Source organism: Terrabacter sp. GCM10028922 (assembly GCF_042666095.1).
Lineage (GTDB): Bacteria > Actinomycetota > Actinomycetes > Actinomycetales > Dermatophilaceae > Terrabacter.
This window is the reverse complement of sequence record NZ_JBHTFG010000016.1, coordinates 179075-234845: the sequence shown is the minus strand read 5'-3', so window position 1 is coordinate 234845 and position 55771 is coordinate 179075. Positions and strand designations below refer to the sequence as shown.

Here is a 55771-nt window from a genome sequence, read left to right as displayed (position 1 = left end):
CCAGGCGGCTGCCTGCCCCTCAGAGCAGGACCGTCGTGAAGGCACCGACCTCATGGAAACCGCAGCGCGCGTAGGTTGCCCGCGCCGCCACGTTGAAGTCGTTGACGTAGAGCGACACCTCGTCGGCGAGCCCGTCGAGCACCTGATCGACCACGCTCGCCATGGCCGGCACCGACAGCCCGCGCCCCCGCAGACGCGGGTGGAGCCACACCCCCTGCACCTGGGCGCACCCGAGGGCGAGCGAGCCGACATCGGCCTTGAAGACGACCTCGCCGTCCTCGACCTTGACGAACGTGTGACCGGCGCGGACGAGCGCGGCGACGCTCGCGCGGTAGCCGCGGTCGGAGCCGAAGTACGGCGGGTAGCCGATCTCCTCGGTGAACATGTGGGCGGCCGCGGGCAGCACGAGGTCGACCTCGTCGAACCTCGCCGGCCGCACGTCCGGGTCGACCTCGACGCCGAGGTCCGACGGTCGCCGCCGCGTCGTCAGAAGGGGCTGGTGGGTCCGAACCGCCCTCACCGGACCCCACGCCGGGCCGAGGCGGTCCCACAGCCCCACGACCTGCGACGAGGGCCCGAAGATCGACGCGCACTGCCGGCGCATCCTGGTGATCCGCGCCGCAACCGCCGTGAGGCCGTCGTCGTCGAGCTCGACCGGCACGACGTTGGCGCTGACCCACGCCAGGCCGCGCAGCTTGCCGTCGTCCCAGTGGCCGAGCAGCGACCCGGGCGACGAGCGCAGGGAGCCCTCGGCGATGCGCGCCGCGACGAACACGTTGGCCACCCGGTCGCGCGAGCAGACGTCGAGCGCGACGTCGTGGTCGGCAGCCGACAGCGGCCGCACGGGGAGGCGTTGGCGGAGCACCTCCCAAGAGTGCCTGCCAGCGGGCCGGGTGTCACCCCGGCGCGCCTCACGATGCCGTCACGGCCGTCGTCGGCGTGCGGCGTGGAGCACCGGCGAGTCGAGGTCGGTGTTGTCGACCACCCAGGTGGCGTGTCCACGCGGGTCGGCCTCGGCGAGGTAGAGCCGCTGGCCGCCCACGTAGCGGTGGTTCGACTCGCCGTCCGGGTCAGGGTCGTGCTCGCCGATGAACCGGGCGTTGCCACGTGGCACCGACACAGCGAAGGGCACCTCGACCCAGATGGTCGCGTCCCACACGTCGCGCAGCTCCGGCCGCTGGAGGAAGATGCCGTCGACGAGGAGCACTGTCTCGAGGCCGACCGCCACGGGCTCGGGGTGGACGGGCCGGTCGGCGACGACGTCGTTCACAGCCGGCCTCAGCGGCTCACCGCGCCGGAACGGCTCCACGACCGCGCCCCGGAACGCGTCGTAGTCAAAGGAGTCCGCGTAGAAGGTCTCCGGGCCGCGGCCACGCGCCACGCGCTCCGCCCGCGGCCGGTGGAACCCGTCGATCGAGACCCGCAGCACGTCGCGTTCGCCGGCCAGCACCTCGGCGAGCTGGTCCGCGAGCACCGTCTTGCCGGCGCCGTCGACGCCGTCGACGGCCACGGCGACCCGCTCACCCGGCCGCAACGCGACGACGCGGTCCGCGAGATCGCGCACGACGGCATGGCGGGCCGTGGACGGAGCCGGCGGTCGCACTCAGCCGACGGTGACGCTGGGGGCCCCTGCCGACTCCTCGTCGATCGGCTCGCCCATCTCCTCGGCGAGCCGCATCGCCTCCTCGATGAGGGTCTCGACGATCTGCGACTCGGGCACGGTCTTGATGACCTCACCCTTGACGAAGATCTGGCCCTTGCCATTGCCCGACGCCACACCGAGGTCGGCCTCACGGGCCTCCCCCGGGCCGTTCACGACGCAGCCCATGACAGCCACGCGCAGCGGCACGGTCATGCCCTCGAGGCCGGCGGTCACCTGGTCGGCGAGCGTGTAGACGTCGACCTGCGCGCGCCCGCACGAGGGGCACGAGACGATCTCGAGCCGGCGGGGGCGCAGGTTCAGGCTCTGGAGGATCTGGATCCCGACCTTGACCTCCTCGACCGGCGGGGCCGAGAGCGAGACGCGGATCGTGTCGCCGATGCCGCGCGACAGCAGCGCGCCGAAGGCGGTGGCGGACTTGATCGTGCCCTGGAAGGCCGGCCCTGCCTCCGTGACCCCCAGGTGGAGCGGCCAGTCGCCGCGCTCGGCGAGCAGCTCGTAGGCCCGCACCATGACGACGGGGTCGTTGTGCTTGACCGAGATCTTGAAGTCGTGGAAGTCGTGCTCCTCGAAGAGGCTCGCCTCCCAGACAGCCGACTCGACGAGCGCCTCGGGCGTCGCCTTGCCGTACTTGGCCATGATCCGGCGGTCGAGCGAGCCGGCGTTGACACCGATGCGGATCGAGACGCCCGCGTCCTTGGCGGCCCGGGCGATCTCCTTGACCTGGTCGTCGAACTGGCGGATGTTGCCCGGGTTGACGCGCACCGCGGCACACCCGGCGTCGATCGCGGCGTAGACGTACTTCGGCTGGAAGTGGATGTCGGCGATGACCGGGATCTGGCTCTTCCGCGCGATCGCGGGCAGCGCGTCCGCGTCGTCCTGGCTGGGGCAGGCCACGCGCACGATGTCGCACCCCGAGGCCGTGAGCTCGGCGATCTGCTGGAGCGTCGCGTTGATGTCGGTCGTCGGCGTCGTCGTCATCGACTGGACCGAGACCGGGAAGTCGCTTCCGACGCCCACCTTGCCGACCTGGATCTGGCGGGTCCGGCGCCTGGGCGCGAGGACCGGCGGGGGCGCGGACGGCATACCGAGGGAGACGCTCATGGTCGCCATTATGTCGCGCCACGCTCAGGGCTTGTGCCGTCGGGCGGGCTCACCGGCCCGAGGTGACGCTGCGTGACGCGGCGTTCAGCCGAAGAGGCGGATCGGCTTGACGATGTCGGCGTAGATGAGCAGCACCGACATCGTGATGAGCACGAGCGACATGCCGTAGGCGATGGGCAGCCCCTTGGCGACATCCACGAAGCCCGGGTCGGGCCGGTTGCGCAAGCGCGCCCAGCCCTTCTTGACCGCCTCCCAGAGCGCCCCGGCCACGTGACCGCCGTCGAGGGGCAGGAGCGGCACGAGGTTGAAGACGAAGAGCGCGAGGTTGAGCGAGGCGATGAGCAGGATCAGCTGCGCGATCTTGACCCAGTTGCCGCCCTCGTCGGCCGGGATGTCGAGGGCCGCCACCTCGCCACCGATGCGGCCGACACCGACGACGGAGATGGGGCCGTTGGGGTCGCGCTCCCCGGAGCCGAACGCCGCCTGGACGACGCCCGCCATCTTCTCGGGGATCTTGACGATGATCGCGGCGGTGTCGACGAGACGGTCCCACACGAAGCGCGGCGCCTGCGCGACTGGGGTCTTGACGAGCTCCTGCCCGGGTGTGATGCCGGCGAAGCCCATCTCCGCCAGGACCGGCTTGCCGTCCCGCGCGATCGGCTCGCCCTCCTCGTCGAAGGTGGCACGCTCGAGGACGGCGGGCTTGATGTCGATGGACACGCGCTGGTCGCCGCGCTGGACGACCCACGTCATCTGCCGGCCCTTGCTGTCGCGGATCGCCGCGGCGACCTGGTCCCACTTCGTCACGGGGTTGCCGTCGACCGAGATGATGCGGTCGCGTTCCTGGAGGCCGGCCGCGGTGGCCGGGGCGACCGGGTCACCCGGCCGGCACTTCGGCTGGGGCACCTGGAGCGTCGGGGCGGCGGTCGGCACGCACTGGGAGAGCAGGCCGACCTTCGGGGCCACCTGGGGCAGGCCGTACAGCGTGATGACACCGGTGATGAGAGCGGCGGCGATGATGAGGTTCATGATCGGTCCCCCGAGCATGATGATGATCTTCTTGCCGGGGCTCAGCCTGTAGAACACGCGGTCCTCGTCGCCGGGCTTGACCTCCTCCATCGAGTCCGCGCGCGCCTGGTCGACCATCTGGCTGAAGCGGCCGGTCGAGAGGGTGCGCAGCTCGCCGGGCTTGTCGCCGGGGCGCGGCGGGAGCATGCCGATCATGCGGACGTAGCCACCGAGCGGGATCGCCTTGATGCCGTACTCCGTCTCACCGCGGCGTCGCGACCAGACGGTCGGGCCGAAGCCGACCATGTACTGGGTCACCTTGACCCCGAACCTCTTGGCCGGCACGAGGTGGCCGATCTCGTGCAGCGCGATGCTCAGCGCCACGCCGACGACGACGACCAGAACCCCTAGGAAGAACAGCACGGTCTCATTGTCACACCCACCCCGCCCATTCCCGATTCGATGTATTGCTGCGGGCTCTGGCCCGCAGCAATACATCGACCCACAGGTTCTGGTGGTCCACAGCCATCTGGCGCGAGGCATGCTTGTCCACAGCTCGTCGGAGCAGCCACCACGGACGGCCCAACCGCCATGACTCTGTCGCGCATGGATCGCACTCGACGACGACGGTTGGCGAATCACCTGGCCGAGGGCCAAGGCGGCGTTGCCTCCCGGTCCCAGCTGGCGTCTCTCGGCATCTCGCGTCACGACATCGGCTACGAGATCGACGGCGGTCGCTGGCGTAGGTACGGACATCAGACCGTCGCCGTGCACACCGGCCCTCTCGCCATAGTGGCCCGGTGCTGGGCGGCGGTCTTCGAGACGGGAGCCGGAATCGCCGCCATCGACGGGGCGACGGCCCTGCAGCATGCCGGCCTCAAGGGTTACATCGACCACGACGTCCACGTCTCAGCCGTGCACAACCACAACACCCCACGGCTCGCGGGAGTCAAGATCCACAAGGTGATTCGGCGGGTAGCGGGCCAGCTGGTGGAGGCCGGACTGCCTCGCACGCGCCCCGAGGTGGCGGCGATCCGCGCGGCACACTGGGCGGCCTCCGATCGACAGGCCGCCCTCGTCCTGCTCATGACGGTCCAGCAACGCCTGACGACTCCCGCACGACTGGCGGCCGCCCAGCGGCTCGTGCGCGGACGCACTCGTCGGGCGTTCATCCGAGCAGTGGTTCGTGACATCGCGTTCGGCGTGCAGAGCCTCGGGGAACTCGACTTCGGCCGCCTGTGCCGGGCTCGAGGACTGCCGGAGCCGTCGCGGCAGGTTGTACGTCAGACGCCAGCCGGGCGCAACTACCTCGACGTCGCCTGGGACGAGTTCGACCTGGCGGTCGAGATCGATGGGGCGCAGCACCGGTGGGGCCTCGCGGTCATGAACGACAACCTCCGACAGAACGACGTCACCCTCTCTGGCGACCGGGTGCTCAGAATCGACGTCATCGGGCTCCGCCTCGAGACCGATCGGTTCTTCGAGCAGGTCGAGCGCGGCCTCTCACAGCGTCGCGCCGCGTGAGCCTGCCCTGCGCTCCGCCACCTCCCGGTTCGATGTATCTCCGCGGTCTCTGGGCTGCGCAGATACATCGACCCGAGGTCAGGGTGCGGGCGGGACGAGGTCGCCCGCGGCGCTGCGGGCCCAGGCGTCGGCGGCGAGGACGTCGTCGAGCGTGAGGTCACGCACGCGCGAGGCCGGCTCGGCGGCATACGCGTCGATGACCCGCGCGACGGTGTCGACGATGTCGACGAATCCGAGGCGACCGTCGTGGAAGGCGTCGACGCACACCTCGTTCGCGGCGTTGTAGACGGCCGGCCACGTGCCGCCCGCCTTCCCCACGCGACGGGCGAGAGCAACGGACGGGAACGCGTCATCGTCGAGCGGTTCGAAGTCCCACGACTGCGCCTTCGTCCAGTCGACGGGCACGTCCGCGTCGGCGATCCGCTCGGGCCAGCTCATGCCCAGAGCGATGGGCACGAGCATCCGCGGAGGCCCGGCCTGCGCGATCGTCGAGCCGTCGACGAACTCGACCATGGAGTGGATGAGCTGCTGCGGGTGGACGACGACGAGGATGTCGTCGAAGGGGATGTCGAAGAGCAGATGTGCCTCGATGACCTCCAGACCCTTGTTGACGAGGGTGGCCGAGTTCGTCGTGATGACCCGGCCCATCGCGAAGTTCGGGTGCGCGAGCGCCTGGTCCGGCGTGACATCGGCCAGCTCGGCGCGTGAGCGCCCACGGAAGGGTCCGCCGCTCGCGGTGACGACCAGCCGTCGCACCTCGTCGGCCCGCCCACCGCGCAGGCACTGGGCGATCGCCGAGTGCTCGGAGTCGACGGGCACGATCTGTCCGGGTGCCGCGAGCGTCTTGACGAGAGGGCCACCGATGATGAGCGACTCCTTGTTGGCGAGGGCGAGCGTCGTGCCGGCACGCAGGGCCGCGAGCGTCGGCTCGAGACCGATGGCACCGGTGATGCCGTTGACGACGACGTCGGCCTCGCGTCCGGCGAGCAGAGCGCTCGCGTCGGCTCCGACGAGCAGCTCCGGGTCGTATGCCGTCACGCCGGCCTCGTCGGCCGCCTTCGCGATCGCTCGGGTGAGGTCGGTCTCGGACCCGCTCGCCACCGCCACCACCGGGACACCAAGGGCGACCGCCTGCTCGGCGACGAGGTCGAGGTTGCCTCCGGCAGACAGCCCGGTCACCTCGAAGCGGTCGGGGTTGCGTCGTACCAGGTCGATGGCCTGGGTGCCGATCGAACCGGTCGAGCCCAGCAGGACGATGCGGCGGCGCAGCGGCGCCGGGGTGTCAGTCACCCCGGCATTGTTCCGCAGCCGACGCTCAGGCGGTCACTCCCCTCGCCCGCAGCAGCTCGTCGCGCTTGAACGCGTAGGCGACCGCCCACGTCATGCGCAGGCGGTACATGCGGATGTCGTCGCCCCAGCTCCAGGGGCTGCTGCCGTAGTAGGCCGTCCAGTGGGACTCGACCTCGTCGCGCTCCGCCCCGGGCGGCATGAGGTCGGCGTAGCCGTGGCTGAAGAGTGCGAGGTCCTCTGCGTCGATGTGCGCGACGCTGACGGCCGGTCGCTTCTCGAGGTGACGCGCCTTGGCCGACGACCCGTCGGTGCTGAACGTCCACGTGCCGTGCAGGAAGTGGCCGTCCAGCGCGCTGATGCGGGGCTCACCAGCGGCGGTGACGGTGGCGACGGACAGCACCTTCATGCCGGTGAGCAGGGCCGTGAGCTGGTCGGCCGACAGGGTGCGTTCATCGTTGATGATGCCGCGGAGGTGCCCGGTGGACCTCGCGTGCGACTCGTCGAGCAGCGTCTGCAGCGCTGCGACCTCGTCCGGTGTCTCGAGCATCCTTCGACGTTAGCGCCAGGCACTGACGATCGACCTGATCACCAGCAAGCGACGTCACTCGCCACAAAGAAGGCGTGCCCGCCCCAGACGAACCACGGACCGACCTCGTAGCCGGCGGCCGGCGCGGCGACGTGCGGCGGCGGAAGCAGGACGCTCGACGGCACCGAGGGTCGTGCCTGCAGGACGCCCGGATCGGTCTGGGCCGCCGGCTCGCTCATCGGCACGCCCGAGGGCGGCGGCAGCCCGGGACCCTCCCCCGGGGGCAGGAAGCCGGTGCGTGGGTCGCGCTGCGGAGCGACGCCGGCCTCGGCGAGGTTCTTGACGACGGCGAGCCTGGTCCGCATCAGGGCAGCGACCCCGGACCCGTCGACGACGCGCCCTGGACCCGAGGGCAGCCAGCCGGTGAACGTCTCGGCGAGCCGGGCGCCTCCCTCACACGGCTCGATCGTCGTGACGACGTCGGCCTCGTGCGACGACGTCAGGTCCCGCTCCACGATCCGCGACGGGGGCCGCGCCTCGACCACGAGGGACACCGAGCCGGCCCGTCGTCCGTCATCGCGACGGTGGACCGCGAGCACGTGCTCGCGTCCCGGCTCGTCGGCGAGCTCGAGGCGGACGAGCCGCTCGACGCTGGGCTTGAGCAGCTGCTCCGAGCTCGGGGTCGCGAGCACCTCCCACAACCGTTCGGGCGACACCGCGACGTCGATGCTGGCCGTCTCGTGCACCGGTGTCACGCCGGGGGCACCCACCACGGCGGCACCGTGACCGACGAAGCCGTTCGCGGTCACGAGGTCGACCGAGTCGTCGGCGACGGCGTCACGGGTGCCGTCCCGTGGCATGCCCTCGACGTCGGCCTTGAGCCCGAGCAGCGCCCGCGCCACCCAGGCCCGGGCGAACTCCGCCACGGCGTCACCGGGTGCGATGCCGTCGAGCCTCTGTGCGACGACGCAGCCACCGTCGAGGGACTCGAGCGTCGTCGTCAGGGTCAGGTCGTCGGAGCCGTCCGACGAGCGGGACACGACCCGGACGCCGGGCTCCACGTCGACGACCGTGCTGACGCCGACCCACAGCCGACCGTTGGACCGCCGCCACACCCCGGCGAACTCGGGCAGCAGACCCGGGCTCGCACTCGGCAGGGCGAGCACCCGGACGCAGTCGACGCCGAGCTCGGCGCCCGGCCGGGGCGAGACGAGATGGGGCCACACATCGCCCGGCGCGCGCTCGATGAAGACACGGTGGCCGACATCGCGCGGCACGACGACGGGCGCCGGCTCGTCACGACGGCCGGCGCGTTCCGGGAAGAGTCCGCGCAGGATGCCCACGCCCGGCAGTCTCCCCCACCGCATCGGCCACGTCAGACGATTCGCCGCATTGCCCGTGCTGGCTGACCACCACCCGAGGGATGCCGTCGACGGCCGAACGTCACCACCCGGCATACGCCCGGGAAGCCGTCAGGTGACGAAGACGCGGTCGTCGATGAGGCGCTCGGTGACCTCCTGGCCCTCGGTGTGGAAGCGGCCGTGCTCGAAGTCCTTCGCGAACTCGAGCTCGACATGGGCCTTGCCGTGCCGGTTCTTCTCGAGGCTGACGACCGACCAGCCGCGGAACCGCTGGATGTTGCCGAGGTTGTAGACGAGGTGTTCTCGCGAGACGACGTCGACCTTGTCGTTGACGATCATGACGACGTCGGCCTCGAAGGCGAGAGCCGACGTGCCGCGCAGGTCGTGGGTGCGCATGCGGTGGCCTGATGCGAGCGCCTCCTTGTCGGCGGCCGAGATGGCCACGACAGGCACCCGCGCCGACAGGGCGAGGTCCTTGAGCCCCTCGGCCACCGCCGTGATCCGCTCGTCCTCCCCGCCGCGCTCGTCGGGGACCTTCTGGATGTAGTCGAGGAGCACGAAGGGGGCCTCACCGGTGTCGTCGGTGACGCGCTGGACCGCCTCGCGCACGTGGTCGAGGGTCGTCGTGGCGCCGGACGACTCGTGCAGCTGGAGGCGGTCGCCGTAGCCGACGAGCGCGGCGTGGGCGCGGGCCCCGCCGGTGAGCCCCGACAGCACGGTCTCCAGGGAGTTGCCCTGGTCGGCCGTCTCGAGGGCGTGGCGCACGTCGAGGACGCCGGCCACCTCGCCCGGGTCGCCCTCTGCGGCCTCCATCGAGATGAGGCGCTCGAGGAGGGTGTGGCTCTCGTGCTCGTAGGAGAAGACGAGCGCGCTGGCGCCGGCGGCGACGACGTTGCGCGCGAACTGGAGCCCGATCGTCGTCTTGCCGTGCCCGGCGGGTCCCCCGAGGAGGACGAGCTCGCCCGAGCGGAAGCCACCGGTCAGCGCCGTGTCGAGCGCCGCGAAGCCGGTCGACCACACCTTCGCCCCCGCGGGCGCGCCCCGACGCAGGACCTCGTCGGTCTCGCTCAGCAGGACGTCGAGCGGGCGCAGGGGTCGCGAGTCGCGATGGCCGGCGGGTGTCACCATGCGCAGATTGCACCACAGCGCCCCGCCGCGCGGGCAGGAACGGCCGATGTCAGAGGGCGATCCCGACGTACTTCGTCTCGAGGTACTCGTCGATGCCCTCGAAGCCGCCCTCACGGCCGACCCCGGAGGCCTTGACGCCACCGAACGGCGCCGCAGGGTTGGACACGATCCCCTGGTTGACGCCGACCATGCCGTACTCGAGCGCCTCGCTCATCGCGATCGCGCGCGAGAGGTCACGGGTGAACAGGTACGCGACGAGGCCGTACTCGGTGTCGTTGGCGAGGCGGATCGCCTCGGCGTCCGTGCGGAACGTCGTCACTGGTGCCACCGGGCCGAAGATCTCCTCGCGGGCCATGTCGGCGTCGGTCGGCACGTCGGCGAGGACGGTCGGCTCGTAGAACCAGCCGTCGCCGTCCGGGGCGGCGCCGCCGACGAGGACCTTGGCCCCCTTGGAGACGGCGTCCTCGACGAGTGCCGACACCTTGTCGCGGGCCTTCTCGTCGACGAGGGGGCCGACGTCGACGCCCTCCTTCGTGCCCTTGCCGAGCGTGAGTGCGCCCATGCGTCGGGCGAGCTCGGCGCTGAACTCGTCGGCGAGCGACTCGTGGACGTAGAAACGGTTGGCCGCGGTGCACGCCTCGCCCATGTTGCGCATCTTCGCGAGCATCGCCCCGTCGACGGCCCGGTCGACGTCGGCGTCCTCGAAGACGAGGAAGGGCGCGTTGCCCCCGAGCTCCATGGAGACGCGCAGGACCCCCTGCGACGCCTGCTCCATGAGGGCGCGCCCGACCGCGGTCGAGCCGGTGAAGGTGAGCTTGCGCAGCCGGGGGTCGCGGATGAGCGGCTCCATCACGGCGCCGGTGTTCGCGTGGCTCGTCATGACGACGTTGAGGACGCCGTCGGGCAGCCCGCACTCGCGCAGCAGCTCGGCGAGCGCGAGCATCGTCAGCGGCGTCTGGCTCGCGGGCTTGACGACCATGGTGCAGCCGGCCGCGATGGCCGGGCCGATCTTGCGGGTCCCCATCGCCAGCGGGAAGTTCCACGGCGTGATCATGAGCGTCGGCCCGACCGGCTGCTTCATCGTCATGAGCCGGGTCGCGCCGTTCGGCGCCGTCGACCAGCGCCCCGAGATGCGGACGGCCTCCTCCGAGAACCACCGGAAGAACTCGGCGCCGTAGGCGACCTCGCCGCGGCTCTCGGCGAGCGTCTTGCCCATCTCGAGGGTCATGAGCATCGCGAACTCGTCGGCTCGGGCGGTGATCTTCTCGTATGCCGCCCGGAGGAGCTCGCCCCGGTCGCGCGGTGGCGTTCTGGCCCAGTCGGCCTGCGCCGCCACCGCGGCATCGAGCGCCGCTCGCCCGTCGGCGACGGTGGCCGCCGCGACATGGGTCAGGACCCGTCCGGTCGCCGGGTCGTCGACCGCGATGGTCTGGCCCTCGCCGCCGTCGCGCCACTCCCCGCCGATGAGCAGGCCCTTGGGCACCGAGTCGATCACTGACGTCTGCGTCACAGCTGTCATGCCTGAAACCCTAGTCCTCGTTGTCGATTCGGGATCGTGTGCTCGGTCGGGGCCGACGTGCTCAGCGCTCCTCCATTCCCCAGGGCGAGCCGTAGCCCTCGGGCTTGGGTGCAGCCAGCAGCTCGAGGAAGGGGACGGCGTCGAAGGCCTCCGGGCCCAGCACCCCGGCCCCCTGCCACGTGCCGCGCGCGAGCAGCTCGAGCGCCACGACGGGGTTGACGGCGGTCTGCCAGACGACGCACTGCGCGCCGTAGCTCTCCATCGCCCAGGCGTTGTCGACGACGTGGTAGAGGTACGTGCGGCGCGGCCGGCCGTCCGTGCCGGTGCCGGTCACGAAGAGGCCGGCGCACGTCTTGCCGGTCATCCGTGGGCCGATGGTCGCGGGGTCGGGCAGGGCGGCAGCCACGACGTCGCGTGGCGAGACCTGCACACCCTTGACGCTGATCGGCTCGGTGCGGTCGAGGCCCAGCGTGTGCAGCACCTTGAGGATCGTGATGAACTCGTCGCCGAGGCCGTACTTGAAGGTGACCCGCCTGGCGTCGACCCATCGAGGCATGAGGAGCACCTCCTCGTGCTCGACGTTGACGCACTCGACCGGCCCGATGCCCTCCGGGAAGTCGAAGACCTCCGGCTCGCTGAACGGCTCCGTGGTGAACCACCCGCGGTCCTTCTCCCAGATGACCGGTGGGTTGAGGCACTCCTCGATCGTCGTCCACATCGAGAAGCTCGGCGCGAACATCTCGTTGCCGTCGTCGTCGTGGACGACGAGGTTGGCCCCGTCGCGCGTGGCCAGCTCGTCGATCTGCTCGAACAGGTGGTCGGCGGCAAACCTGGCGAAGACGTCGGAGAGCCCTGGCTCGACACCCATGCCGACGAGCGCGAGGCGGCCCGCCGCCTCCCACTCCCCGGCCGCGGCGAACTGTTCGTCGCCGAGCTTGACGCCCGTCTCCTCGTGCGGTCGCTCCGGGTGGCGCTGCGACAGGCTCATCGCCATGTCGAGGTAGTCGGCCCCGGCGGCCTTGGCCCCGTGGAAGATCGGCATGTTGAACTTCGGGTCGACGGCGTTGAACACGTGCGTGGCGCCGTGCTCGCGCGCCAGCGCGGCGACGGCGTCCGCCGATGACGCGTCGACCTGCGCGGTGACGAAACGGCCCTCGCCCGGATGCCGCTCGCAGACGGCAGCGACCGTGCGCTGGGCCCGCGTGAGGTCGTAGTCGGAGACGACCCACCGCTCGAAGAAGTCTCGCTGGGCCGCGATGCGCGCGGCTGCGTCACCGACTCCGCCGGAGCCGATCATGAGGACGCGCATGGGAAGTCAGGCCACCTGTCTGTTGCGCCGGCTCGAAAACACCTGGCCGATGATCACGACGACGAGGGCCACGAGGAACATCACCGTGCCGATGGCGTAGACCTGCACGGGCACGCCACGCGCGGAGGCGCCCCAGACGTACATCGGGAAGGTGATCGAGCTGGGGCTCGCATTGAAGTTCGTGATGATGTAGTCGTCGAAGCTGAGCGAGAAGGCGAGCAGCGCGCCGGCGGCGATACCGGGCGCCGCGAGCGGCAGGGTGACCCGCAGGAACGTCTGGAACGGGTTCGCGCCGAGGTCCGCCGCCGCCTCCTCGAGCCGAGGGTCGAGCGTCGCGACGCGCGCCTTGACGGCGACCACGACGAACGAGACGCAGAACATGATGTGGGCGATGAGGATGGCCCCGCTGCCCGACGGCACCCCGAGCATGAGGAACAGCGTCAGCAGGCTCGAGCCCATGACCACCTCCGGCGTGGCCATCGGCATGAAGATGAGCAGGTTCGTCGCCGACCGGCCCCGGAAGCGGTAACGGCCGAGGGCGAAGGCGATCATCGTCCCGAGAACTGTGGCGACGAGCGATGCCGTGACGCCGATACGCAGGCTGAGCCCGAGGGACTCGCAGATGCCTTGCGCCCCACATGGACTGGTCCACGCCTCCGTGGAGAACTCGTTGAAGGTGTAGTTGTACTTTCCCTTGGGATTGTTGAACGAGAAGGCTGCGACGATGACGTTCGGCACGAGCATGTAGAGCAGGACCGCCAAGGCCGCGAAGGACACGAGGTGACGTCGGATCCAGGTCATGTCAGAGCAGCTCCTCGGTACCGGCCCTGCGCACATACATGGCCACCATCGTGACGATGACGATGAGCAGGATGAAGGACAGCGCGGCGGCCAGCGGATAGTCCAGCACCCGGAGGAACTGGCTGTCGATGACCGAGCCGATCATCGTGGTCTGGGTGTTGCCGAGCAGGCGTGCGTTGATGAAGTCGCCGGCGGCGGGGATGAACGTCAGCAGCGTGCCGGCCACCACCCCGGGCAGCGAGAGCGGCCAGGTGACGCGCCGGAACGTCTCGCGCGGCGAGGCGTAGAGGTCACCAGCCGCCTCGAGCAGGCGTGGGTCCAGCCGCTCGAGCGACGCGTAGAGCGGCAGGATCATGAACGGCAGGAAGTTGTACGTCAGGCCCATGATGACGGCGAACTTCGACGACAACAGCGAGTCGTTGGCCGTCAGTCCGACCCACTGGAGCAGGTCGGTGACGCCGAGCTTGCGCGCCCACTGCGTCACGAACCAGTCGTCCGAAAGGATGGTGCGCCACGCGAGCGTGCGGATGAGGAAGCTCGTGAAGAACGGGGCGATGACGAGGACGAGCACGATGTTCTTCCACCGGCCCGCCTTCTGCGCGATGAAGTAGGCGAGCGGGTACCCGAGCAGCAGCGTGAGGAGGGTTGCCACCCCGGCGTAGAGCAGCGAGCGCAGCATCTGCGGCCAGTACCGGCCCAGCGCCTCGGCGTAGATCGCGACGTTCCCGGTGAAGGCGTAGCCGTCGTCGACGTTGCCCTCCTGCAGCGACTGCGAGCCCAGCGTGAGCATCGGCAGCACGAAGAAGACGACGAGCCACAGCAGTCCCGGCAGCAGCAGCGCGTAGGGAACCCAGGTGCGCCGGCGGTGGCTGGGCGCGACGGCCGACCCGGTGGACAGGACGGCGGTCTCAGCCATGGTCCACCAGCTCGGCCCCCGCGTCGGCGGCCTGGGACGCGTCGAGAGCGAAGCCGTGCTCGGCCGCCCACGACACCGTGACGTTCTCGCCGAGCCCTGCCCGCGCTGAGCCGTCGTTCTGCTGCACGACGGTTAGCTCCTGGCCCCACGGCATCTCGACGATGTACTGCGTCGCCACGCCCGTGAACGACACGTCTCGAACCACGCCGCGCAGGTGGTTCGGGCCGCCCGACTCACCGAGCCGCAGCTTCTCCGGGCGGACGCCGAGCCAGACCTCGGAGGCGCCCCGGGGCAGGTGCTCGCGCACCACCTCGAGGTCGGTGTCGTGCGACCGGACCGTCACGACCCCGTCGGCGCTGCCGGGGCCGACCGTGGCCTTCAGCAGGTTCGACTGCCCGAGGAAGTTGGCCACGAACGTCGACCGCGGCTGCTCGTAGAGCGTGGCGGGGTCGCCCAGCTGCTCGATGGAGCCAGCGTTCATGACCGCGATGGAGTCGGCCATCGTCATGGCCTCCTCCTGGTCGTGGGTGACGTGGATGAAGGTGAGGCCGACCTCCTGCTGGATGCGCTTGAGCTCGATCTGCATCTGGCGGCGCAGCTTGAGGTCGAGGGCGCCGAGGGGCTCGTCGAGCAGCAGCACGTCGGGACGGTTGACGAGGGCCCGCGCCAAGGCCACGCGCTGCTGCATACCGCCGGAGAGCTGCGTGGGCTTCTTCGTGGCGACCTGCCCGAGCTGCACGAGCTCGAGGACCTCCTGCGCCTTGGCGCGGAAGGCCTTGTCGCCGCGACGCCTCAGCCCGAACGCGACGTTTTCGAACACCGTCATGTGCGGGAACAGCGCATACGACTGGAAGACGGTGTTGACGTTTCGCTGGTACGCCTTGGTCGCCGTGATGTCGCTGTCGCCGATGAGGATCCGGCCCCCGGTCGGCTCCTCGAGGCCGGCGATCATCCGCAGGGTCGTCGTCTTGCCGCACCCGGAGGGCCCGAGGAGGGCGAAGAACGAGCCCTGCGGGATCGTCAGGTCCAGCGGGTGCACCGCGGTGAACGACTCGAACGACTTCGTCAGGGCGACGAGGCGGAGGTCGCCCTTGCCTGCCTCGCCCATCACGCGGTCGTCAGCGCGGAGAAGAGCTTGCTGTACTTCGTCTCCTCGGCAGCGTTGAGGGGGCGGAACACGTGGGCCTTGGCGAGCACCTCTTCGGTGGGGAACACGAGCGTGTTGTTGCCGAGCTCGGGGTCGTCAGCGACGAGCGCCTCCTTGGTGCCGGCGACAGGCGGGATGTAGTTGACCCAGGCAGCGACGTCCTTGAAGACTTCCGGGTCGTAGTAGTAGTCGATGAGCTTCTCGGCGTTCTTCTTGTGCTTGGCGAGCGCCGGAATGACGAGGTTGTCGGTCCAGATCGTGTAGCCGGCCGAGGGCAGGGTGAGGCCGAGCTCGGGTGTGTCGAGGCGCAGCGACGCGACGTCTCCCGACCAGGCCACGCAGGCGGCGATGTCGCCCTTGCTCAGGCCGTCGGTGTACTCGTTGCCCGTGAAGCCCTTGAGCTGGCCCGAGTCCTTGGCCTGCTGGATCATGTCTATGGCAGCCTCGAAGTCGGCGTCGGTGAAGTTCGCGGGGTCCTTGCCCTGGTCGAGCAGGACGAGGCCGACCGTGTCGCGCATCTCGGTGAGCAGGGTGACCTTGCCCTTGAGCGCCGGGTCGGTCAGGAGCTGGGTCATGCTCTCGACCTTCTTGCCGCCGGTGGCCTTGGTGTTGTAGCCGATACAGGCGAAACCGGCCTGCCAGGGCAGGGAATGCTGCCGATCCGGGTCGAACTCGGCGTTCTGGAACGTCGGCTCGAGGTTGCGGGCGTTGGGGATGTTCGCGAGGTCGAGCTTCTGGATGTAGCCCTGCCTGATGAGGCGAGCCACCATCCAGTCCGTGCTGACCCAGAGGTCACGGCCGGTGTCCTGGCCACCTTCGAGGAGCGGCCGCACCTTGGCGTAGAACTCGTCGTTGTCGAGGTAGTCCTCGGTGTAGTTGACCTTGATGCCCGTCTTCTTGGTGAAGGCCTCGAGCGTGGGTCGCGACTTCTCGTCGTCGGACACGTCGATGTACTCGGTCCAGTTGGACCAGTTCACGACCTTCTCCGTGTCGGACATGTCCTGGGCGGCGGCGGCCGTCTTGGCCGGCGCGGTCGAGGTGCCGCCGCCGGTGCCGGCGGGGGTCGGGTTCTTGCCGGCCGAGCCGCACGCGGCGAGGAAGGCGGCCGCACTGACGCCGGCGGCGCCCATCATCGCCGAGCGGCGCGACACGAGGCCGCGCAGCAGGGCCGCCCGCAGGTACGGGTTGTCGGTGTCGAAGCTCTTGTCGTTCATGGTCATTGACTCCAGGGGTTCGAGTGGGCCGGCTGTGGAGGGATCGACGCTGACCCGGTGGTGCTTGATCGGTGAAGCCTGACCGGCACCGGCGTCGCTGTCGGTGCCGTGGGGCGTGGCGTCAGGACTCGATGTTGGCCATCACGTGCTTGACGCGGGTGTAGTCCTCCAGTCCGTACATGGACAGGTCCTTGCCGTATCCGCTGTGCTTGAAACCCCCGTGCGGCATCTCGGCGACGACCGGGATGTGGGTGTTGATCCACACGCAGCCGAAGTCGAGCTTCTTGCTCATGCGCATGGCCTTGCCGAAGTCGCGCGTCCACACGCTCGAGGCGAGGCCGTACTGGACACCGTTGGCCCAGGCCAGGGCCTCCGCCTCGTCGGTGAACTGCTGCACCGTGATGACCGGGCCGAAGATCTCGGTCTGGATCTGCTCGTCGTCCTGGCGCAGGCCGGCGAGCACGGTCGGCTCGAAGAAGTACCCCTCGCCGAGACCATCGGCGCGGCGGCCCCCGGCCACGATGCGGGCATGGTCGGGCAGCCGGTCGATCATGCCGGACACGTGCGAGACCTGGTTCGGGTTGTTGACCGGTCCGAAGAGGGCGTCCGGGTCGTCGGGCAGGCCGACCTTCGCCGAGCCCTTCGCGTACTCCGCGAGCGCGGCGACGAAGTCGTCGTGGACGCGCGGCCCGGCGAGGACGCGGGTCGCGGCGGTGCAGTCCTGCCCCGCGTTGAAGTAACCGCCGATGGCGATGCCTTCGACGGCGGCCTCGATGTCGGCGTCGTCGAACACGACGACCGGGGCCTTGCCACCCAGCTCGAGGTGGACGCGCTTGAGGTCGCGCGAGGCGCTCTCCGCGACCTGCATGCCCGCGCGCACCGACCCGGTGATCGCGACGAGCGCCGGTGTCGGGTGCTCGACGAGCATGCGACCCGTCTCGCGGTCACCGGTGATGACGTTGAAGGTGCCCTCCGGAAGGAACTCGGCGGCGAGCTCGGCGAGAAGGAGGGTCGTCTCCGGCGTCGTGTCGGACGGCTTGAGGACGACCGTGTTGCCCGCGGCGAGGGCGGGGGCGATCTTCCACATCGCCATCATCATCGGGTAGTTCCACGGGGTGACCTGGCCGACGACGCCGATCGGCTCGCGCCTGATGAAGGACGTGTGGCCCTTCATGTACTCCCCCGCCGACTTGCCCTCGAGGACGCGGGCGGCACCGGCGAAGAAGCGCAGCTGGTCGAGCATCGGAGGGATCTCCTCGCTCTGCGTCAGCGCGTGCGGCTTGCCGGTGTTCTCACCCTCGAGGCGCACGAAGTCGTCGGCCCGGGCCTCGATCGCGTCGGCGAACTTCAGCAGGGCGGCCTGCCGCTCACCAGGCGTCGTGTCGCCCCACGTCTCGAACGCCGTGGCCGCCGCGGCATACGCCCGGTCGACGTCCGACTGACCGCTGACGGGGGCCCTCGCCACGACCTGCGCGGTCGACGGGTCGACGATGTCGGTCGTCGCGTCGCCGTCGGGATCGACGTACTGGCCACCGATGAAGTTGCGGAGCTGGCGCGGCTGCGAAGTCATGCGGGAATGCTAGACACATACCTTCGCAATCGTGAAGACTTGGCGCGATAAATCTTCGGAATCAGTTGCGCGGGGACTTGCCAACATCGCGTTCCACAGGTCACTATCGGCGCATGACGACCATCCGAGGCGTGGCCAACAGCGGGGCCGGCGGCGCCGGCGGCGCCAAGAAACCCTCGGTCAACCTCGACGACGTGAGCAAGACCATCATCGAGCTGCTCCAGCACGACGGGCGCAAGTCGTACGCGTCCATCGCGCAGCAGGTGGGCCTGTCCGAGGCCGCGGTGCGCCAGCGCGTGCAGCGCCTGCTCGACGCCGACGTCATGCAGATCGTCGCCGTGACGGACCCGCTGCAGGTGGGGTTCCAGCGCCAGGCGATGGTCGGCCTGCGGGTGTCCGGCGACATGACGCCGGTCGCCGACGCGCTGAGCGAGATGGACGAGGTCTCCTACGTCGTCACGACCGCGGGCAGCTTCGACGTGCTGGCCGAGGTGGTCTGCGAGAACGACACCCACCTGCTCGAACTGCTCACGACCCGCATCCGCCCGCTCCCGGGCGTCACGGCCACCGAGACGTTCGTCTACCTGAAACTCAACAAGCAGCTCTACAACTGGGGTACACGATGAGCATCAACCCGAACGAAGTCTGGGAACCCTCCTCGGACCAGCGCACACCCACCGGCGCCCTCCACTCGGATGCCGCCCGCGACCACCTGTGGATGCACTTCACGCGCCACTCGGTGTTCGAGGAGAAGGACTCCGGGGGACTCGGCCACTCGGTGCCCATCATCACCAGGGGCCAGGGCTGGAAGATCTGGGACGACCGCGGCAACGAGTACATCGACGGTCTCGCCGGCCTCTTCGTCGTCCAGGCAGGTCACGGCCGCGAGGAGCTCGCCGAGGCGGCAGCCAAGCAGGCCAAGGAGCTCGCCTTCTTCCCGCTCTGGAGCTACGCCCACCCCAAGGCCATCGAGCTGGCCGAGCGCCTGGCCGGCCACGCCCCGGGAGACCTCAACCGGGTCTTCTTCACCACCGGTGGAGGCGAGGCCGTCGAGACGGCGTGGAAGCTCGCCAAGCAGTACTACAAGCTGACCGGCAAGCCGACCAAGCACAAGGTCATCTCCCGCGCCGTCGCGTACCACGGCACGCCGCAGGGGGCACTGTCGATCACCGGCATCCCCGCGGCCAAGGAGATGTTCGAGCCGCTCGTCCCCGGGGCGCACAAGGTCCCGAACACCAACCTGTACCGCGCGCCCGAGCACCTGCGCGACGACGAGAAGGCCTTCGGCCGCTGGGCCGCCGACCGCATCGCGGAGGCCATCGAGTTCGAGGGCGCTGACACCGTCGCGGCCGTCTTCCTCGAGCCGGTGCAGAACTCCGGCGGCTGCTTCCCGCCGCCGGCCGGCTACTTCGAGCGGGTCCGCGAGATCTGCGACGAGTACGACGTGCTGCTCGTGTCCGACGAGGTCATCTGCTCGTTCGGTCGCATCGGCTCGATGTTCGCGTGCGACGACTTCGGCTACGTGCCCGACATCATCACGTGCGCCAAGGGCATGACGAGCGGCTACTCCCCCATCGGCGCGATGATCGCGAGCGACCGGCTGTTCGAGCCCTTCAGGCACGGCACGACGTACTTCCCGCACGGGTACACGTTCGGTGGCCACCCGGTGTCCGCCGCGGTCGCGATGGCCAACCTCGACATCTTCGAGCGCGAGGGCCTCAACGACCGCGTCAAGCAGAACGCGCCCGTCTTCAAGGCCACGCTCGACAAGCTGCTCGACCTGCCGCTCGTCGGCGACGTACGCGGCGCCGGGTACTTCTACGGCATCGAGCTCGTCAAGGACAAGGCCACCCGCGAGACGTTCAACGACGCCGAGTCCGAGCGGCTGCTGCGCGGCTTCCTCTCGAAGGCGCTCTTCGACGCCGGGCTCTACTGCCGCGCCGACGACCGCGGCGACCCCGTCATCCAGCTCGCTCCTCCGCTGATCGTGGGTCCCAGCGAGTTCGACGAGATCGAGTCGATCCTGCGCTCGGTGCTGACGGAGGCCGAGAACCACCTCTGACCCGGCGTCGGGCCACCGACACGGCGCGAAGCCACCCGGGCGCGGGTGGCTTCGCGCTGTGTCGGTGGCCTCGCTGGAACGCTCGCGCGGGTCGTTCGTTGGGTAGGTATCCGACGAGTGCGACGCCGACGCAAGGAGACGACATGGGATTCCTCGACAAGCTGCTCGGGCGCGAGCCACAGCAGCGCCCCAGCCAGGCACCGACCGGCCAGCCCTATGCGGTGCCGCCGCCCCGGGGAGGCGCCTCGACCGAGGACGAGCGGGCCATCGCGCGCTACAAGTACCTCCTGCGCACCGCGGACCCGGAGGACATCGAGAAGGTGCACACGGAGGCGTTCGCCAAGCTGACGCCGGAGCAGCGCCAGATGGTGCTGCAGCGCCTCAACGAGGACCTTCCCGAGGGTGAGCGCCCACGCAGCGACCAACCGGCCGACCTCGCCCGTAGCGCGACGCGGGCCGAGATGAGCCGGCCCGGCTACCTCCAGGGCGCGTTCGGCGGCGGGCGTCCCGGCGGCATGGGCATGGGCGGGATGATCGCGGGCTCGATGCTCGGAACCATCGCCGGCGTCGTCGTCGGGTCGGCGCTCGCCGACATGATGCTCGGCGGCTACGAGTCCTCCCCCGAGGCGCAGGAGGCCGGCGACGCGGGCGCCGGTGACGCCGGTGGGGACGCGGGTGGGGACGCCGGTGGGGACGCCGGTGGGGACGCCGGTGGGGATGCTGGCGGCGACGCCGGTGGCTTCGGCGGTGGTGACTTCGGCGGCGACTTCGGTGGCGACTTCGGGGGCGGCGACTTCGGCGGCTTCTGACCCCGCACGACCGGACCTGACGCGGCGTTCGGTTCCGACGGCTTCCCCTCCTGCGGTGGCTTCGGAACGGGGCGCCGCGTCGGCGTACGCGGCGCCCGTTTCGCGGCTGTCGGTTTCGTCCAAGACGAGGGGCCGCGCGCTTGCGAGGGTGGACCCACTCCCATGACGACGAAAGGCACCTCAATGGCCATCGCTGACCTCAAGATGCTCTCCCTCGACAGCTCCGACGCTCGGCGCGACGCCGGCTTCTGGTCGACCGTGCTCGGCTGGGAGGTCGCCCACGTGCAGGACGAGTACGCCATGCTCTCCGGTCCCGGAGGCGTCGCGCTCGGCCTCGGCACGGTCGACGACCACGAGCCGCCCGCCTGGCCCAACGAGCGCGGCACGAAGCAGTTCCACCTCGATCTCGCGGTCGACGACCTCGACGCGGCGACCGACGAGTGTGTCGCGGCCGGTGCGACCCTGCCCGACGAGCAGCCGGGCGAGACGTGGCGCGTGCTGCTCGACCCGAGCGGTCACCCGTTCTGTCTGACCCGGGCAGCCAACTGGGGCTGACGCGCCCGCTGCTCAGACGCCCGCGAGCCAGTGGAAGAGAGCGGCGATCGCGAGGATGACCGGCACCGAGGCGAAGGTGCTGACGAAGATGACGTCGCGCGCGAGGTTGACCTCGCGGCGGTAGTGGACGGCATACGTGAAGATGTTCTGCGCCGTCGGCAGCGCAGCCGTGACGACCACCGCGAACAGCGCCTCGCCGCGCAGCCCGAGCGCGAGGCCGATGCCGAGGGCGACGGCCGGCATCAGCAGGATCTTGAGCGCCACGACGAACCACACGTGGCCGGCGGACCTGCCGGCCGCGGGCCGCGGGCCACGCCGCAGCGAGATGCCGAACGCGACGAGCATGGACGGGACGGCCATCGCGCCGAGCAGGTCGACGGGCGCCGCGACGACCCGCGGCAGGTCGATGTCGAAGACGGCGATGAGCAGACCCCCGATGGCGCCGAGGGTGATCGGGTTGCTGAACATCCGCTGCAGGCTCCGACCGAGGCCCGGCGGCTCGCCGCGGGCATCCCTGTCGAAGAGCGCCATCGAGAGCGGCGTGATGATGAGCAGCTGCATGAGCAGCGTCGGCGCCACCCAGGCGACGTCGCCGAGGACGTACAGCGCGATGGGGATGCCGAGGTTGCCCGCGTTGACGTATGCCGCTGAGAGGCTCCCGATGAGGCGTGACCCGAGCAGCCCTCCCCTCCAGCGCAGCCGCGCCACGAGCAGGTAGACGCCGACGATCACGGCGAAACTGAGGAGGGAGGTGACGAGGTTCGCCGATAGCACCGCCTCGAGCGAGGTGCGCTGCATGACGGTGAGCAGCAGGGCCGGGGACGCGACGTAGAAGGCCAGACGCGAGAGGTTGACCTGCGCCGAGTCGTCGAGGATGCGGCGGTCGGCGAGGAGCCACCCGACCGCGACGATGACCGCGATCGTCGCGAACCCCTCGAGCACCCCGACCATGTCGCCGATCCTGTCAGCGTGTCGACGGGGAGCGTCGCCGGGGTCCGCTCCTCGATCACGGCCGAGGTCGGCGAGGCAGGATGGGGCGCATGGAGATCGAGACGTTGCACGAGTTCGACGACCACCTGGCGTCGGACGCCCCGCTGGGCGGGCTGCGGCTACAGGGCCTCGACCTCACGGGCTACGGCGAGCGCCTCGCGGCCCGGGGCGATCTCACGGGCCTGGTCGTCCTCGGCGGCACGGTGCCGGTCCCGGTGGCCGAGGTGCTGCTGCGCGGCGGAGCCATCCTCTTTCCCGGCGTCGCCGACGCCCCGGTCGACCCGTGGCGCGGCCTCTACCTCCCCTCCGACCTCTACGCCGGGATCGAGGACGGCTACGCCACGACGCCCGACGCTCGCACCTACGCCTGGTTCCTCGACGCGCGGCTGCGCACCGACGCGTACTGCACACTCGTGCGTGCCATCCACGACGACTCGGTGACCGACGAGCTCGACGAGTTCGTCGAGGGACGTTCGGTGGTTGGTGTCATGGGCGGCCATGGGCTGCAACGGGACTCGGGGTCGTATGCCGCCGCGGCCCGCCTCGGACATGCCCTAGCCGAGGAGGGTCACCTCGTCGCCACCGGTGGCGGGCCCGGCGCCATGGAGGCGGCGAACCTCGGCGCCCTGTGCCGGACCGCGGACGCGGTCGACGACGCTGTGGCGCGCCTGGCGGCGGTGCGCAGCTTTCGTCCGGACGTCACGGCGTGGGCGGCGACCGCCATTGCCGCGCGTCGCGCCATCGTGGGTGACGAGCCGCAGGCGCCCACGGAGACGCTCGGCCCGTCGGCTCGCTCGCTCGGCATCCCGACGTGGTTCTACGGCCACGAGCCGTCCAACGTCTTCTGCGACGCCATCGCGAAGTACTTCTCCAACGCGATCCGGGAGGAAGGGCTGCTCGCCCGGTCCGATGCCGGCATCGTCGTCCTCCCCGGTGCGGCAGGCACGGTCCAGGAGATCTTCCAGGCCGTGACGCCGCTCTACTACGCGCCGGAGGGTGCGCGCCTGCCACCCCTCGTCCTCGTCGGGCGCGACCACTGGTCCGAGCGCGTCCCGGTCTGGCCCGCACTCACGACGATCGCCGCGGATCGTCCGATGGCCGGGGCCATCCATCTCGTCGAGACGATCGACGAGGTCCTCCCCCTCCTGCCTCCGCCCCGGCGCGGCTGACCCCGACTCCCACGCAACACACCGAGCAGCCCGCGACACACCGGGACCGGACGCCGGTGTGTTGCGGCCTTCCCGGTGTGTTGGGGGGTCAGGGGCTGCGGAGCACCGGGGCGAGGGCGTCGAGGACCGAGGCGTCCTCGATCGTGGCCGGCACCGCAGGCGTTCTGCCGTCGGCCATCTCGCGCATCGTCTTGCGCAGGATCTTGCCCGACCGCGTCTTGGGCAGCCCGGCAACGATGTCGACCCGCTGGAGCGCCGCGACCGCACCGACCTCCGACCGGACCCGCGCCACGAGCTCGCGGGCGATCCGCTCGCCGTCCGAGTCGGCGTCGACGCCCGACTTGAGCACGACGAGAGCGCGGGGCACCTGGCCCTTCAGGTCGTCGTGGACGCCGATGACGGCGCACTCGGCGACGGCCTCGTGGCCCGCGAGCGCAGCCTCGAGGGAGCCGGTCGAGAGCCGATGCCCCGCGACGTTAAGGACGTCGTCGGTGCGGCCCATGACGAAGAGGTAGCCGTCCTCGTCGAGGTAGCCCCCGTCGCCGGTGAGGTAGTGACCGGGGTGGGCTGCGAGATAGGAGCTCACGTAGCGGTCGTCGTCGCCGTACAGGGTCGGGAGCGTACCCGGAGGCATCGGCAGCTTGATGCAGATGGCCCCCTCGATGCCGGGCTCGACCGGCTGCCCAGCGGGGTCGAGCACCCGGACGTCGTAGCCGGGGACCGGGACTGTCGGCGAACCCGGCTTGATGGGCAGCAGCCCGATCCCCTTGGGGTTGCACGCGATCGGCCATCCGGTCTCGGTCTGCCACCAGTTGTCGATGACGGGCTTGCCCAGGGCCGCGGTGGCCCACTCGTAGGTGTCCGGGTCGAGCCGCTCGCCCGCGAGGAAGAGCGTCCGGAAGCGCGACAGGTCGTGGTCGGCGACCTTCGAGGCGGTCGAGTCGTCCTTCTTGATCGCCCGAAAGGCCGTCGGCGCGGTGAACAGACAGACGGCGCCGTACTCGGCGATCACCCGCCAGAATGCGCCGGCGTCAGGGGTGCCCACGGGCTTGCCCTCGTAGAGCACGGTCGTCGCACCCGTCAGCAGCGGCCCGTAGACGATGTACGAGTGCCCGACGACCCAGCCGACGTCGCTCGCCGTGAACATCGTCTCGCCGGGTGCCACGTCGTAGAGGTTGGCCATCGACCAGCGCAACGCGACGGCATACCCACCGCTGTCGCGGTAGATGCCCTTGGGCTTACCCGTCGTGCCCGACGTGTAGAGGATGTACAGCGGGTCGGTGGATGCGACGGTGACGCACTCGCTGCCCTCGAGCGCGGCGTCGCTCGTCTCGAGCTCGCTCCAGTCGAGGTCGCGCTCACCGAGATCGGCGCGGAGCTGGTCGCGCTGGAGGATGACGCAGCGCTCGGGCCGGTGCGAGGCGCGGGAGATCGCCTCGTCGAGGAACGGCTTGTACGGCACGACGCGGCTCGGCTCCACTCCGCACGACGCCGAGAGCACGACCTTCGGTGCTGCGTCGTCGATGCGCGCGGCGAGCTCCTGCGGCGCGAAGCCCCCGAAGACGACAGAGTGGACCGCACCGATGCGGGCGCAGGCGAGCATCGCGATGACGGCCTCGGGCACCATCGGCATGTAGATGACGACGCGGTCGCCCTTGGCGACACCCAGCCCGCGCAGGCCACCCGCGACCGCGCGCACCCGCTCGAGCAGCACGGCATACGTCAGGGTCGCCTTGCTGCCGGTCACCGGTGAGTCGTAGTGGATCGCGGCCTGGTCGCCGCGGCCGGCGGCGACGTGCCGGTCGAGGGCGTTGAAGCACACGTTGAGCTCGGCGTCCGGGTACCAGCGGTAGAACGGCGGCCTCGAGTCGTCGAGGATCCTCGTCGGGGGTGTCACCCAGTCGATGGCCGCCGCGGCCTCGCGCCAGAAGCCCTCCGGGTCCCGCAGGCTCGCGTCGTAGGTCGTTCGGTATGCCGTCGCAGCGCCGTCGCTCATGCGTTCACTCTGCCGTCGCGCCCTCCCTGGCACCAGAGTCCGTGCGCCGAGGTGACGCATCTGGCAGGCGAGCGGTCCGGATCGAGACGCACATCGCAGTGGCCGCGAGGCACAGGGCGCCGGCGACGTACCAGGCGAGGTCGTACGTGCCGAGCTGGTCGCGCACGAGGCCGGCTCCCACCGCAGCCACGGCGGCACCGAGCTGGTGCGAGGCGAACACCCACCCGAACACGATCGGCGCGCGCTCGCCGAACGCGCTACGGCACAGGGCGATCGTCGGCGGCACGGTCGCGACCCAGTCGAGCCCGTAGAAGAGGATGAAGGCGAGCATGTTGACGTGCATGTGGTCGCTGAAGAGCGACGGCAGCAGGAACAGGGAGCCGCCGCGCAGCGTGTAGTAGGCCGCGAGGAGGATGCGGGCGTCGACACGGTCGGTGAGCCACCCGGAGAAGACCGTGCCGACGATGTCGAAGACACCCACGAGCGCGAGCAGGCCGGCGGCGGTGGTCGTCGGCATCCCGTGGTCGTGGGCCGCGGGGATGAAGTGGGTGCCGACGAGCCCGTTGGTCGACATCCCACAGACGGCGAAGCTTCCGACGAGGAGCCAGAAGACCCTGGTGCGGGCCGCGTCGCGCAGGGTCGTCACGGCCAGGTGGACCGGGTTCCCGGCCGGCTGGGGAGGCCGCCCTACCGGGGTGCCGTCGGCGGCTCCGTACGCCGTGAGACCGAGCACGCTCGGGTGGTCATGCAGCTTCCACAGCACGAGCGGCACGACGGTGAGGGCCATGGCTGCCGTCGCGACCGCCGCCGAGCGCCACCCCTGGTGCTCGGCGAGCCAGGCGAGGCCGGGCAGGAAGATCAGCTGCCCTGTCGCGCCTGCCGCGGTCAGCACTCCCGTGACGAGTCCGCGACGGGCGACGAACCAGCGTCCGGCGACGGTGGCGACGAGTCCCATCGACATGGCCCCGGTGCCGAGCCCGACGACGATTCCCCAGCAGAGGACGAGCTGCCACGACGACGTCATCCAGATCGGCAGGAGGGAGCCCACGCTGACGAGGAGCAGTGCGACGGCGATGACGCGCTGGATGCCGAGGCGTTCCATCAGGGCAGCCGAGAACGGGGCGGCCAGGCCGAAGAGCACGAGGTTGACCGAGACGGCGCCCCCGATGACGCCCATGGGCCAGCCGAACTCCTCGTGGAGCGGCGTCATGAGCACACCCGGCGTCGAGCGGAAGCCGGCCGCGCCGATGATCGTCAGGAACGTGACGACGGCCACCCACCAGGCCGGGTGCAGGCGGCGGGTCGTCGAGGGCGCGTCGGCGGAGCGGTCGGTGAGGGTCACGAGGCAACTGTGCGGCATACGGGCTGCCCACGACGAGTGGCCGGGCGGACATCATGTGCAAGAATCTGGCCATGCCTCTGGTAGCCGGCCGACCCCACGTCGTCGTCGTGCTCGCGCTCGACAGCGTCATCGCCTTCGAGCTCGGGCTGCCCCACCGCTTCCTGCGGGCGGGCGCCCTCGACCCCGGCTGGCCCGGCCCGCCGACGGGGGCCGAGCCACCCTACGACGTGCGGTTGGTGACCCTCGACGACGGCCCCGTGACGACGTCCGCCGGGTATGCCGCCCTGCCGACCCACCCGAACACCGTCCTCGCCGAGGCCGACACGATCGTCGTCCCCGGCATCAACGGGCCCATCGTCGAGACCGGCGTGCTGCCCGAGGAGCTGCGCCGCCTCGCCGCCACGGCCCGCCCCGACGCGCGCTGGCTCTCGATCTGCACCGGCGCGTTCGTCCTCGCCGGGCTCGGCCTGCTCGACGGCCGCGAGGCGACGACGCACTGGTGTCACGTCGAGGCCTTCGAACGCCACTTTCCCCAGGTGCACCTCAACCCCGACGTGCTCTACGTCGACCACGGCGACGTGCTCACGTCGGCCGGGAACGCCGCCGGCATCGACCTGCTCCTGCACGTCCTGCGCTCCGACCTCGGCACCGAGGCCGCGAACCGCGTCGCGCGCGGGGCCGTCGTCGCACCGTGGCGGGCCGGCGGACAGGCCCAGTTCATCGACCGACCGGTGCCGCACGAGTCCGAGGCCGGCACCGGGCCGACGCGAGCCTGGGCGCTCGAGCGGCTCGACGAGCCGATCAGCCTCGCGGACCTCGCGCGGCACGCCGGGGTGAGCGTGCGCACCTTCACGCGGCGGTTCCGCGAGGAGACGGGTGAGACCGCCGGATCGTGGCTCGTGCGGGCCCGCGTCGAGCGGGCACGCCACCTGCTCGAGACGACCGACCTGCCCGTCGACCGGGTCGCGGCCGAGGCCGGCTTCGGCACCACGGCCTCGCTGCGCCAGCAGCTCTCGGGGGCCGTCGGCCTGTCACCGCTGGCCTACCGCCGCACCTACCGCGCCGAACCCGCCTGACCGCCCAACCGTCGAGAGGCCAGAACCTGTCGGTCGCCACGCGTCGAGAGGCCAACTCCGGTGACGTGCTTGGCCAGTCGACCGGTCGGAGGCGACGAAACTTGGCCTTTCGACGGGTCGGAGGCGACGAGCTTTGGCCTTTCGACGGTGGGGTCGTCAGGCGGTGGAGGCGGCAAGCTGGCCGCAGGCACCGTCGATGTCCTGGCCACGCGTGTCGCGGACCGTCGTCGGGATGCCGTGGGCCCGCAGCCGCTCGACGAAGTTCTGCTCCACGCCGGGGCGTGAGGCCGTCCACTTCGCGCCCGGGGTCGGGTTGAGCGGGATCGGGTTGACATGGACCCAGCCGCGGCCTCGGCGGTTGAGCTTGTCACCGAGCAGGTCTGCGCGCCACCCCTGGTCGTTGATGTCGCGGATCAGGGCGTACTCGATGGAGACCCGGCGGCCCGTCACCTCGTAGTAGCGGTAGGCGGCGTCGAGCGCCTCGTCGACCGACCACCGCGTGTTGATCGGCACGAGCTCGTTGCGCAGCTCGTCGTCGGGAGCGTGGAGCGACAGCGCGAGCGTGACCGGAATGCCCTCGGCGGTGAGCTTGTCGATGCCGGGCACGAGACCCACCGTCGACATGGTGATGCCGCGCGCCGACATGCCGAGCCCGTCGGGAGCGGGGTCGGTGAGGCGGCGGATGGCCCCGATCGATGCCTTGTAGTTGGCGAGCGCCTCGCCCATCCCCATGAAGACGACGTTGCTGACGCGCAGCGGCGCCTCGCGGTCCTCGTCTCCGCCGCCTGCGAGCTCGCCGCGACGCAGCGCCCGTGCGGCCCAGACGACCTGCTCGACGATCTCGCCCGCCGACATGTTGCGGGTGAGCCCGGCTTGTCCCGTCGCGCAGAACGGGCAGTTCATGCCGCACCCGGCCTGGCTCGAGATGCAGATCGTGACCCGGTTGGGGTAGCGCATGAGCACCGACTCCACGATGGCGCCGTCGTGCAGGCGCCACGCGTACTTCATCGTCTGGCCGTCGTCGGCGACGCGCTGCACGATGGGCGTGAGCAGGGTCGGGAGCAGGTCCGCGACGAGCTCGGACCGCACCGCCTTGGGTAGGTCGGTCATCTGCTCCGGCTGGTCCTCGAGCCGCTCGAAGTAGTGCGTCGACAGCTGCTTCGCGCGGAAGCCCTTGTGGCCCAGGGCCTCGACGGCCTCCTTGCGCTCCGCGGGCGTGAAGTCGGCGAGGTGCCTGGGCGGCTTGCCGCGGCGCGGGGCCTTGAAGGTCAGCTGCCCCGGCTCGGGACGGGTTGTCGTCGGCTCGGGCAGCGCGACGGGCACTGGGGAGGACGCGGGGGCAGGAGTCTCAGTCATGGCGCGTCCATTGTCTCAGGTGCAGTCAAAACGCCCGTGTGTGCCGTACGCCCCGACCGGGACCGCGTCGCGGGCGTCAGACCGGTCGCGCAGCGAGGAGCGTCAGCACGGCCCAGACGATGGGCGCGACGACGACGAGCGAGTCGAGCCGGTCCATGATGCCGCCGTGCCCGGGGAGGATGTTTGACATGTCCTTGATGCCGAGGTCGCGCTTGATGAGCGACTCCATGAGGTCACCGACCGTCGCGGCGACCGCCACCCCGATGCCGAGCGCGATGCCGATCCACCAGGCATGGCCGAGGAAGAAGTGCACGGTCAGCGACCCACCGACGATGCAGAGCAGCACCGACCCGGCGAAGCCCTCCCACGACTTCTTCGGACTGATGGTCGGCGCCATCGGGTGCTTGCCGAAGAGGACTCCCGCGGCATACCCGCCGACGTCGCTGCACACGGTCGTGATGATGAACACGAAGACCCGGGCGACACCGTCCTCGGGCGCGAGGAGCAGGATGGCGAAGCCGACGAGGAAGGTCGGGTAGGTCGAGATGAAGACTCCGCCGAGCACGTCACGGCCGGCACCGTCGAGGCGGCCGGTGCCGCGCCACAGGACGACGGCGAGGCAGGTGATGGCCCAGGCGAGGACGAGGCCCTGCGGGCCGTGCACGTAGGCGGCCCACATCATCGCCGCCGTGCCGACGAGCGGAGGCACGAGCGGCGCCTCGACGCCTGCCTGGCGCAGGGCGCCGCGCAGCTCCCAGAGACCGATGCCCACGGCGACGGTGACGACCGGGATGAACGACTCCTTGAGGAGCAGCAGGGGCGCGACGATGACGACACCGAGCCCGAGGCCCACGCCGATCGCGGCCGGGAGGTTGCGACCGGCCCGGCTCTGCTTCTGCTCGATGACCTGCTCGGCCGGCAGGCCGGCGAGGTCGTCGAGCGACGGGTCGTAGGGCACGGGGTCGAGAGGACCGTGCGCACCCTCGCCGGGGTGACCGCCGGGAGAGGGATGCCCGGCGTCCGACGGCGGGTCAGTCGTCATCATCGGGTCGAGCATCGAGGTCAGACCTCGAGCAGCTCGGCCTCCTTGGCCTTGACGAGTGCGTCGACGAGGTCGGTGTGCTTCTTCGTCAGGCCGTCGAGCTCCTTCTCGGCACGCGTGCCGTCGTCCTCGCCGACGTCGCCGTCCTTGACGAGCTTGTCGATGTCGGTCTTGGCCTTGCGGCGGATGTTGCGCACGGAGACGCGGGCGTCCTCGGCCTTGCCGTGGGCCAGCTTGATGTACTCGCGGCGGCGCTGCTCGGTCAGCTCCGGCATGACGCAGCGGATCTGGTGGCCGTCGCTGCTCGGGTTGACGCCGAGGTCGGAGTCGCGGATCGCCTTCTCGATCTCGTGCATCGCCGACTTGTCGAACGGGATGACGAGGATCGTGCGGGGCTCGGGGTTCTGGAAGGAAGCCAGCTGCTGCAGCGGCGTGGGGGCGCCGTAGTACTGGACGGTCAGCTTGTTGAACAGACCGGGGTTGGCGCGGCCGGTGCGGATGCCCGCGAAGTCCTCCTTGAGGACCTCGACGGCCTTGTCCATCTTCTCCTCGGCCTCGAACATCGTCTCTTCGATCATGGCTCTCTGACTTCCTCGTCCCTCGGTCATCGGGTCGTGCTGAGTCGTGCTGGGTCGTGCTGTGTGGTGCCGGTGCGGTGCTCGTGGCTGGTGCGCCGTCAGGCGTTGGTGACCAGCGTGCCGATCTTCTCACCGAGGAGCGCGCGCGTGATGTTTCCGGCGCCCTCCATGCCGAAGACGACCATGGGCAGCTTGTTCTCCATGCAGAGGCTGAACGCCGCGGCGTCGACGACCCTGAGACCCTCGACGATCGCGTCGTTGAACGTGATGGTCTCGAGCTTCTTGGCGTCGGGGTTGGTGCGCGGGTCGGAGTCGTAGACGCCGTCGACGCCGTTCTTGGCGATGAGCACCGCGTCGCACTTGATCTCGAGTGCGCGCTGGGCGCTGACGGTGTCGGTGGAGAAGAACGGCATACCGGCGCCGGCGCCGAAGATGACGACGCGGCCCTTCTCGAGGTGACGGATCGCGCGGCGCGGGATGTAGGGCTCGGCGACCTGCTGCATCGCGATCGCGGACTGCACGCGGGTCTCGACGCCCTCCTTCTCGAGGAAGTCCTGCAGGGCGAGGCAGTTCATGACGGTGCCGAGCATGCCCATGTAGTCGGCGCGGGTGCGGTCCATCCCGCGCTGCTGGAGCTCGGCGCCGCGGAAGAAGTTGCCACCGCCGATGACCACGGCGACCTCGACGCCGCCGTGCACGGCGTCGGCGATCTGCTTGGCGATGCCGGCGACGACGGCGGGGTCGAGTCCGATGCGACCTCCGCCGAAGACCTCGCCGGAGAGCTTGAGCAGAACCCGGTGGAACGGGGTGGTCTGGGCGTCGGTCATGGCGCGGGGCCTCCTCGTGGGCAGCGTTCCAGCGGTCGGTCGATCTTTCCACATGCGACCGGCATCGGCCGCATCGAGGTCGTCAGGCAGCGAGCAGGGCCGGCAGGGCCGCAGCCAACCGCGCGTAGTCGTCCTCGTCGTTGTACGGCGCCGCAGCGAGCCGGAGGTAGCCACGGCCGCCGAACGAGACGGGCGGCACGACGAACCCCGCCGCGTGCAGGCGCTGCCACAGGGCTTCGGCGCTCTCCGGCGTCTCGCCGACGCCGTCCGGCAGCGCCACGAGCCGCAGGCACGGAGCAGCGGGTATGCCGCCAAGCGGGTCGGGCGTGTCGAGCGCCCTCCGCACGTGGTCGGCTCCGTCGAGGAGCAGCTTGGCGTTGCACTCGACCTGGTCCCAGCCGCCGAGGTCTCGCCAGGCGGCGAGGCCGTCCGGCACGGCGACCCACGCCGAGTGGTCGACGGTCCCCTGCAGGTCGAAACGTTCGGGGAACGGGAGGCCGTGGCTCCATGAGGTGACGAGCGGGCGCAACCGCCCCCGGTGCTCCGGAGCCACCCACAGGGTCGCGGCCGCGCGCGGCGTGTAGGCCCACTTGTGCAGGTTGCCGGCCCAGAAGGCGACCCCGAGCGCCTCGACGTCGAGGCCGGGAAGCGCGCCGGGCACGTGGGCGGCGTCGACGAGGACGGGGACGGGTGCGACGGCCGCTGCGACGTCGGCGACGGGCAGCTCGAGCGCCGTCGGCGACGTGATGTGGTCGATGAGGACGAGCCGGGTGCTCTCGGTCGTCGCGGCCCTGAAGGCGGCGACCACCTCGTCCGGGTGCGCGTTCACGGGGAAGGTCGCCGTGCGCAGCGTCGCACCACGCGCCTCGACGGAGAACCCCGCCGTCGCGTACCCGTGGTTGCTGACGACGACGTCGTCGCCGGGCCCGATCTCCAGGCCCTGCAGGACGACCCCGACGGCCTCGGTGACGTTGCGCACGAGGGCCGTCGAGTCGGGAGGCACTCCGATGAAGGTGGCCGCCCTCGCCCGGGCGTCGGCCAGCACCACGGGCAGGTCGTCGCGGAAGGCACGCATCGGTGCCCCCTCGATGCGGGCGCGAGCCCGGTCCTGCGCCTCGCGCACCGCTCGGGGCACGGCGCCGAACGCGCCGTGGTTGAGGTGGGTCAGGGCCGGGTCGAGCTCGAACAGCTCGGCGATGTCGCGACGCACCCGGCCATCCTGCCTCACCCCCCGATGCCCTGCTTCAGCGCCGTCGAGCAGGCCGCCTGGTCGAAGCCCGGAAGGGGGTCGACGCCGAGCTCCCGGGCACGCGCGCGCCCGAGGTTCCACGCCAGGACGTCGTCGGCGCCGGGGAGGCCGTGGGCACTGATGACGCAGGCCGACAGGTCCCGCGGCAGACCGGCCCGGATGGTGGGCGCAGCGTCCGGGCCGAGCGTCGACAGGTAGTGCACGTCGAGCTTGCCCGTCGTGACGTAGCGGTCGATGTTGCGTTGGGCGACCCACGCCTCCGGGTTGACGAGCCCACCGACGAGGAGGAAGAGCGCCGCCGACAGCAGGGCCGCACGCGGCAGCCACCACCCGGAGAGCCTGACACCAGCGATGATCACGAAGACGACGAGGAGCCCCAGCCACAGCTCGAACCCGTCGACGAGGACGCGGAGCAGCGTGAAGCCGTACGCCTGCTGGTAGAGGTCCATCCGGTGCAGCGCGGAGCCGACGACAACGAGCGTCAAGGCGCACAGCGCCCCCAGCACGCCGCGCAGGACGAGCCGTTCGCGCGGCGTCTGCTGGGGCGCCTTGCGCACCGCGAGCGCGATCGTCGCGAGCGTGAGCAGGGTTGCAGCCGTGAGCTGCCCGAAGCCCTGGTGGACGTACTCGGCATACGTCAGGCCCGTCGTGCGCTGGACGTACTCGTGCCCCCCGAAGAGCGCGGCCGCCTGGGCCACGACGAACGCGACGAAGAGCGCGACCACGAGGCCGACCGGCACGACCCACTCCCAGACGCGCGAGACGGGGCGGCCGGTGGGAAGGGCGATGCGCTGCACCCTGGGCGGGTTGATCGCGACATAGGTCGCGGCCAGGAGCGCGCCGCCCATGACGAAGCCGACGAACGACCGGAAGATGAGGCTGTCCCAGTCGAACTCGGGGACGAGCGCGTTGGCCCACGACCCGAAGATCGCGTCGCCGGAAGCGAAGAGGCCGCCGAAGACGACGAGCGCCACGAGCGAGATCGCCGCGGTACGCACGACGGGCCACACGATGTTGACCCGGCTCGTCGCCGCGACGGTGCGACCGAGCAGCGGCAGCCCCCGCAGCGCCGACAGCGGCCACGACGCGAGGCCGGCCACCACCGAGAGCAGCCCCTTGGCGTCGGTGAGGGCGGTCGTCGTCAGCACGATCCCGACGAGGACGGCGAGCACCATGAGCCAGTCCGCGGCACGCAGGACCGAGAGCGAGATGAGTCCGACACAGAGGGCCGCCGAGACCATCGACCAGACCGTCAGGCGGCGCTGCGAGGAGCGCCAGACGACGGCGCCGCCCACGAGCAGCACGAGGAGCAGGGCGAGCCCCATGTCGCGCTCGGGCAGCACGATCGCCGACAGCACACCGACCGCGACCGACGCGAGGAGGAGCCTCACCTGGGGCGCGAGGCCCGCCTCGGGCCAGAGGTCGCCGAAGATCGAGTCGAGCACGGGCTTCTGCGCTCCCACCGGGACGCCGCCGGATGCCGTCGGGCTCGTCGGGCTCGTCGGGCTCGTGGGGGCGCCGGGCGGCGGCGTAGCCGGTGCGGGACCAGCGGCGGCGGGGATCGGGACGGGCACGGCGGTCTCCTCGGTGGCGGGTGTCAGCTGGGGGTTGGGGGACGCGGCGGCATACGGCGGTGGTGTCGGTGGTGCGGGTGGCGTGGGCTGTGGTGCCCGGGGCAGGACGACGCGCAGCCGCGCGCCCTGCTCGCCCTCGGGTGGGCTGACGGCCGTGACGGACCCGCCGTGCAGCTCGCACACCCAGCTGGCGATCGCGAGCCCGATGCCGGTGCCGCCGGCGTCGTCGTCGCCGGAGCCGAACCGGTCGAAGATCCGGCCGGCGTGTTCCGGTGGGATGCCGCTGCCCTCGTCGGCGACGAGGAACCACCAGCGGTCGGGGCCTTCCTCACCGGCGCTCACCGTGACACGGCCGCCGGTCGGGCTGTGCCGGTCCGCGTTGTCGAGGAGGTTGGCGAGCACCTGGTGGAGACGCGCCGCGTCGGCGGTCACCTGCAGGTCCGGCGGCACATCGACGACGTGGACGGTCCCGCGACGCGAGACCCCCGCCTCGGCGACGGCGCGCTCGACGAGCTCGCGGACGTCGACCGGTGCCAGCGCGAGCGGCACGCGTCCGCCGTCGACGCGGCTCAGGTCGAGCAGGTCGCCGACGAGGGCGCCGAGGCGCTCTGCCTGCGCGAGCGCGGTCCGCAGCACGGCGTCATCGGGACGGACCACGCCGTCGACGAGGTTCTCGAGGAGCGCCTGCTGGGCCGTGAGCGGCGTGCGCAGCTCGTGCGACACCGTGGCGACGAGCTGCCGGCGCTGGCGGTCGGCGTCGGCGAGGTCGGCTGCCATCGTGTTGAACGCGGCGCCGAGGGTGCCGACCTCGTCCGCAGAGGTCGCGGTGACGCGCCTCGAGTAGTCGCCGGTCGCCATCCGCGACGCAGCAGCGGTCATCTCGCGCAGGGGCGAGGTCATACCGCGCGACAGCCACTGGGTCACCCCGAGAGCAGCGACGACCGTGACCGGGATCGTGAGCCAGCCCGGGACGCCGGCCCGGTCGCCGATCTCCGCGACGAGCACCGCTGCGAGGATGCTGGCCGCGACGAGCAGACCCAGCTTGACCTTGATCGAGCGGATGCCGTCGAGGGGCCGGTCGGTGTTCACGCCTCGTCGACCTTCCCGGTCTCGAGGGCGTAGCCGACGCCGTGGACGGTGCGCACACGCGCACTGCCGACCTTGGCCCGCAGCGACTTCACGTGGCTGTCGAGCGTTCGGGTCCCCGTGGCATCGGCCCAGCCCCAGACCTCCCGCATGAGGTCGTCACGGCCGCGCACCGAGCCGGGCTCGGCGGCGAGCGCCAGGAGCAGGTCGAACTCGAGCGGCGTCAGGTGCACCTCGATGCCTCCGACGGAGACGCGGCGCGCGCCGCGGTCGACCGTGAGGTCTCCGACAGCGAGCACCGGCGGCTGCTCGGCAGCGAGCTCGCGGGCCCGCTCGACGCGGCGCAGCAGGGCACGGATGCGGGCGACGACCTCGCGCATCCGGAAGGGCTTCGTCACGTAGTCGTCGGCGCCGACGCCGAGGCCGACGAGCAGGTCGGTCTCGTCGGCCCGTGCGGTGAGCATGAGCACGGGAACCGGGCGCTCACCCTGGATGCGGCGGCACACCTCGAGCCCGTCGAAGCCGGGCAGCATGAGGTCGAGCACGACGAGGTCGGGTGCGTGCTGACCGTGCGCCTCGACGGCACCCGGCCCGTCGAACGCCTGGACCACCCGGAAACCCTCGGCGACAAGGCGATCGGTGACCGCCTGGTTGATCGTCGGGTCGTCCTCGACGACGAGCAGCGTAGCCTGTGCGGCCGGCGCGCCCGACGGTGTTGCCCTGTTCCCCTGACTCATGCCCCGAGCCTAGAAGTGGGTCTGCGGTCAGCGCGGGTGCGACGTGTGGAGATCCTGTGAAGGTGCCGGTCACGCGGTGACGACAGGGTCAGCCCGGCTCGGTACGCCGCCGTCGCCGGACGGGGGTGTCTCAGGCCCGCAACCAGCGCGCAAAGACCTTCGTGACGAAGGGCAGGAACGCGTACGTCATCCAGGGCGTCCCCACGAGCGTCGTGACGAGGACGCGCACCACGACGGGCCAGTGCTCGCTGAACGGCATGAGCAGGTACGTCAGGGCCAGGCTCGTCGGGAAGAAGGCGACCCAGATGACGCTCGCCTGCTTCCACCTCGGCGGCGCGGCCGGGCCGGCCTGACCGACGTCCTGCACCGAGCGGGAGGTCGGCTCGTCGAACCAACCCTCGATGCCGGTGCGGTACTCCGTGCGGCGGTGCTCGACGAGGTCGGCGGCCGAACGCAGCCAGCGGATCCGCTCGGGGGACCGTTCCCACGCGTCGAGGTGGGCGCGGGAACCGAAGCGGTAGAGCATGTGCCAGTCCTCGGTGCCCGAACGCACCCAGCCCGCGCCGAGGAATCCGTCGAACCGCTCGGCCATCGACGTTCCCGCGTGGACCCACGCCTGCATGAGCAGCTCGTCCTCTGGTGCGACGCGGCGCGTGATCGACACGGTCAGCGGACCGTCGTTCGCGGGCTCGGAAACGGGGGCGTCGGTCAGGGTGCTCATGGATCCTCCTGGTGGGGCAGGCCCCTCGCGTGGGAACCCGGGCCGGGATGCAACGATGCCGGCCGCCCCGACGGGGCGACCGGCATACGTCGTCGTGATGTGCGGTCTGCGCTACGACAGCGGTGAGGTCATGACCTCACTGGCCGACGCGGAAGCGTGCGAAGGACTTCGCCGTGGCGCCGCCCTCCTCGAGCACCTTGCCGACGGTCTTCTTGGCGTCCTTGGCGAAGGCCTGCTCGAGCAGGACGTTCTCCTTGAAGAAGCCGTTGACGCGGCCCTCGACGATGCGGGGAAGGGCAGCCTCGGGCTTGCCCTCCTCCTTCGCCGTGGCCTCGGCGACGCGACGCTCGTTCTCGACCGTCTCGGCCGGGACCTCGTCACGCGTCAGCACGGTCGGGCTGAACGCCGCGATGTGCATCGCGACGTCGCGGCCCACGGACTCGTCGCCACCCTCGAGCGCGACGAGCACGCCGATCTGCGCGGGCAGGTCGGGGCTCGTCTTGTGGAGGTAGGAGACGACCTTGTCGCCCTCGAGGCGCGCCACGCGGCGGATCTCGATCTTCTCGCCGATGGTCGCGTTGGCCTCGTCGAGCAGGTCCTGGACCGTCTTGCCGTCCTCGAGCGTGCTCTTGAGGAGCGAGTCGGCGTCGGTGGCCCCGGCGGCGACGGCCTGCGTGAGCACCTGGTCGGCGAGGGCGATGAACTTCTCACCCTTGGCGACGAAGTCGGTCTCGCAGTTGACCTCGACGAGGGTGCCGACGCCGTCGGTGGCCGAGGCCGCCACGAGGCCGTTGGAGGCCGAGCGGCCCTCACGCTTCGTGACGCCCTTGAGGCCCTTGACGCGCAGGATCTCGATGGCCTTGGCGCGCTCGCCCTCGGCCTCGTCGAGCGCCTTCTTGACGTCCATCATGCCGGCGCCCGTCTGCTCGCGCAGCGCCTTGATGTCAGCGGCGGTGTAGTTCGCCATGCTCTGTATCGCTCTTTCGTCAGATGTGGATGACTCGAAGTGGCTGGGCCGGAAGGGCTCAGGCCCTCTCGGCAGCAGGCTCGGCAACCGGGACCTCGTCGGCCTCGGCCTCGGCGACCTCCGGGGCGGCCTCGGCAGCCGGCTCCTCGGCAGCGGGAGCCTCGGCAGCGGCCTCGGCGGCGGGAGCCTCGGCGGCGGGAGCCTCGGCAGCCGGGGCCTCAGCGGTCTCGGCCGTCTGGGCGCCGGCAGCCGCATCGGCGTAGAGCTCGCGCTCCCACTCGGCCAGCGGCTCCTCGGCCTGGGCGTCGCCACCGGACTTGCCGGACGAGCGCTGGACCAGACCGTCGGCGACGGCGTCGGCCACGACCCGGGTCAGCAGCGTGACGGAACGGATCGCGTCGTCGTTGCCGGGGATCTTGTAGTCGACCTCGTCGGGGTCGCAGTTCGTGTCGAGGATCGCGATGACCGGGAGGCCGAGCTTGCGGGCCTCGTCGACGGCGAGGTGCTCCTTCTTCGTGTCGACGATCCACACGGCCGAGGGCACCTTGGACATCGTGCGGATGCCGCCGAGGGTCTTCTCGAGCTTGTCCCTCTCGCGCTTGAGGATGAGCAGCTCCTTCTTCGTGTAGCCCGAGCCGGCCACGTCGTCGAAGTTCAGCTCCTCGAGCTCCTTGAGGCGCGTGAGGCGCTTGGAGATCGTCTGGAAGTTGGTGAGCATGCCACCGAGCCAGCGGTGGTTGACGTACGGCATGCCGACACGCGTCGCCTGCTCGGCGATGGGCTCCTGGGCCTGCTTCTTCGTGCCGACGAAGAGGATCGTGCCGCCGTGGGCGACGGTCTCCTTGACGAAGTCGTACGCGTTGTTGATGTACGTCAGCGACTGCTGGAGGTCGATGATGTAGATGCCGTTGCGCTCGGTCATGATGAAGCGCTTCATCTTGGGGTTCCAGCGACGGGTCTGGTGCCCGAAGTGGACGCCGCTCTCGAGGAGCTGGCGCATGGTGACTACGGCCATGCCGTGTTCTCCCTAGTTCCGTTGTTGTCAGTTCTTCGTGGGCGGTGCACCGCTGGGCGGTCACGTGCGAGCACGTGAGCGGCCACACGGCATACGGCCTCACTCCTGGCGCCTGACGCACCCCGCCCCACGCTGCGGTGGGGACTGCTGTGGTGTGACCCGGTCCGGCGGACCGGCAGAAGACGCGCGAATTTCGGTCCCGCGCGACGCGCACACGTGACCGCCGACCATCGTACGGCCTGACCCGGGTCGTCGGGAAATCGGGGCGACCCGTCACAATGGCCCGCATGGCGCACTGGGTGGAGACGGTCCCGGCCTTCGTGGTCCTCTCGCTCGTGCTGTTCCTCCCGGGCTGGCTCGTCGTGCGCGCTCTCGGGGCACGAGGGCTCGAGGCTCTCGCCGTCTCCCCCGCCGTGTCGGCCGGGCTCATCGCCGCCTTCGCGACCGTCGCGCAGCGGGTCGGCATCGCGTGGGGGCTGCTGCCTCTCGTCGCCGTCACGGCCGCCGGCGTGGCCGTTGCGCTCCTCGTCATGCGGCTCAGCGGGCGGCACGACCCCGGTCTCGGCGCGGCCAGGCGCTTCCTCGGGCGGCCTCGCCCAGACGCCGTCGTCGCCATCCTCATCGGAGTCGCGCTGGCCCTCGCGACGATCCTGCCGGCGATCGGGCGCCCCGACGAGCTCGTCGACAGCCCGGACGCCGTCTACCACCTCGACCGGATCAGGACGTTCCTCGAGACCGGCAACCTCTCCATCGCAAACCCCACCTTCTACCCCAACGGGTTCCACGCGTGGATCGCGACGAGCCTGCAGACCGGGGTCGCCGACGTGCTGCCGGGGACCAACGTCGCGACGATCGTGCTCGCTGCCGTGGTGTGGCCATTGGGTGTCGTGGCCCTCGTTCGCCACGCGCTCGGCACGTCGCGGCTGGTCACGTATGCCGCCGGGTTCGCCTCGGCGGCCTTCATCGCCTTCCCGACCATCCTCCTGGGGTGGGGCGTGCTGTGGCCGAACCTCATGGCGACCGCGCTGACCCCCGGGGCGCTCGCCCTCATGCTGCAGGCGGCACGCTCCGGGCGGCTCGGTCAGTGGCTCGGCTTCGTGGCCGCGATGCCGGGGCTCGCCCTCATCCAGCCCAACGCGCTGGTCGCACTCGTGCTCTTCGCGCTCGTCTGGTTCGTCGCGGCACGGCTGCGGGCCGGGCTGCTGCGACACCTCGGCTGGTGGTCGGTCGGGCGTGACCTCGCGGTCGTCGCGGTGGTCTGCGTCGCCGGGCTCGTGGCGGCGCCGGTCGTGTCGGCCAGGCTCGCGTCGACCCAGTCCTACGAGTGGACCAACCGCGTCTCGATCTGGACCGCCCTCGTCGAGGTCGTCGGGGGCCGGCTGCAGATCCCCGCCGTCCTCTGGGGTCTTGTCGCGCTCCTCGCCCTCGGCATCGTGTGGATCGCGCTCCGAGCCAGGGCGGCACTGCCCGTCGTCGCGATGTGGGCTGCGTGCGTCACGCTCTACGTCATGGCCGCATCGTCGACGGAGTCGTGGACCGCCCTGGTCACGGGTTACTGGTACAACGACAAGGTCCGGCTCGCGTCGCTCGCCGCCGTGCCCGGCGTGGTGCTCGTCAGCGCGGCAGCACCGATGCTGCGCGAGCTGCTTCGCCGCGTGCCGTGGGTCGGGTCGCGGCCCGTCGCTGCCGGGCTCGTGGCGGTGCTGCTCGTGCCGGTCGTGACCCTCGGGCTCAACGGCGGCACCCGCAGCCGGATGCTCACCGGCTTCTTCCAGCCGAGCGACCCGAAGAAGGTCATCCTGTCGTTCGAGGCGCAGGACTCGCTGCGCCGGCTCGCCGACCGGATCCCCGACGGGCAGGGCGTCGTCGGTCGGCCCGAGAACGGCTCACCCCTCATGTGGGCGCTCTTCGGTACGAACACCCTCTACCGCTCGATCCCCATCCCGACCACCGGCGACGAGATCGTCATCGGCACCGGCTTCAACGACCTCGCCCACCGGCCCGACGTCTGCGAGGCGCTCGCTCGCCACGACATCCGCTGGGCCATCGACTCCCCGCACGTTTACTGGCTCGACCGGCCGGAGCGGTCCTCGGGCCTCGAGGACCTCGGTGACGTGGACGGCCTCGAGCGGGTCGCGACCGACGGCGACTACACGCTCTACCGCGTCACGGCCTGCGGACTGGGGGCTGCGGCGGGCGCCTGACCGTGCCCTTCGCATACAGTGCAGAACGTCTTCTCATACCCATTCTGGACATCTCGTAACACTTCGAGCCCGGCGAGCGATGGTGAGGCTGGAGATCCCACCGGACCCCCTGACCAGGTGGGATCTCCGCACGCGGGGCGCCGGCGAAGACCCTCCACAGACGCGCCGGCCATCGCGTGAGAGCCCCCGCCCCTGCCCGGGCGGGGGCTCTCCGCCGCTCTGTCCGTGTGACCTGCGGGAGCGGGGCGTCCTCGGCGGGTCAGGGACTCGTAGGCTCGGGCCATGAGCTCGCCGCTGATCTCGCGCATGCAGCCCTTCGGAACCACGATCTTCGCCGAGATGTCGGCGCTCGCCGCGCGGACCGGGAGCATCAACCTCGGCCAGGGGTTTCCCGACACGGACGGGCCGGCGCAGATGCTGGCCGCGGCCAAGGCGGCCATCGACGGCGGTCGCAACCAGTACCCACCGGGTCAGGGTGTCCCCGAGCTGCTCGAGGCGGTCGCCGCCCACCAGGAGCGTTTCTACGGCATCCGGCTCGACCCGACCTCACAGGTGCTCGTCACCGCCGGAGCCACCGAGGCGATCGCTGCCGTCGTCCTCGCGCTGTGCGAGCCGGGCGACGAGGTCGTCACCTTCGAGCCGTACTACGACTCGTATGCCGCGACCATCGCCCTCGCCGGCGCCACCCGCCGCACGTCGGTGCTGCGCTTCCCCGACTTCGCGGTCGACGAGTCCTCGCTGCGGGCGGCGTTCTCGGCGCGGACCCGACTCGTGCTGCTCAACACGCCGCACAACCCGACCGGGAAGGTGTTCACCCGCGCCGAGCTCGAGCTCATCGCGAGCCTGGCCCGAGAGCACGACGCCTGGGTCGTCACCGACGAGGTCTACGAGCATCTCGTCTTCGACGACGCCGAGCACGTGCCGATGGCGACGCTGCCCGGGATGCCCGAGCGGACCATCACGATCAGCTCGGGCGGCAAGACGTTCTCGGCCACCGGCTGGAAGGTCGGCTGGCTCTCGGGCCCGGCCGAGGCCGTCACCGCCGCGCGTACGGTCAAGCAGTTCCTCACCTACGTCGCCTCCGGCCCGTTCCAGCCCGCCGTGGCGCTGGCGCTGGGTCTCGATGACGAGGTGTATGCCGACCTGCGCGGCTCACTGCAGGCCAAGCGCGACCTGCTGTGCTCGGCGCTCGAGGCCTCCGGCCTCTCGGTGTCGCGTCCGGCGGGCACGTACTTCGTCATCGCCGACGCCGCGCCGCTCGGGGCGGTCGACGGGCTCGAGTTCGCCCGGCGGCTGCCCGAGATCGCGGGGGTCGTCGGCGTCCCGGTGTCGGTCTTCCACGACGACATCGACGCTGCACGGACGCTGGTCCGGTTCGCGTTCTGCAAGAAGGACGAGGTCCTCGTGGAGGCGAGCCGCCGCCTCGCCGCTGCCGGAGCCCGCACCGTCCCACTCGAGTGAGCGCGCGCTCCTCGTCGAGCGCCCCCTCGTCGCACCCTCGCACGCGTCGCACGCTGGACTGATGTCCACACCTCCGTTGGACCGGCGTCGTCGGTCCACAGGCGGCGGCGTCGTCCTCGCGCCCGGAGGCGTGGCGGACGAGCATGGCGGCATGTCGATCGGGTCAGCCCTCCTCGGCGCGGTTCTCGCCGTGGCCTCCGTGACGAACGCCGGAGTCGCCCCGGTCGCGTCCCCCGGCTCGTCCCTGGCGAGCGAGCATCCGGTCTCCGAGGCGCCCAGGCCAGGACGGTGGGGGTGGCCCCTCGACCCACGGCCCGAGGTGGTGCAGCGGTTCGACCCACCGGACCGGCCGTGGCTGCCCGGCCACCGCGGCGTCGACCTCGCTGCCGCCGCCGGCCAGTCCGTCGTGGCGCCGACGGATGGGATGGTGACGTGGAGCGGGGTCATCGCAGGCCGCGGCGTCGTCGTCGTGAGCCATTCCGGCGGGCTGCGCAGCACCTTCGAGCCGGTGACCGGCGCGCCGGCGATCGGCACTCCGGTCGCTCGCGGGGCGCGCGTGGGGTCGGTGGCGGCGACCCCCGGTCACTGCGCGCCGCGGACCTGCGTGCACTGGGGCGTGCTGCGCGGTGAGACCTACCTCGACCCGTTGTCCTTCGTCGGCCGGGCGCGGGTCGTGCTGCTCCCGCTCTGACGCTCAGGCGCGCGGGTGGGCCTGCTCGTAGCTGCGCCTGAGCCGCTCGACGGACACGTGCGTGTAGATCTGCGTCGTGGCAAGGCTCGCGTGACCGAGGATCTCCTGCACCATGCGCAGGTCCGCGCCGCCCTCGAGGAGGTGGGTGGCCGCGCTGTGGCGCAGGCCGTGCGGCCCCAGGTCGGGCGCGTCCGGCAGGTGTGAGAGCAGCTCGTGCACGGCCGACCTGACCTGCCGGGCATCGACGCGTCGACCGCGGCGACCGAGGAACAGAGCCGGCCCGGAGTGTGCACCGGCGAGCCGCGGACGCACCGCCAGCCACGTCTCGATGGCGCGACCGGCTGGACGCCCGAAGGGCACGATGCGCTCCTTGGCGCCCTTGCCCATGACCCGAACGACCCCCTGGGAGAGGTCGACGTCGTCGACGTCGAGGGCAGCGAGCTCGCCCACGCGGATGCCGCTCGCGTACAGCAGCTCGAGGACAGCGCGGTCGCGGACGTGGATCGGGTCCTCGTCGTCGGCGCGGGTGGCCGCGAGCTCGAGCAGCTCGGTCGCCTCCCCCTGTCGGAGGACTCCGGGCAGGGTCGAGTGCCGTTTCGGGGCGACGAGCCGGAGCGAGGGGTCGCTCGGGATCCGCCCCGTGTGCTCCGCCCACTTGAGGAAGGTTCGGGCCGAGGCCGCCCGACGGGCGAGCGTCGCGCGGGCCGCGCCGGCATCGGCCTGGACGCCGAGCCAGGAGCGCAGGTCGCCGATGCGCAGGTCGGACACCTCCTCGATCCCCCGTGACGTGGCGAATGTCAGCAGGTGACGGACGTCGCCGAGGTACGCGCGCCGCGTGTGCACGGAACGCCCACGCTCGGCGCCGAGGTGGCGGGAGTACGCGTGGAGCAGCTCCGCGTGCCGCTCGAGCACGTCGGGGCCGACCTCCGTCGTGGCGTCCGCCACAACCTTCGCCACTTCCGTCACTCCCGCACCATCGCAAACCCTCGGCCGCAAGGCAAGCAGCGCGGTCGGCCGCTCCGGTGTGACCACCTGCGGAGAGACCTTGTGCGACAGCGCGGCCCCGCCATCCTTCGGGCCCGCTCCCGCCCCGGCGTGCTTTCGGACCCTCGGGCCCGTGGCCGACCCCGCCCGTCCCCGCCCCCTCAGCCGGACCGTCGCTGGGGCCGCTTGCGCCACGTGCCGGCCGACTCCGCCACGAGACCGAGCCGCTCGAGCCGGCCGAGGGCGGCACGCACGGTCAACGGCGCGTGTGCGGACGAGCGCACGATGGCGTCGAGCGTCAGACCGGACCGGAACGGCACGGCATCGAGGACCACCGTGTCCACGGGCGGGAGGTCGTCCTCCGGACGGCTGGGTGCCCGAGCGGGCTCGCACGCGTCGGCTCCGATGTCGCCGATGAGGTCGATCACCTCGTCGACGGACGTGACGAGCACGGCCCGCGCCTCACGGATCTCCTGGTGACACCCGGCGGACGTCATCGACGTGACGGGCCCCGGCACGGCCCCCACCGGCCGACCGGCCTCGATCGCGTGCTTGACGGTGTTGCGCGACCCCGAGCGAAGGTCGGCCTCGACGACGACCGTGCCCCGGGTCATCCCGGCGATGAGCCGGTTGCGCGACAGGAAGCGGGTCTTCATCGGTGCCGAGCCCGGGGCCACCTCCGAGACGACGAGCCCGTCCGCCGCGATCCTGGTGAGGAGGGCCGCATGGCGGGACGGGTACGGGCGTTCGACGCCACCGGCCAGGACCGCGACGGTGGCCCCGTCGACGGCCAGCGCGCCGCGATGAGCGGCTCCGTCGATGCCGAAGGCGGCGCCGGAGACGACGGCCCAGCCACGCCTGGCCAGTCCGGCCGAGAGATCGGCTGCGAGCTGCTCTCCGTACGCCGTCGCCGTGCGCGAACCGACGACGGCGACCGAGCGCTCGACCGTCTCGGCCAGGTCGAGCGGGCCGCGGACCCAGAGGCACCACGGCGGCACCGGGATGGAGTCGAGGCGTTCGGGCCACTCGTCGTCACCGGGAACCACGACGCGGGCACCGACCTTGGCGGCGATGTCGAGGTCGCGTTTCGTGTCGAGGGCGGTGACCCTGGCTCGGAAACGCGCCAGGCGGCCGGCGCCGGCGCGCACGCGCTCGAGGGTCTCCACCGCGCCCACCGTGCGGACCAGGGTGTGGACCTCGGCATCGCACGGCTCGACCACCCGCGACAGGGCCGCACGCGCGAACCGGTCAGCGTCCACAGCACACCTCCGTGCGGATCCGGTGGCTCATGCGGCCACCCCAGCACGGTGACGCAGCGACAACGCGAGGTCGACCTCCTCGCGTCCGGGTCTCTGGAGCCCCATGAGGTCGGCAATGGTCCAGGCACAGCGCAGCGTGCGGTCGTAGCCGCGCAGCGTGACGGCGCTGGTCTCGAGCGAGCGGTCGAGGGTCGTCGTCGCCGAGGCGGGCAGCCGCCACGGTCGGCTCCGCAGCACCGACCCCGGCACGTCGGCGTTGACGCCACGGCGGCGCTCGAGCACCTGACGCCAGCGCTCCCCCTGCGCGGCGCGGGCCGCCCCGACGCGGGCAGCGACCACGGCGGTCGGCTCGCCGCCCGACGCGCCAGCCATGGACAGCCCCGGAGGCTGCACGTGCACCTGGAGGTCGACCCGGTCGAGCAGCGGGCCGCTCAGCTTGCCGAAGTAGGAGCGCCGCATCATCGGCGTGCACGTGCAGTCGAGTCCCTTGCCCCAACCGTTGCCGCAGGGGCACGGGTTCGCCGCGAGGACGAGCTGGAAGCGCGAGGGGAACGTCACCGTCTCCTGTGCGCGGGCGATGGAGACCAGGCCGCGCTCGAGCGGCGTGCGCAGCGACTGGAGCACGCCCTTGTCGAACTCCGGGGTCTCGTCGAGAAAGAGCACACCGCGATGGGCCTGCGTGATGGCGCCCGGACGGATGCGGCCCGAGCCGCCCCCGATGACCGCGGCCTGCGAGGCACCGTGGTGGGGCGCGACGAACGGCGGGTGCGTGATGAGTCGGACGTCCTCGCCCGACCCGAGGGCGCCCAGCACCGAGTGGATGGCTGTGACCTCCATCGACTCGGCCTCGTCGAGCGGGGGCAGCAGTCCCGGCAGGCGCTCGGCGAGCATCGTCTTGCCGGCGCCCGGTGGGCCTGCGAGAAGGAGGTGGTGTCCTCCGGCCGCGGCGATCTCGAGGGCGAGCTTGGCGTCCGCCTGGCCGACGACCTCGCTGAGGTCACGGGCCTGCTCGGGCGGGACGGGCTCGTGGAGCGGCACGCGCACCTCGCCGACCGGACGGCCGTTGCCGAGCGCGTCGTAGCGACGGACGAGCTCGGTCACCTCCGCGACCGGGTGCACGCGCACGCCGGCGACGAGCCGCGCCTCACCGGCGTTGGCGACGGGCACGACGACGTGCCGCACACCCGCCAGAGCCGCAGCATGCACGAGCGGCAGCACACCGGGCACCGGACGCACCGTGCCGTCGAGCCCCACCTCGCCGATGTGGACGACGTCGCGCACGACGTGACCCGGGACGTGCTCCATCGCGGCCGCGACTGCGACGAAGATGCCGAGGTCGAAACCCGTGCCGACCTTGCGCTCGCCCGCCGGTGACAGGTTCACCGTGACGCGGCGCTGGCTCACGACCATCTTGTCGATGAGCGCGGCAGCCGCCTTGATCCGGTCCGACGACTGCTTGACGGCGGAGTCGCCGAGCCCGCTGATCGCGAAGCCAGGCAGTCCGGTCGTCACGTGCGCCTCGACCTCGACGACGAACCCGTTGACCCCGCGGAGCCCGACCGAGCGTGTGCGCCCGAGCCCGACACCCATCAGCACACCCCACGCAGGTGCTCGAGCCGGGCCCGTCCGGACCGTGGCCGCAGGATCGAGATGACGTCGATCCGCAGGGCGAGACCGCGGGCCGACTCGGGGTGCTCGTCGCGCCACAGGCCGGCGAGGCGTCGCAGCCGTCGCTGCTTGCTCCACGTCACCGCCTCGAACGGCGCGCCGAAGGCCTCGGTCGTGCGGGTCTTGACCTCGCACACGACGAGGTCGGTGCCGTCGCGGGCGACGACGTCGATCTCACCGCGCACACACCGCCAGTTGCGGTCGAGGATCGTCAGGCCCTGGGCGAGCAGGTAGCGGCAGGCGAGGCGTTCGCCGTAGTCACCGAGGGCGCGGGTGGAGAGGTCCATGCCGACCACCCTCGCGCCCCGTCGCGCGGCCGGCAGGAGCGAGGGCGAGGCTGTGGACGCCGAGGGTCCCGCCGTCAGGGGGTGTGGACGACGCCCACACCGTCACGGCCTCAGGAGAAGTCGCCGCTCTCCGGCAGCTTGATGTCGGGCTTGGGCAGCTCCTCGACGTTGACGTCCTTGAAGGTCACGACGCGGACGTTCTTGACGAAGCGGGCCGGACGGTAGATGTCCCACACCCACGCGTCGGCCATCGTGACGTCGAAGAAGACCTCACCACCGTCGCTGCGCACCTTCACGTCGACGGAGTTCGCGAGATAGAAGCGCCGCTCGGTCTCGACGACGTGGGTGAAGAGGCCGACGACGTCGCGGTACTCCTTGTAGAGCTGGAGCTCCATCTCGGTCTCGTACTTCTCGAGATCTTCCGAACTCACCTGATCGCCGTCCCTGTCTGCTCTGCCGTGATGGCCACCGGAGCGAACGTCTCCGTCCCCTCATTCAACACCTCGACCGGCGTGTCGGAGTACACGCCGGGCAGACGCCACGAGCGCCGGTGAAGCTCGCACGGCCCGAGCCGAGCCAGCGCGTCCATGTGCTCGGGTGCCGAGTACCCCTTGTTGAGCGACCAGCCGTATGCCGGGTGCTGCTCCGACAGCGTCACCATGAGCCCGTCGCGCTCCACCTTCGCCAGCACGCTCGCCGCCGCCACCGACGAGCACTTCAGGTCGGCCTTGATCATCGTCGTGACGGGCGGTGTCGTCGGCCCTGCCTCGTCGGCGAAGGCGAGCAGCCCCACCTCGGTGGGCGCCGTGAGCCAGTCGTGGTTGCCGTCGAGGATGACGAGGTCGGGCACGACGCCGAGCCCGTCGAGGGCGCGGATGCCCGCGAGGCGCAGTGCGGCCATGATCCCGATGGCGTCGATCTCCTCCGGGCTGGCGTGCCCGACGGCGTACGCGACCGCCCAGCGCTGGATACGTGGCACGAGGCCGCGGCGTGCCCGCTCGGTGAGCAGCTTGGAGTCCTTGACGCCGATCGGGGCCGACCGCACCTGCTCGTCGATGACGACGACGCCGACGCTGACCGGCCCGGCGAGCGCGCCCCGGCCGACCTCGTCCATTCCCGCGAGCAGCCGGTGCCCCGAGCGCTGCAGGGCACGCTCGACCCTCAGCGAGGGCTTCTTGGACGGGACGGGACGAGGCACGGGCACTCCGGCTGCTCTCAGCTCGCGACCTTGGTCGTCGAGGCGCTCGGCTTGCTGCCCGGGGCCGGGTTGACCGTGGCCTTGCCGGTGGGCCTGGTGCTCGGTGTCGCGGGCGAGGGCACCTCGGAGAAGGTCCGCTCGGGAACGCCAAGCCACGTCACGTGGTCGATCGGCCACACGACGAAAAGCGCCCGACCGACGATCTTGTCCATCGGCACCGACCCGGTGGCCCCCGTGCCGTCGTCGTGCCACCGGCTGTCGGACGAGTCGGAGCGGTGGTCGCCCATCACCCAGACCCGGCCGGCCGGCACGACGACGTCGAACTTCTTGCCCTCGCTCGGGGCGTCGCCCGGCTTGACGTACGGCTCGGTGATCTCGACGCCGTTGACCTTGATCTCGCCCGAGTCGCCGTCGGCTTCGACGTGGTCACCGGGCAGCCCGATGACCCGCTTGATGAGGTGGTTCTCGGAGTCCTCGGGGAGCAGGCCGACGAACACGAGCGCGTCGTGGAACGGCCCACCGACGGTGCTTCTCACCTCACCGGCGCCGCCGAGCCACGGGCTGGGCACACCGGGGTCCTCGAAGACGACGACGTCACCGCGCTTGAGGTCGAACGGTCCGGGCGTCAGCTTGCTGACGATGACGCGGTCGTCGCGCACGAGGGTGTTCTCCATCGAGCCCGACGGGATGTAGAACGCCTGGAAGAGCCACGTCTTGACGATGAACGAGAGCGCCATCGCGAGGACGACGACGATGACGAGCTCCTTGATCCCGGCCAGGAGCGTGGCCCCGAACCCGCGCGGCTCGTCGTCGAAGTCCTCGTCGAGGTCGTCGAACTCGTCGGGTTCGTCGGTGTCGTCAGCAGGGCGCCCGCGCGTCGGGTCCTCGGGGCGTCCGGTGTACTGCGACATCACTCACCATTTCGTGGGACGGGGGCAACGTGTCCTGGGTCGACCGGTCCCAGCCGATCGAGCGGCCAGTATCGCACCCAGACCTTGCCGATGATGTCCCGCCCGGGCACCATGCCGCCACCCGGCTCGCCGAGGTGGGCCCGGGAGTCGGCGGAGGCTCCGCGGTTGTCGCCCATGACCCAGAACCGGTCGGCTGGGACGGTCACGTCGAAGGTCGTCGCGCTCGGGCGCTGGCCTGCCGCCACGTAGGGCTCGGTCACGGCGACACCGTTGACCTCGAGTCGCCCGTCGGCGGCGCAGCAGCGAACGTGGTCGCCGGGCAGGCCGATGACGCGTTTGACGTAGTCGGTGGGCTGCCCCTTGCCCGCAAGGCTCTCGACGGCCTCGACGACCGTCTGGAGGATCCCGCGCTCGGGCACGTCGAGGTTGAACGCCTCAGAGGCGTCGAACACGACGATGTCGCCGCGCCGGAGCTCGTCGGGCGAGCTCGTGCGGTCGACGAGGATGCGGTCGCCGACGAGCAGGGTGTCCTGCATCGACTGGCTCGGGATGCCGAACGGCGTGACGAAGAAGGCGCGCACGACGACGATCCCGAGCAGGAACAGCGCCGGCCCGAGCAGCCAGCGGTGCCGGCGTGCTGCGGCATGCGCCCGGGACGGACGCGCCGGGGACGGTGAAGGCGCGGCGGAGCCCCGCTCTGAGGCCGTCCCGGACGTGGTGTCCGGGAGGGCCCGCTCGGGGTCCACCGCGCCTCGCGTGGTCAGACGGACGTCTGCGTCAGCAGGTCGTCAGCTCTTCGAGTCGGCCTTGGCCGGCACCGTCTCGCGCTTCTCGCGGATCTTGGCCGCCTTGCCGCGCAGGCCGCGCAGGTAGTAGAGCTTCGCGCGGCGCACGTCACCGCGGGTGACGACCTCGATCTTGTCGATGATCGGGGTGTGCAGCGGGAAGGTGCGCTCGACGCCGACACCGAAGGAGATCTTGCGGACCGTGAAGGTCTCGCCGACGCCACCGCCGTGGCGACGGATGACGACGCCCTGGAAGACCTGGACACGCGAGCGCGTGCCCTCGATGACCTTGACGTGGACCTTGAGCGTGTCACCGGCGCGGAACTCGGGGATGTCCGAGCGCAGTGATGCGGCGTTGATGTCGTCGAACGTGTGCATGATGCTTCACTTTCCTGGGCGCCACAGGTCACCTCGTCACAGATGTGGGTCGCGTCCGCCGGGCCGCGTGGGCCACCGGGAGGACTGCTGTCCCGAGGTGGTGACCCGACTCCCCCTGTGGCAGGGGCCGTCGTGTGCCGGACGCAAGGAGCAAGTCTGCCAGAGCACACGGCATACCGAAAATCGGCGCCCCGCCCTGGGCGGCGTCAGCGGCGGCGCTTGACGAGCGTGACCGCCCCCGGGATGGGCGCGCGTGCGTCGACGAGGCGGTAGCCGGCCTTCTTGTACATCCTGAGGTTGTCGCCACTCTTCGCCCCGGTGTTGAGCGAGAACGTCCGTATGCCGTCCGGCGCGGTCGCCTCGGCGTGCTCGAGCAGGCGTCGGCCGAGTCCACGACCCTGCAGGTCGGGTGCGACGCAGAGCCGGCCGATGAACCAGTCGTCGTCGCGACGCGACGTGCGGACGGCACCGACGAGGCGGCCCGCGCTACGGGCGACCCAGGTCTGCGTCGTGTCGAGGCTCGCCCGGACGTCATCGAGACTCTCGCGCAGCGCCGGGATGTCGAGGGTGTCGTTGGCCACCGCCTCCTGCACCCAGCAGGCACGCATGAGCACGTGCAGCTCGGGCACGTCAGCGGGCCTCGCCGCGACGATCTCGACTGTGGTGTCGGTGAGGGGGGCGTGCGACGTATGGAGCAGGTCGGGTCGACGCGCGGCTGTGCGGGAGAGGCGCTGCTCGTGGCGCCACGACGCGATGGCGGCGTGGTTGCCCGACAGGAGGACCTCCGGCACGTCGCGGCCGTTCCACGTGCGCGGCTTCGTGTAGATGGGGTACTCGAGGAGGCCGTCCTCGTGCGACTCCTCCACGAGGGACTCGGCGTTGCCGATGACGCCGGGCACGAGCCGGACGACCGCCTCGACCATCGCGAGGACGGCGACCTCGCCGCCGTTGAGGACGTAGTCGCCGAGGCTGACCACCGAGACCTCGAGTCCGAGGTCCTCGCGGGCGTGCTCGTAGACGCGCTCGTCGATGCCCTCGTAGCGGCCGCACGCGAACGCGAGCCACGGCTCCTGCGCGAGCTCCCGGGCGAGCGCCTGCGTGAACGACTGTCCGCCGGGCCCCGGGACGATGAGGTGCGGCTTGGCCCCGGACGGGTTGTCATGTGCGAGAACGTGGTCGAGCGCCTCTGACCACGGCTGCGCCTTCATCACCATGCCGGCTCCCCCGCCGTACGGGGTGTCGTCGACGGTGCGGTGCCGGTCGTGCGTGAAGTCGCGCAGGTCGTGGACGCGCACGTCGAGCAGGCGGTCCTCGCGGGCCTTGCCGATGAGCGAGAGGTCCAGCGGGGCGAGGTAGTCGGGGAAGATCGAGACGACGTCGACGCGCATGCAGGGCCGACGGGCCGCCGACGCCGCCCCGGGGGTCACTGCATCGGTCACTCGGTGCCCTCGCGGTAGAGGTCGAACAGCCCGGGTGGTGCGTCGACGACGACGTGGTCGTCGGCGACCGTCGGCACGATCCGCTTGACGAAGGGCACGTAGGCCGTGACGCCGTCGGTGAGCGTGATGACGAGGCGGTCCTGCGCCGGGCCGATCTCGAGGCCGCTCACGCTGCCCAGCCGTTCGCCCGTCGTGTCGCGCACCTCGAGCCCCACGAGATCCTCCTCGTAGAAGGCCTCCTCCTCCACCTGGGGCGCGGACTCGGGCAGCACGAGACGCGTCCCGCGCAGGCCCTCCGCGCCGGTGCGGTCGGGGATCTCCTCGAAGGTGATGAGCCAGATGCCGCGGTGCACCCGCGTCGAGGCGATGGTGAGGGCCTTCGGGACGCCGGTGCCGGGCTCGGCCTCGGTCGCGATGACGTTGCCGACGGCGAAGCGCGTCTCGGGGTCGTCGGTGTGCAGCTGGACCGTGACCTCTCCCCGCAGACCGTGGGGCTTGCCGATGCGCGCGAGGACGACGTTCATGAGCCGAATCCTCTCAGGTTTCGCGATGCCCGCGGCACCGCCATCCGGGACGCGCCCGGGGATGCGAGAAGGGCGCCCCGGTCGGAACCGGGACGCCCCTGTCGATGACGTCGACGAGTCGGGTGGCTCTCAGCGCACGCGGTCGGTGTCGACGATGTCGACGCGCACGTTGTTGTTGCCGGCGAGGGCGCCCACGACGGTGCGCAGGGCGCTGGCGGTGCGGCCGGAGCGGCCGATGACGCGACCGAGGTCATCGGGGTGGACCCGAACCTCGAGCATGTCACCGCGGCGCAGCTCCTTGCGGCGGACGACGACGTCCTCGTCGTGGTCGACGATGCCCTTGACGAGGTGCTCGAGCGCCTCCTCGAGCATGCTCAGGACTCGCTCTTCTCGGAGCTCTCCGTGCGGTCCGCCTCGAGCTCGTTCGTGACCTGGGCCTCGACGACGTCCTCGACGGCCTCGGCATCGACCGTCTCAGGCTTGGCCTCGACCTTGGGCTCGGCCTTCTTGGCGGCCTTCTTGCGCGGCGTGGGGCCGTCGGTGCCGGCGTCGTTCTTGCCACCGGCGGCGGCGACAGCGGCCTCGTAGAGGTCCTTCTTCGGGGTCTTCGGCTCCTTGGTCTGGAGCTTGCCCTCGTCGACGATCTTGATCAGGGCGGCGACGGCCTCGGTCGGCTGGGCGCCCTGGCTCAGCCAGTACTTCGCGCGCTCGAGGTCGAGGTCGATGAGCGACGGCTGCTCGGTGGGGTGGTACTTGCCGATCTCCTCGATGGCACGGCCATCGCGCTTGGTGCGCGAGTCCATGACGACGACGCGGTAGAACGGGGCACGGATCTTGCCCATGCGCTTCAGACGGATCTTGACGGCCACAGTGGCGGTCTCCTCAAATCGGGTAGTGAGCGCGGCAAGACCGGCCATGAACCAGCCGGGGAGCCGACACTCGTGTGTAGGCGTCCGGTCCAGCCGAGAGGGGGCCGGACGGGTACAGCCCTCCATTCTGCCAGACCCGAAGGGGTGCTCATGACACGTCCCCCACCGGGGGGTCTGGCCAGAGGCGCCGCGACCCTCAGGCGTGCGCGGCGCGGACGGCGAGCGCGTGGCGCACGACCTCCCGCTTGGAGACGTCGAAGGCGGCCTCGAGGACGGGCACTGTCGATGGGTCGAAACCCGCGCGGGCCAGACCCATCCGCAGCTCCGGTCCGGTCAGGCGGCACTCGACGACGCCGCCCACGGGCGAGGCGCGCAGCAGCTCGAAGAGGGTCGCGGGGCTCGCGACCGTCGACGAGGAGTAGAGCGGGACACCGAGCTCGGCGGCGACCGCCACAGCCAGGCTCGTGCCGCCGTAGGCGCCCGCGCCCGAGACGACGCAGGCGATCCGCCGGTGGCCATGGGGCCGGTAGGGCACCGCGGGCCAGTCGGTCGACAGCATCGTGAAACGCTCGTGGTCGCGCCAGGCGCGTCGCCCGTCGGGCCCGGGAAGGTGCAGGAAGTGCCGCGAGAAGCCCTCGTGGACGAAGCCGAGCGAGCGGACGAGCCCGGCCGAACGGTGGTTGGACGGCTGGATGTTGGCCTCGACCCGATGCAGCCCCATGCCGAGCGGCGGGTCGGCGAACATGAGGTCGATCGCGAGCGAGAGTCCCTCCGAGAAGAGGCCGCGGCCGGCATACGGGTCATACGAGTCGTAGCCGACGGTCGCGCTGCGGAAGGCGCCCTCCACGACGTTCGCGACGTTGATGCGACCGACCAGGCCGTGCGACCCCTCGGGGTCGCGGGCATGGACCATGAACGTGCGGTACGTCGGGCCCTGGTTCTCGAGGACGATCGGCAGGTTGTGCGGGTTGGGCATCGCGAAGTCGGCCAGCCGCCGCTCCGAGAGCGTCACCGCCTCGGCGTATGCCGCCGCGTCGGCGGCTGTGGGCGGGCGCACCTCCACGCGGTCGCCCACCGCGGTCAACGGCGTACCGGCAGGCCCGCCCACGCCCAGGTCACCGGACAACGCGCCCTCGCAGGATGATGCCGAGCGGGTCGGCGACGACAGCGACGTCGACGCGCGGGTCGGACGCGTAGACGACGAGGTCGGCGTCCTCCCCCTCGACGATGCCGGGCCGGCCCAGCCACTCACGGGCGCCCCACGTCGCCGCGGACACGACCTCGTCGTTGCTGAGTCCGGCCTTCGTCAGCTCGACCATCTCCTGCGCGACGAGGCCGTGCGGGAGGCTGCCGCCCGCATCGGTGCCGACGTAGATGGCGACCCCGGCCTCGTGGGCCGCGCCGATCGTGGCGTACCGCCGCTCGTGGAGGTCCAGCATGTGTCGGTGGTAGTCGGGGAACCTCTCCTTCGCCGGGGCCGCGACGACCGGGAACTGGGCGATGTTGACGAGGGTCGGCACGATGGCGATGCCCTGGGCCGCGAACGTGTCGATGGAGTCCTCGCGCAGGCCGGTGGCGTGCTCGATGCAGTCGATTCCGGCGGCCGCGAGATCGTGCAGGGACTCCTCACCGAAGCAGTGGGCCGTGACTCGGACGCCCTCCTCGTGCGCGGCCGCGACCGCGTCGGCGACGACCTCCCGGGACCAGCTCGGCGCGAGGTCGCCGACGTCACGGTCGATCCAGTCGCCGACGAGCTTCACCCAGCCGTCGCCGCGATGCGCCTCGAGCCGGACGTGGCGCACGAGCTCGTCCTCCTCCACCTCGTGCGCGTAGTTGCGGAGGTAGCGGCGGGTGCGAGCGATGTGGCGCCCGGCGCGGATGATCT

At 71.1% G+C, this 55771-nt stretch carries 53 protein-coding genes (1 of these 53 only partly in view); 10 read left to right on the top strand and 43 right to left on the bottom strand.

Annotated elements, in window-relative coordinates; genetic code table 11:
- Positions 1-19 precede the first annotated feature (19 nt).
- The 4 genes from ACFQU3_RS16535 to ACFQU3_RS16520 form a co-directional block, all read right to left on the bottom strand.
- Positions 20-865, bottom strand: coding sequence for a GNAT family N-acetyltransferase (locus ACFQU3_RS16535; protein ID WP_385911695.1), 846 nt, complete (start codon positions 863-865; stop codon positions 20-22).
- Between the two features lie 57 nt (positions 866-922).
- Complete coding sequence (locus ACFQU3_RS16530; protein ID WP_385911693.1) at positions 923-1603, bottom strand: uridine kinase; 681 nt, start codon at positions 1601-1603, stop codon at positions 923-925.
- Positions 1604-2764: a flavodoxin-dependent (E)-4-hydroxy-3-methylbut-2-enyl-diphosphate synthase gene (ispG, locus tag ACFQU3_RS16525; protein ID WP_385911691.1), complete on the bottom strand. Its 1161-nt coding sequence runs from the start codon at positions 2762-2764 to the stop codon at positions 1604-1606.
- Between the two features lie 84 nt (positions 2765-2848).
- Positions 2849-4195 (bottom strand): M50 family metallopeptidase, encoded by a 1347-nt coding sequence (locus ACFQU3_RS16520; protein ID WP_385911689.1) that lies wholly within the window; start codon positions 4193-4195, stop codon positions 2849-2851.
- 183 nt (positions 4196-4378) lie between these two features.
- Here ACFQU3_RS16520 and ACFQU3_RS16515 point away from each other — a divergent pair, with 183 nt between their 5' ends.
- Positions 4379-5296: a hypothetical protein gene (locus ACFQU3_RS16515; RefSeq protein ID WP_385911687.1), complete on the top strand. Its 918-nt coding sequence runs from the start codon at positions 4379-4381 to the stop codon at positions 5294-5296.
- Between the two features lie 78 nt (positions 5297-5374).
- Here the strand turns inward: ACFQU3_RS16515 and dxr are convergent, their stop codons facing one another.
- From dxr to ACFQU3_RS16460, 11 genes are all read right to left on the bottom strand, one after another.
- On the bottom strand, positions 5375-6586 hold the full coding sequence (gene dxr, locus ACFQU3_RS16510) for a 1-deoxy-D-xylulose-5-phosphate reductoisomerase (RefSeq protein ID WP_385911685.1): 1212 nt from the start codon (positions 6584-6586) through the stop codon (positions 5375-5377).
- A gap of 25 nt (positions 6587-6611) precedes the next feature.
- The gene (locus tag ACFQU3_RS16505; protein ID WP_385911683.1) at positions 6612-7133 is read right to left on the bottom strand and encodes a pyridoxamine 5'-phosphate oxidase family protein; all 522 of its coding nucleotides are present in this window, start codon (positions 7131-7133) and stop codon (positions 6612-6614) included.
- A 38-nt stretch (positions 7134-7171) separates the two neighbouring features.
- Complete coding sequence (locus tag ACFQU3_RS16500) at positions 7172-8455, bottom strand: hypothetical protein (protein ID WP_385911681.1); 1284 nt, start codon at positions 8453-8455, stop codon at positions 7172-7174.
- A gap of 129 nt (positions 8456-8584) precedes the next feature.
- Positions 8585-9601 (bottom strand): DnaB-like helicase C-terminal domain-containing protein, encoded by a 1017-nt coding sequence (locus tag ACFQU3_RS16495; RefSeq protein WP_385911679.1) that lies wholly within the window; start codon positions 9599-9601, stop codon positions 8585-8587.
- Between the two features lie 49 nt (positions 9602-9650).
- Positions 9651-11120, bottom strand: coding sequence for an NAD-dependent succinate-semialdehyde dehydrogenase (locus ACFQU3_RS16490; protein ID WP_385911677.1), 1470 nt, complete (start codon positions 11118-11120; stop codon positions 9651-9653).
- Positions 11121-11181: 61 nt separating this feature from the next.
- A complete protein-coding gene (locus ACFQU3_RS16485; RefSeq protein ID WP_385911675.1) occupies positions 11182-12429 on the bottom strand; it encodes a saccharopine dehydrogenase family protein in 1248 nt (415 codons plus the stop codon).
- 6 nt (positions 12430-12435) lie between these two features.
- Positions 12436-13230 carry an ABC transporter permease gene (locus ACFQU3_RS16480; protein WP_385911673.1) on the bottom strand — a complete coding sequence of 265 codons (795 nt, stop codon included), beginning with the start codon at positions 13228-13230 and terminating at the stop codon, positions 12436-12438.
- A 1-nt stretch (position 13231) separates the two neighbouring features.
- The gene (locus tag ACFQU3_RS16475) at positions 13232-14146 is read right to left on the bottom strand and encodes an ABC transporter permease (protein WP_385911671.1); all 915 of its coding nucleotides are present in this window, start codon (positions 14144-14146) and stop codon (positions 13232-13234) included.
- Positions 14139-15254, bottom strand: coding sequence for an ABC transporter ATP-binding protein (locus ACFQU3_RS16470; RefSeq protein ID WP_385911669.1), 1116 nt, complete (start codon positions 15252-15254; stop codon positions 14139-14141). Before ACFQU3_RS16470 ends, ACFQU3_RS16475 begins: the two co-directional genes overlap by 8 nt.
- Positions 15254-16507 carry a PotD/PotF family extracellular solute-binding protein gene (locus tag ACFQU3_RS16465; protein ID WP_385911667.1) on the bottom strand — a complete coding sequence of 418 codons (1254 nt, stop codon included), beginning with the start codon at positions 16505-16507 and terminating at the stop codon, positions 15254-15256. Before ACFQU3_RS16465 ends, ACFQU3_RS16470 begins: the two co-directional genes overlap by 1 nt.
- Positions 16508-16628: 121 nt before the next feature.
- Positions 16629-18077, bottom strand: a complete 1449-nt coding sequence (locus ACFQU3_RS16460; protein ID WP_385911665.1) for a gamma-aminobutyraldehyde dehydrogenase — start codon at positions 18075-18077, stop codon at positions 16629-16631.
- A gap of 113 nt (positions 18078-18190) precedes the next feature.
- Between ACFQU3_RS16460 and ACFQU3_RS16455 the strand changes: the two genes are divergently transcribed.
- The 4 genes from ACFQU3_RS16455 (at position 18191) to ACFQU3_RS16440 (ending at position 21503) form a co-directional block, all read left to right on the top strand.
- Positions 18191-18703, top strand: coding sequence for an Lrp/AsnC family transcriptional regulator (locus ACFQU3_RS16455; RefSeq protein ID WP_385911663.1), 513 nt, complete (start codon positions 18191-18193; stop codon positions 18701-18703).
- The gene (locus ACFQU3_RS16450) at positions 18700-20139 is read left to right on the top strand and encodes an aspartate aminotransferase family protein (RefSeq protein WP_385911661.1); all 1440 of its coding nucleotides are present in this window, start codon (positions 18700-18702) and stop codon (positions 20137-20139) included. Before ACFQU3_RS16455 ends, ACFQU3_RS16450 begins: the two co-directional genes overlap by 4 nt.
- Positions 20140-20282: 143 nt before the next feature.
- Positions 20283-20948: a hypothetical protein gene (locus tag ACFQU3_RS16445; protein ID WP_385911659.1), complete on the top strand. Its 666-nt coding sequence runs from the start codon at positions 20283-20285 to the stop codon at positions 20946-20948.
- A 183-nt stretch (positions 20949-21131) separates the two neighbouring features.
- Positions 21132-21503 carry a VOC family protein gene (locus tag ACFQU3_RS16440; protein ID WP_385911657.1) on the top strand — a complete coding sequence of 124 codons (372 nt, stop codon included), beginning with the start codon at positions 21132-21134 and terminating at the stop codon, positions 21501-21503.
- A gap of 12 nt (positions 21504-21515) precedes the next feature.
- Here ACFQU3_RS16440 and ACFQU3_RS16435 read toward each other — a convergent pair whose 3' ends face one another.
- Entirely contained in the window at positions 21516-22454 is a 939-nt protein-coding gene (locus ACFQU3_RS16435) for an AEC family transporter (protein ID WP_385911655.1), read from the bottom strand.
- A gap of 89 nt (positions 22455-22543) precedes the next feature.
- On the opposite strand from ACFQU3_RS16435, the gene ACFQU3_RS16430 reads away from it, so the two are divergent.
- The gene (locus tag ACFQU3_RS16430) at positions 22544-23662 is read left to right on the top strand and encodes an LOG family protein (RefSeq protein WP_385911653.1); all 1119 of its coding nucleotides are present in this window, start codon (positions 22544-22546) and stop codon (positions 23660-23662) included.
- An 88-nt stretch (positions 23663-23750) separates the two neighbouring features.
- On the opposite strand, the gene ACFQU3_RS16425 is transcribed toward ACFQU3_RS16430, so the two are convergent.
- Positions 23751-25658 (bottom strand): propionyl-CoA synthetase, encoded by a 1908-nt coding sequence (locus tag ACFQU3_RS16425; protein ID WP_385911651.1) that lies wholly within the window; start codon positions 25656-25658, stop codon positions 23751-23753.
- Positions 25659-25662: 4 nt separating this feature from the next.
- Entirely contained in the window at positions 25663-27000 is a 1338-nt protein-coding gene (locus ACFQU3_RS16420; RefSeq protein WP_385911649.1) for an MFS transporter, read from the bottom strand.
- 71 nt (positions 27001-27071) lie between these two features.
- On the opposite strand from ACFQU3_RS16420, the gene ACFQU3_RS16415 reads away from it, so the two are divergent.
- Positions 27072-28076, top strand: a complete 1005-nt coding sequence (locus ACFQU3_RS16415; protein WP_385911647.1) for a GlxA family transcriptional regulator — start codon at positions 27072-27074, stop codon at positions 28074-28076.
- Between the two features lie 156 nt (positions 28077-28232).
- Here the strand turns inward: ACFQU3_RS16415 and rlmN are convergent, their stop codons facing one another.
- From rlmN to rpsB, 10 genes are all read right to left on the bottom strand, one after another.
- Entirely contained in the window at positions 28233-29432 is a 1200-nt protein-coding gene (gene rlmN, locus ACFQU3_RS16410) for a 23S rRNA (adenine(2503)-C(2))-methyltransferase RlmN (protein ID WP_385911645.1), read from the bottom strand.
- A gap of 76 nt (positions 29433-29508) precedes the next feature.
- Positions 29509-30477 (bottom strand): phosphatidate cytidylyltransferase, encoded by a 969-nt coding sequence (locus ACFQU3_RS16405; RefSeq protein WP_385911643.1) that lies wholly within the window; start codon positions 30475-30477, stop codon positions 29509-29511.
- A 17-nt stretch (positions 30478-30494) separates the two neighbouring features.
- Positions 30495-31052 carry a ribosome recycling factor gene (gene frr / locus ACFQU3_RS16400; RefSeq protein WP_385911642.1) on the bottom strand — a complete coding sequence of 186 codons (558 nt, stop codon included), beginning with the start codon at positions 31050-31052 and terminating at the stop codon, positions 30495-30497.
- Between the two features lie 98 nt (positions 31053-31150).
- Positions 31151-31879 carry a UMP kinase gene (pyrH, locus tag ACFQU3_RS16395; protein ID WP_385911640.1) on the bottom strand — a complete coding sequence of 243 codons (729 nt, stop codon included), beginning with the start codon at positions 31877-31879 and terminating at the stop codon, positions 31151-31153.
- An 82-nt stretch (positions 31880-31961) separates the two neighbouring features.
- On the bottom strand, positions 31962-33089 hold the full coding sequence (locus tag ACFQU3_RS16390; RefSeq protein ID WP_385911638.1) for an aminotransferase class V-fold PLP-dependent enzyme: 1128 nt from the start codon (positions 33087-33089) through the stop codon (positions 31962-31964).
- A 14-nt stretch (positions 33090-33103) separates the two neighbouring features.
- Complete coding sequence (locus ACFQU3_RS16385) at positions 33104-35791, bottom strand: DUF4153 domain-containing protein (RefSeq protein ID WP_385911636.1); 2688 nt, start codon at positions 35789-35791, stop codon at positions 33104-33106.
- Complete coding sequence (locus tag ACFQU3_RS16380) at positions 35788-36525, bottom strand: response regulator (protein ID WP_385911634.1); 738 nt, start codon at positions 36523-36525, stop codon at positions 35788-35790. The genes ACFQU3_RS16385 and ACFQU3_RS16380 overlap by 4 nt, the downstream gene beginning before the upstream one ends.
- A gap of 130 nt (positions 36526-36655) precedes the next feature.
- The gene (locus tag ACFQU3_RS16375) at positions 36656-37246 is read right to left on the bottom strand and encodes an antibiotic biosynthesis monooxygenase (RefSeq protein WP_385911632.1); all 591 of its coding nucleotides are present in this window, start codon (positions 37244-37246) and stop codon (positions 36656-36658) included.
- A gap of 136 nt (positions 37247-37382) precedes the next feature.
- Positions 37383-38213: a translation elongation factor Ts gene (gene tsf / locus ACFQU3_RS16370; RefSeq protein WP_385911630.1), complete on the bottom strand. Its 831-nt coding sequence runs from the start codon at positions 38211-38213 to the stop codon at positions 37383-37385.
- Positions 38214-38271: 58 nt separating this feature from the next.
- Positions 38272-39228, bottom strand: coding sequence for a 30S ribosomal protein S2 (gene rpsB, locus ACFQU3_RS16365; RefSeq protein WP_385911628.1), 957 nt, complete (start codon positions 39226-39228; stop codon positions 38272-38274).
- 287 nt (positions 39229-39515) lie between these two features.
- Here rpsB and ACFQU3_RS16360 point away from each other — a divergent pair, with 287 nt between their 5' ends.
- The 3 genes from ACFQU3_RS16360 (at position 39516) to ACFQU3_RS16350 (ending at position 43584) form a co-directional block, all read left to right on the top strand.
- A complete protein-coding gene (locus ACFQU3_RS16360) occupies positions 39516-41432 on the top strand; it encodes a DUF6541 family protein (protein WP_385911626.1) in 1917 nt (638 codons plus the stop codon).
- Positions 41433-41714: 282 nt separating this feature from the next.
- Positions 41715-42893, top strand: coding sequence for a pyridoxal phosphate-dependent aminotransferase (locus ACFQU3_RS16355; protein ID WP_385911624.1), 1179 nt, complete (start codon positions 41715-41717; stop codon positions 42891-42893).
- 151 nt (positions 42894-43044) lie between these two features.
- Positions 43045-43584: a M23 family metallopeptidase gene (locus ACFQU3_RS16350; RefSeq protein WP_385911622.1), complete on the top strand. Its 540-nt coding sequence runs from the start codon at positions 43045-43047 to the stop codon at positions 43582-43584.
- 3 nt (positions 43585-43587) lie between these two features.
- Here ACFQU3_RS16350 and ACFQU3_RS16345 read toward each other — a convergent pair whose 3' ends face one another.
- From ACFQU3_RS16345 to ACFQU3_RS16275, 15 genes are all read right to left on the bottom strand, one after another.
- Positions 43588-44541, bottom strand: coding sequence for a tyrosine recombinase XerC (locus ACFQU3_RS16345; protein WP_385911721.1), 954 nt, complete (start codon positions 44539-44541; stop codon positions 43588-43590).
- 188 nt (positions 44542-44729) lie between these two features.
- Positions 44730-45827 carry a DNA-processing protein DprA gene (gene dprA / locus ACFQU3_RS16340; protein WP_385911620.1) on the bottom strand — a complete coding sequence of 366 codons (1098 nt, stop codon included), beginning with the start codon at positions 45825-45827 and terminating at the stop codon, positions 44730-44732.
- Positions 45828-45854: 27 nt separating this feature from the next.
- Complete coding sequence (locus ACFQU3_RS16335) at positions 45855-47417, bottom strand: YifB family Mg chelatase-like AAA ATPase (protein ID WP_385911618.1); 1563 nt, start codon at positions 47415-47417, stop codon at positions 45855-45857.
- The gene (locus ACFQU3_RS16330) at positions 47417-47782 is read right to left on the bottom strand and encodes a YraN family protein (RefSeq protein ID WP_385911616.1); all 366 of its coding nucleotides are present in this window, start codon (positions 47780-47782) and stop codon (positions 47417-47419) included. The genes ACFQU3_RS16335 and ACFQU3_RS16330 overlap by 1 nt, the downstream gene beginning before the upstream one ends.
- Positions 47783-47892: 110 nt before the next feature.
- Positions 47893-48213, bottom strand: a complete 321-nt coding sequence (locus ACFQU3_RS16325; protein ID WP_030146655.1) for a DUF2469 domain-containing protein — start codon at positions 48211-48213, stop codon at positions 47893-47895.
- Positions 48210-48980 (bottom strand): ribonuclease HII, encoded by a 771-nt coding sequence (locus tag ACFQU3_RS16320; RefSeq protein ID WP_385911614.1) that lies wholly within the window; start codon positions 48978-48980, stop codon positions 48210-48212. The genes ACFQU3_RS16325 and ACFQU3_RS16320 overlap by 4 nt, the downstream gene beginning before the upstream one ends.
- Before the next feature lie 17 nt (positions 48981-48997).
- The gene (gene lepB, locus ACFQU3_RS16315) at positions 48998-49891 is read right to left on the bottom strand and encodes a signal peptidase I (RefSeq protein WP_385911612.1); all 894 of its coding nucleotides are present in this window, start codon (positions 49889-49891) and stop codon (positions 48998-49000) included.
- Entirely contained in the window at positions 49891-50637 is a 747-nt protein-coding gene (lepB, locus tag ACFQU3_RS16310; protein ID WP_385911610.1) for a signal peptidase I, read from the bottom strand. Before lepB (ACFQU3_RS16310) ends, lepB (ACFQU3_RS16315) begins: the two co-directional genes overlap by 1 nt.
- A 42-nt stretch (positions 50638-50679) precedes the next feature.
- The gene (gene rplS / locus ACFQU3_RS16305; RefSeq protein WP_385911608.1) at positions 50680-51054 is read right to left on the bottom strand and encodes a 50S ribosomal protein L19; all 375 of its coding nucleotides are present in this window, start codon (positions 51052-51054) and stop codon (positions 50680-50682) included.
- A 206-nt stretch (positions 51055-51260) separates the two neighbouring features.
- On the bottom strand, positions 51261-52442 hold the full coding sequence (gene trmD / locus ACFQU3_RS16300) for a tRNA (guanosine(37)-N1)-methyltransferase TrmD (protein ID WP_385911719.1): 1182 nt from the start codon (positions 52440-52442) through the stop codon (positions 51261-51263).
- 47 nt (positions 52443-52489) lie between these two features.
- A complete protein-coding gene (gene rimM, locus ACFQU3_RS16295; protein ID WP_385911606.1) occupies positions 52490-53017 on the bottom strand; it encodes a ribosome maturation factor RimM in 528 nt (175 codons plus the stop codon).
- A gap of 129 nt (positions 53018-53146) precedes the next feature.
- Positions 53147-53389: an RNA-binding protein gene (locus ACFQU3_RS16290; RefSeq protein ID WP_385911605.1), complete on the bottom strand. Its 243-nt coding sequence runs from the start codon at positions 53387-53389 to the stop codon at positions 53147-53149.
- 2 nt (positions 53390-53391) lie between these two features.
- Complete coding sequence (gene rpsP / locus ACFQU3_RS16285; RefSeq protein ID WP_385911603.1) at positions 53392-53886, bottom strand: 30S ribosomal protein S16; 495 nt, start codon at positions 53884-53886, stop codon at positions 53392-53394.
- A gap of 196 nt (positions 53887-54082) precedes the next feature.
- Entirely contained in the window at positions 54083-55012 is a 930-nt protein-coding gene (locus ACFQU3_RS16280; protein ID WP_385911601.1) for a GNAT family N-acetyltransferase, read from the bottom strand.
- Positions 55002-55771: the 3' portion of an amidohydrolase family protein gene (locus ACFQU3_RS16275; protein ID WP_385911599.1), read on the bottom strand. It continues 319 nt past the right edge of the window; 770 of the gene's 1089 nt are visible here — the last part of the coding sequence; its start codon lies off the right edge, out of view; its stop codon occupies positions 55002-55004. The genes ACFQU3_RS16280 and ACFQU3_RS16275 overlap by 11 nt, the downstream gene beginning before the upstream one ends.

What these genes read in the sequence shown, in the direction of transcription:
- ACFQU3_RS16480 (WP_385911673.1), bottom strand. Translation starts at nt 13,230, where the DNA reads ATGACCTGGATCCGACGTCACCTCGTGTCCTTCGCGGCCTTGGCGGTC.
- ACFQU3_RS16465 (WP_385911667.1), bottom strand. Translation starts at nt 16,507, where the DNA reads ATGAACGACAAGAGCTTCGACACCGACAACCCGTACCTGCGGGCGGCC.
- ACFQU3_RS16330 (WP_385911616.1), bottom strand. Translation starts at nt 47,782, where the DNA reads ATGGACCTCTCCACCCGCGCCCTCGGTGACTACGGCGAACGCCTCGCC.
- ACFQU3_RS16445 (WP_385911659.1), top strand. Translation starts at nt 20,283, where the DNA reads ATGGGATTCCTCGACAAGCTGCTCGGGCGCGAGCCACAGCAGCGCCCC.
- ACFQU3_RS16375 (WP_385911632.1), bottom strand. Translation starts at nt 37,246, where the DNA reads ATGAGCACCCTGACCGACGCCCCCGTTTCCGAGCCCGCGAACGACGGT.
- tsf (WP_385911630.1), bottom strand. Translation starts at nt 38,213, where the DNA reads ATGGCGAACTACACCGCCGCTGACATCAAGGCGCTGCGCGAGCAGACG.
- frr (WP_385911642.1), bottom strand. Translation starts at nt 31,052, where the DNA reads ATGATCGAAGAGACGATGTTCGAGGCCGAGGAGAAGATGGACAAGGCC.
- ACFQU3_RS16405 (WP_385911643.1), bottom strand. Translation starts at nt 30,477, where the DNA reads ATGATGACGACTGACCCGCCGTCGGACGCCGGGCATCCCTCTCCCGGC.
- ACFQU3_RS16455 (WP_385911663.1), top strand. Translation starts at nt 18,191, where the DNA reads ATGACGACCATCCGAGGCGTGGCCAACAGCGGGGCCGGCGGCGCCGGC.
- ACFQU3_RS16470 (WP_385911669.1), bottom strand. Translation starts at nt 15,254, where the DNA reads ATGGGCGAGGCAGGCAAGGGCGACCTCCGCCTCGTCGCCCTGACGAAG.
- ACFQU3_RS16505 (WP_385911683.1), bottom strand. Translation starts at nt 7,133, where the DNA reads ATGCTCGAGACACCGGACGAGGTCGCAGCGCTGCAGACGCTGCTCGAC.
- ACFQU3_RS16460 (WP_385911665.1), bottom strand. Translation starts at nt 18,077, where the DNA reads ATGACTTCGCAGCCGCGCCAGCTCCGCAACTTCATCGGTGGCCAGTAC.
- ACFQU3_RS16355 (WP_385911624.1), top strand. Translation starts at nt 41,715, where the DNA reads ATGAGCTCGCCGCTGATCTCGCGCATGCAGCCCTTCGGAACCACGATC.
- rlmN (WP_385911645.1), bottom strand. Translation starts at nt 29,432, where the DNA reads ATGACTGAGACTCCTGCCCCCGCGTCCTCCCCAGTGCCCGTCGCGCTG.
- ACFQU3_RS16450 (WP_385911661.1), top strand. Translation starts at nt 18,700, where the DNA reads ATGAGCATCAACCCGAACGAAGTCTGGGAACCCTCCTCGGACCAGCGC.
- ACFQU3_RS16515 (WP_385911687.1), top strand. Translation starts at nt 4,379, where the DNA reads ATGGATCGCACTCGACGACGACGGTTGGCGAATCACCTGGCCGAGGGC.
- ispG (WP_385911691.1), bottom strand. Translation starts at nt 2,764, where the DNA reads ATGAGCGTCTCCCTCGGTATGCCGTCCGCGCCCCCGCCGGTCCTCGCG.
- ACFQU3_RS16490 (WP_385911677.1), bottom strand. Translation starts at nt 11,120, where the DNA reads ATGACAGCTGTGACGCAGACGTCAGTGATCGACTCGGTGCCCAAGGGC.
- trmD (WP_385911719.1), bottom strand. Translation starts at nt 52,442, where the DNA reads ATGCGCGTCGACGTCGTCTCGATCTTCCCCGACTACCTCGCCCCGCTG.
- rimM (WP_385911606.1), bottom strand. Translation starts at nt 53,017, where the DNA reads ATGAACGTCGTCCTCGCGCGCATCGGCAAGCCCCACGGTCTGCGGGGA.
- ACFQU3_RS16435 (WP_385911655.1), bottom strand. Translation starts at nt 22,454, where the DNA reads ATGGTCGGGGTGCTCGAGGGGTTCGCGACGATCGCGGTCATCGTCGCG.
- ACFQU3_RS16440 (WP_385911657.1), top strand. Translation starts at nt 21,132, where the DNA reads ATGGCCATCGCTGACCTCAAGATGCTCTCCCTCGACAGCTCCGACGCT.
- ACFQU3_RS16475 (WP_385911671.1), bottom strand. Translation starts at nt 14,146, where the DNA reads ATGGCTGAGACCGCCGTCCTGTCCACCGGGTCGGCCGTCGCGCCCAGC.
- ACFQU3_RS16360 (WP_385911626.1), top strand. Translation starts at nt 39,516, where the DNA reads ATGGCGCACTGGGTGGAGACGGTCCCGGCCTTCGTGGTCCTCTCGCTC.
- pyrH (WP_385911640.1), bottom strand. Translation starts at nt 31,879, where the DNA reads ATGACCGACGCCCAGACCACCCCGTTCCACCGGGTTCTGCTCAAGCTC.
- ACFQU3_RS16495 (WP_385911679.1), bottom strand. Translation starts at nt 9,601, where the DNA reads ATGGTGACACCCGCCGGCCATCGCGACTCGCGACCCCTGCGCCCGCTC.
- lepB (WP_385911612.1), bottom strand. Translation starts at nt 49,891, where the DNA reads ATGTCGCAGTACACCGGACGCCCCGAGGACCCGACGCGCGGGCGCCCT.
- ACFQU3_RS16380 (WP_385911634.1), bottom strand. Translation starts at nt 36,525, where the DNA reads ATGAGTCAGGGGAACAGGGCAACACCGTCGGGCGCGCCGGCCGCACAG.
- ACFQU3_RS16430 (WP_385911653.1), top strand. Translation starts at nt 22,544, where the DNA reads ATGGAGATCGAGACGTTGCACGAGTTCGACGACCACCTGGCGTCGGAC.
- ACFQU3_RS16335 (WP_385911618.1), bottom strand. Translation starts at nt 47,417, where the DNA reads ATGGGTGTCGGGCTCGGGCGCACACGCTCGGTCGGGCTCCGCGGGGTC.
- ACFQU3_RS16290 (WP_385911605.1), bottom strand. Translation starts at nt 53,389, where the DNA reads ATGCTCGAGGAGGCGCTCGAGCACCTCGTCAAGGGCATCGTCGACCAC.
- rplS (WP_385911608.1), bottom strand. Translation starts at nt 51,054, where the DNA reads ATGCACACGTTCGACGACATCAACGCCGCATCACTGCGCTCGGACATC.
- ACFQU3_RS16415 (WP_385911647.1), top strand. Translation starts at nt 27,072, where the DNA reads ATGCCTCTGGTAGCCGGCCGACCCCACGTCGTCGTCGTGCTCGCGCTC.
- ACFQU3_RS16425 (WP_385911651.1), bottom strand. Translation starts at nt 25,658, where the DNA reads ATGAGCGACGGCGCTGCGACGGCATACCGAACGACCTACGACGCGAGC.
- ACFQU3_RS16485 (WP_385911675.1), bottom strand. Translation starts at nt 12,429, where the DNA reads ATGCGCGTCCTCATGATCGGCTCCGGCGGAGTCGGTGACGCAGCCGCG.
- rpsB (WP_385911628.1), bottom strand. Translation starts at nt 39,228, where the DNA reads ATGGCCGTAGTCACCATGCGCCAGCTCCTCGAGAGCGGCGTCCACTTC.
- ACFQU3_RS16350 (WP_385911622.1), top strand. Translation starts at nt 43,045, where the DNA reads ATGTCGATCGGGTCAGCCCTCCTCGGCGCGGTTCTCGCCGTGGCCTCC.